Origin of the sequence: Bradyrhizobium sp. in8p8 (assembly GCF_000426845.1) — a bacterium.
GTDB lineage: Bacteria > Pseudomonadota > Alphaproteobacteria > Rhizobiales > Xanthobacteraceae > Bradyrhizobium > Bradyrhizobium japonicum_C.
Map to the genome: position 1 here is coordinate 173,015 of NZ_AUGD01000013.1, position 45,601 is coordinate 218,615.

General features: G+C 65.1%; 49 protein-coding genes (1 of these 49 only partly in view). 25 read left to right on the plus strand and 24 right to left on the minus strand.

Features of this window, described 5'->3' with window-relative positions:
• The 4 genes from K408_RS0128795 to K408_RS0128810 form a co-directional block, all read left to right on the plus strand.
• Positions 1–868: the 3' end of a non-ribosomal peptide synthetase gene (locus K408_RS0128795; protein ID WP_024341708.1), read on the plus strand. It extends 5,570 nt beyond the left edge of the window; only the last 868 of its 6,438 coding nucleotides appear in the window; its start codon lies off the left edge, out of view; its stop codon occupies positions 866–868.
• A 136-nt stretch (positions 869–1,004) separates the two neighbouring features.
• Positions 1,005–1,175 carry a hypothetical protein gene (locus tag K408_RS42900; RefSeq protein ID WP_196232413.1) on the plus strand — a complete coding sequence of 57 codons (171 nt, stop codon included), beginning with the start codon at positions 1,005–1,007 and terminating at the stop codon, positions 1,173–1,175.
• 213 nt (positions 1,176–1,388) lie between these two features.
• On the plus strand, positions 1,389–2,120 hold the full coding sequence (locus tag K408_RS0128805) for a 4'-phosphopantetheinyl transferase family protein (RefSeq protein ID WP_024341709.1): 732 nt from the start codon (positions 1,389–1,391) through the stop codon (positions 2,118–2,120).
• Entirely contained in the window at positions 2,117–3,097 is a 981-nt protein-coding gene (locus K408_RS0128810; RefSeq protein WP_024341710.1) for an LLM class flavin-dependent oxidoreductase, read from the plus strand. The genes K408_RS0128805 and K408_RS0128810 overlap by 4 nt, the downstream gene beginning before the upstream one ends.
• A gap of 54 nt (positions 3,098–3,151) precedes the next feature.
• Here K408_RS0128810 and K408_RS0128815 read toward each other — a convergent pair whose 3' ends face one another.
• The 3 genes from K408_RS0128815 to K408_RS0128825 all read right to left on the minus strand — a co-directional run bounded on the left by K408_RS0128815 (position 3,152) and on the right by K408_RS0128825 (position 7,271).
• Positions 3,152–4,177, minus strand: coding sequence for a histone deacetylase family protein (locus K408_RS0128815; protein WP_024341711.1), 1,026 nt, complete (start codon positions 4,175–4,177; stop codon positions 3,152–3,154).
• 123 nt (positions 4,178–4,300) lie between these two features.
• Entirely contained in the window at positions 4,301–5,239 is a 939-nt protein-coding gene (locus K408_RS0128820) for an SMP-30/gluconolactonase/LRE family protein (RefSeq protein WP_024341712.1), read from the minus strand.
• Entirely contained in the window at positions 5,196–7,271 is a 2,076-nt protein-coding gene (locus K408_RS0128825; RefSeq protein ID WP_028146026.1) for a PQQ-dependent sugar dehydrogenase, read from the minus strand. Before K408_RS0128825 ends, K408_RS0128820 begins: the two co-directional genes overlap by 44 nt.
• 204 nt (positions 7,272–7,475) lie before the next feature.
• On the opposite strand from K408_RS0128825, the gene K408_RS0128830 reads away from it, so the two are divergent.
• Together K408_RS0128830 and K408_RS42905 are read left to right on the plus strand one after the other, a co-directional pair.
• Positions 7,476–7,709 carry a DUF6894 family protein gene (locus tag K408_RS0128830; protein ID WP_024341714.1) on the plus strand — a complete coding sequence of 78 codons (234 nt, stop codon included), beginning with the start codon at positions 7,476–7,478 and terminating at the stop codon, positions 7,707–7,709.
• 9 nt (positions 7,710–7,718) lie between these two features.
• On the plus strand, positions 7,719–7,895 hold the full coding sequence (locus K408_RS42905) for a hypothetical protein (protein ID WP_196232414.1): 177 nt from the start codon (positions 7,719–7,721) through the stop codon (positions 7,893–7,895).
• Positions 7,896–8,033: 138 nt separating this feature from the next.
• On the opposite strand, the gene K408_RS0128840 is transcribed toward K408_RS42905, so the two are convergent.
• Positions 8,034–8,807, minus strand: a complete 774-nt coding sequence (locus K408_RS0128840; protein ID WP_024341715.1) for an enoyl-CoA hydratase-related protein — start codon at positions 8,805–8,807, stop codon at positions 8,034–8,036.
• 118 nt (positions 8,808–8,925) lie between these two features.
• Here K408_RS0128840 and K408_RS0128845 point away from each other — a divergent pair, with 118 nt between their 5' ends.
• A complete protein-coding gene (locus K408_RS0128845; RefSeq protein WP_024341716.1) occupies positions 8,926–10,515 on the plus strand; it encodes a gamma-glutamyltransferase family protein in 1,590 nt (529 codons plus the stop codon).
• Positions 10,516–10,544: 29 nt separating this feature from the next.
• Positions 10,545–10,892 carry a hypothetical protein gene (locus K408_RS42340; RefSeq protein WP_162250043.1) on the plus strand — a complete coding sequence of 116 codons (348 nt, stop codon included), beginning with the start codon at positions 10,545–10,547 and terminating at the stop codon, positions 10,890–10,892.
• A gap of 51 nt (positions 10,893–10,943) precedes the next feature.
• On the opposite strand, the gene K408_RS0128855 is transcribed toward K408_RS42340, so the two are convergent.
• Genes K408_RS0128855 through K408_RS0128870 form a run of 4 tightly spaced genes read right to left on the minus strand, consistent with a single transcriptional unit; the run spans position 10,944 to position 14,401 of the window.
• Positions 10,944–12,227 (minus strand): NAD(P)/FAD-dependent oxidoreductase, encoded by a 1,284-nt coding sequence (locus tag K408_RS0128855; protein ID WP_024341718.1) that lies wholly within the window; start codon positions 12,225–12,227, stop codon positions 10,944–10,946.
• A 12-nt stretch (positions 12,228–12,239) separates the two neighbouring features.
• A complete protein-coding gene (locus tag K408_RS0128860) occupies positions 12,240–12,971 on the minus strand; it encodes an amino acid ABC transporter ATP-binding protein (protein ID WP_024341719.1) in 732 nt (243 codons plus the stop codon).
• Positions 12,968–13,621 carry an amino acid ABC transporter permease gene (locus tag K408_RS0128865; RefSeq protein WP_024341720.1) on the minus strand — a complete coding sequence of 218 codons (654 nt, stop codon included), beginning with the start codon at positions 13,619–13,621 and terminating at the stop codon, positions 12,968–12,970. The genes K408_RS0128860 and K408_RS0128865 overlap by 4 nt, the downstream gene beginning before the upstream one ends.
• Before the next feature lie 21 nt (positions 13,622–13,642).
• Positions 13,643–14,401, minus strand: coding sequence for an ABC transporter substrate-binding protein (locus K408_RS0128870; protein ID WP_024341721.1), 759 nt, complete (start codon positions 14,399–14,401; stop codon positions 13,643–13,645).
• Positions 14,402–14,577: 176 nt separating this feature from the next.
• Between K408_RS0128870 and K408_RS0128875 the strand changes: the two genes are divergently transcribed.
• A complete protein-coding gene (locus K408_RS0128875) occupies positions 14,578–15,222 on the plus strand; it encodes a helix-turn-helix domain-containing protein (protein WP_029674366.1) in 645 nt (214 codons plus the stop codon).
• A gap of 149 nt (positions 15,223–15,371) precedes the next feature.
• On the opposite strand, the gene K408_RS0128880 is transcribed toward K408_RS0128875, so the two are convergent.
• Positions 15,372–16,637: a D-amino acid dehydrogenase gene (locus tag K408_RS0128880; RefSeq protein ID WP_024341723.1), complete on the minus strand. Its 1,266-nt coding sequence runs from the start codon at positions 16,635–16,637 to the stop codon at positions 15,372–15,374.
• A gap of 49 nt (positions 16,638–16,686) precedes the next feature.
• Positions 16,687–18,015, minus strand: coding sequence for an omega-aminotransferase AptA (aptA, locus tag K408_RS0128885; RefSeq protein WP_024341724.1), 1,329 nt, complete (start codon positions 18,013–18,015; stop codon positions 16,687–16,689).
• Between the two features lie 149 nt (positions 18,016–18,164).
• Here aptA and K408_RS0128890 point away from each other — a divergent pair, with 149 nt between their 5' ends.
• Both K408_RS0128890 and K408_RS42910 read left to right on the plus strand, forming a co-directional pair.
• On the plus strand, positions 18,165–18,713 hold the full coding sequence (locus K408_RS0128890) for a cupin domain-containing protein (RefSeq protein ID WP_024341725.1): 549 nt from the start codon (positions 18,165–18,167) through the stop codon (positions 18,711–18,713).
• Between the two features lie 230 nt (positions 18,714–18,943).
• Positions 18,944–19,096, plus strand: a complete 153-nt coding sequence (locus tag K408_RS42910) for a hypothetical protein (protein WP_196232415.1) — start codon at positions 18,944–18,946, stop codon at positions 19,094–19,096.
• Between the two features lie 28 nt (positions 19,097–19,124).
• On the opposite strand, the gene K408_RS0128900 is transcribed toward K408_RS42910, so the two are convergent.
• Genes K408_RS0128900 through K408_RS0128910 form a run of 3 tightly spaced genes read right to left on the minus strand, consistent with a single transcriptional unit; the run spans position 19,125 to position 22,928 of the window.
• Entirely contained in the window at positions 19,125–21,386 is a 2,262-nt protein-coding gene (locus tag K408_RS0128900) for a xanthine dehydrogenase family protein molybdopterin-binding subunit (RefSeq protein WP_024341726.1), read from the minus strand.
• A complete protein-coding gene (locus tag K408_RS0128905) occupies positions 21,379–22,434 on the minus strand; it encodes an FAD binding domain-containing protein (RefSeq protein WP_024341727.1) in 1,056 nt (351 codons plus the stop codon). The genes K408_RS0128900 and K408_RS0128905 overlap by 8 nt, the downstream gene beginning before the upstream one ends.
• On the minus strand, positions 22,431–22,928 hold the full coding sequence (locus K408_RS0128910) for a (2Fe-2S)-binding protein (protein ID WP_024341728.1): 498 nt from the start codon (positions 22,926–22,928) through the stop codon (positions 22,431–22,433). The genes K408_RS0128905 and K408_RS0128910 overlap by 4 nt, the downstream gene beginning before the upstream one ends.
• 249 nt (positions 22,929–23,177) lie before the next feature.
• On the opposite strand from K408_RS0128910, the gene K408_RS0128915 reads away from it, so the two are divergent.
• Positions 23,178–23,816 carry a TetR/AcrR family transcriptional regulator gene (locus tag K408_RS0128915; protein ID WP_024341729.1) on the plus strand — a complete coding sequence of 213 codons (639 nt, stop codon included), beginning with the start codon at positions 23,178–23,180 and terminating at the stop codon, positions 23,814–23,816.
• 3 nt (positions 23,817–23,819) lie between these two features.
• Here K408_RS0128915 and K408_RS38975 read toward each other — a convergent pair whose 3' ends face one another.
• On the minus strand, positions 23,820–24,740 hold the full coding sequence (locus K408_RS38975) for a LysR family transcriptional regulator (RefSeq protein WP_196232416.1): 921 nt from the start codon (positions 24,738–24,740) through the stop codon (positions 23,820–23,822).
• A 76-nt stretch (positions 24,741–24,816) separates the two neighbouring features.
• Between K408_RS38975 and K408_RS38980 the strand changes: the two genes are divergently transcribed.
• Positions 24,817–25,233 (plus strand): cupin domain-containing protein, encoded by a 417-nt coding sequence (locus tag K408_RS38980; RefSeq protein WP_024341731.1) that lies wholly within the window; start codon positions 24,817–24,819, stop codon positions 25,231–25,233.
• Between the two features lie 6 nt (positions 25,234–25,239).
• Here K408_RS38980 and K408_RS0128930 read toward each other — a convergent pair whose 3' ends face one another.
• On the minus strand, positions 25,240–26,505 hold the full coding sequence (locus K408_RS0128930) for an MFS transporter (protein ID WP_024341732.1): 1,266 nt from the start codon (positions 26,503–26,505) through the stop codon (positions 25,240–25,242).
• A 151-nt stretch (positions 26,506–26,656) separates the two neighbouring features.
• Here K408_RS0128930 and K408_RS0128935 point away from each other — a divergent pair, with 151 nt between their 5' ends.
• The 8 genes from K408_RS0128935 to K408_RS0128970 all read left to right on the plus strand — a co-directional run bounded on the left by K408_RS0128935 (position 26,657) and on the right by K408_RS0128970 (position 34,029).
• Positions 26,657–27,100 (plus strand): hypothetical protein, encoded by a 444-nt coding sequence (locus tag K408_RS0128935; RefSeq protein WP_024341733.1) that lies wholly within the window; start codon positions 26,657–26,659, stop codon positions 27,098–27,100.
• Between the two features lie 72 nt (positions 27,101–27,172).
• Positions 27,173–27,457, plus strand: coding sequence for a hypothetical protein (locus K408_RS0128940; RefSeq protein WP_024341734.1), 285 nt, complete (start codon positions 27,173–27,175; stop codon positions 27,455–27,457).
• A 9-nt stretch (positions 27,458–27,466) separates the two neighbouring features.
• Positions 27,467–28,891 (plus strand): TolC family protein, encoded by a 1,425-nt coding sequence (locus tag K408_RS0128945; RefSeq protein WP_024341735.1) that lies wholly within the window; start codon positions 27,467–27,469, stop codon positions 28,889–28,891.
• A gap of 13 nt (positions 28,892–28,904) precedes the next feature.
• Complete coding sequence (locus K408_RS0128950; RefSeq protein ID WP_024341736.1) at positions 28,905–30,239, plus strand: copper oxidase; 1,335 nt, start codon at positions 28,905–28,907, stop codon at positions 30,237–30,239.
• A gap of 32 nt (positions 30,240–30,271) precedes the next feature.
• Positions 30,272–30,727 (plus strand): cupredoxin domain-containing protein, encoded by a 456-nt coding sequence (locus K408_RS0128955; protein ID WP_024341737.1) that lies wholly within the window; start codon positions 30,272–30,274, stop codon positions 30,725–30,727.
• A 15-nt stretch (positions 30,728–30,742) separates the two neighbouring features.
• The gene (locus K408_RS0128960) at positions 30,743–31,045 is read left to right on the plus strand and encodes a copper-binding protein (RefSeq protein WP_024341738.1); all 303 of its coding nucleotides are present in this window, start codon (positions 30,743–30,745) and stop codon (positions 31,043–31,045) included.
• 343 nt (positions 31,046–31,388) lie between these two features.
• The gene (gene flhA / locus K408_RS0128965; protein ID WP_024341739.1) at positions 31,389–33,530 is read left to right on the plus strand and encodes a flagellar biosynthesis protein FlhA; all 2,142 of its coding nucleotides are present in this window, start codon (positions 31,389–31,391) and stop codon (positions 33,528–33,530) included.
• A gap of 295 nt (positions 33,531–33,825) precedes the next feature.
• The gene (locus tag K408_RS0128970; RefSeq protein WP_024341740.1) at positions 33,826–34,029 is read left to right on the plus strand and encodes a hypothetical protein; all 204 of its coding nucleotides are present in this window, start codon (positions 33,826–33,828) and stop codon (positions 34,027–34,029) included.
• 207 nt (positions 34,030–34,236) lie between these two features.
• On the opposite strand, the gene K408_RS0128975 is transcribed toward K408_RS0128970, so the two are convergent.
• The 5 genes from K408_RS0128975 to fliI form a co-directional block, all read right to left on the minus strand.
• Positions 34,237–35,196 (minus strand): helix-turn-helix transcriptional regulator, encoded by a 960-nt coding sequence (locus tag K408_RS0128975; protein WP_024341741.1) that lies wholly within the window; start codon positions 35,194–35,196, stop codon positions 34,237–34,239.
• Positions 35,197–35,374: 178 nt separating this feature from the next.
• A complete protein-coding gene (locus tag K408_RS0128980) occupies positions 35,375–36,430 on the minus strand; it encodes an anti-sigma factor (protein ID WP_024341742.1) in 1,056 nt (351 codons plus the stop codon).
• 75 nt (positions 36,431–36,505) lie between these two features.
• The gene (locus K408_RS0128985; RefSeq protein WP_024341743.1) at positions 36,506–37,051 is read right to left on the minus strand and encodes a sigma-70 family RNA polymerase sigma factor; all 546 of its coding nucleotides are present in this window, start codon (positions 37,049–37,051) and stop codon (positions 36,506–36,508) included.
• Between the two features lie 318 nt (positions 37,052–37,369).
• The gene (fliJ, locus tag K408_RS0128990; protein ID WP_011084990.1) at positions 37,370–37,789 is read right to left on the minus strand and encodes a flagellar export protein FliJ; all 420 of its coding nucleotides are present in this window, start codon (positions 37,787–37,789) and stop codon (positions 37,370–37,372) included.
• Positions 37,790–37,910: 121 nt separating this feature from the next.
• The gene (fliI, locus tag K408_RS0128995; RefSeq protein ID WP_024341744.1) at positions 37,911–39,236 is read right to left on the minus strand and encodes a flagellar protein export ATPase FliI; all 1,326 of its coding nucleotides are present in this window, start codon (positions 39,234–39,236) and stop codon (positions 37,911–37,913) included.
• Positions 39,237–39,652: 416 nt separating this feature from the next.
• On the opposite strand from fliI, the gene ctrA reads away from it, so the two are divergent.
• From ctrA to K408_RS0129015, 4 genes are all read left to right on the plus strand, one after another.
• Positions 39,653–40,354: a response regulator transcription factor CtrA gene (gene ctrA / locus K408_RS0129000; RefSeq protein WP_016848562.1), complete on the plus strand. Its 702-nt coding sequence runs from the start codon at positions 39,653–39,655 to the stop codon at positions 40,352–40,354.
• Positions 40,355–40,565: 211 nt separating this feature from the next.
• A complete protein-coding gene (locus K408_RS0129005) occupies positions 40,566–40,970 on the plus strand; it encodes a DUF350 domain-containing protein (RefSeq protein WP_024341745.1) in 405 nt (134 codons plus the stop codon).
• Positions 40,971–40,972: 2 nt separating this feature from the next.
• On the plus strand, positions 40,973–41,356 hold the full coding sequence (locus K408_RS0129010) for a hypothetical protein (protein ID WP_024341746.1): 384 nt from the start codon (positions 40,973–40,975) through the stop codon (positions 41,354–41,356).
• 3 nt (positions 41,357–41,359) lie between these two features.
• The gene (locus K408_RS0129015) at positions 41,360–42,520 is read left to right on the plus strand and encodes a glutathionylspermidine synthase family protein (RefSeq protein WP_024341747.1); all 1,161 of its coding nucleotides are present in this window, start codon (positions 41,360–41,362) and stop codon (positions 42,518–42,520) included.
• A gap of 52 nt (positions 42,521–42,572) precedes the next feature.
• Here K408_RS0129015 and K408_RS0129020 read toward each other — a convergent pair whose 3' ends face one another.
• The 4 genes from K408_RS0129020 to K408_RS0129035 form a co-directional block, all read right to left on the minus strand.
• Positions 42,573–43,445: a CheR family methyltransferase gene (locus K408_RS0129020; RefSeq protein WP_024341748.1), complete on the minus strand. Its 873-nt coding sequence runs from the start codon at positions 43,443–43,445 to the stop codon at positions 42,573–42,575.
• On the minus strand, positions 43,442–44,635 hold the full coding sequence (locus K408_RS0129025; protein ID WP_024341749.1) for a protein-glutamate methylesterase/protein-glutamine glutaminase: 1,194 nt from the start codon (positions 44,633–44,635) through the stop codon (positions 43,442–43,444). The genes K408_RS0129020 and K408_RS0129025 overlap by 4 nt, the downstream gene beginning before the upstream one ends.
• A gap of 75 nt (positions 44,636–44,710) precedes the next feature.
• Complete coding sequence (locus tag K408_RS0129030; protein ID WP_007600538.1) at positions 44,711–45,076, minus strand: response regulator; 366 nt, start codon at positions 45,074–45,076, stop codon at positions 44,711–44,713.
• Positions 45,077–45,145: 69 nt separating this feature from the next.
• Positions 45,146–45,601: chemotaxis protein CheW (locus K408_RS0129035; protein WP_433994148.1), on the minus strand; the 456-nt coding region annotated here is incomplete at its 5' end.

Below are 45,601 nucleotides of genomic sequence, written 5' to 3' on the forward strand. Positions count from 1 at the left end.
CCGCTATGCGGCGCTGGCCGGATATTCCTCAGTGCCGCTGCCGAAGCCGCCCCCGGCCTTTTCGGAGGTCGCGCGCTGGCAGCGCTGGTGGTGCGGCACCGATGCTGCGCGCCGTCAGGCTGCCGATTGGACGGAAAATCTGCGAGGAGCGGGCCCCGTCTTCGAGGGCGAATCCACCCCGGGCGCGTCCACCGGTCACCATCCAGTCAGCCTCGACCGCGAACTGATCGGCCGGATCTCGGCGCTGGGAGCCCAGCATAATGGCACGCTGTTCATGTGCCTGCTCACCGGTCTGAAGGCCCTGCTGCTGGCCCGGACCGGCCGCACCGATATCGTGGTCGCGACCGCCATGGCCAATCGTGCCCAGCCGGACACCGACCGAATCGTCGGGCCGTTCGAGAACACCGTGCTCATCCGCACGACGGTCACACCGGAGCTGTCGTTCACGCAGGCCTTGGCGCGGGTGCGCCAAGGCGTGCTCGACGCGCATGCGCGGCAGGAGCTGCCGTTCAACGTCCTGGCCGACCATCTGGAGCAGGAGGGGTTAGATCCCGCCTCGCTGCTCCAGGTGTATTTCACGCTGCAGAATCCGTTGCGTCAGCCGCTCGATCTCCCGGATCTCGCGACAGCGTCGATCGGCGACATCGCGCGTGAAGGCCAGCCGGTGCTGCCGATCGACCAGAGCTGGCTGTCGCTGATGCTCAAGGAGCGTCCGACCGGAGTCACCGGCACATGCAACTACAAGCGCGAATTGCTCGAGGGCCGAATGGTCGGCGAGTGGATGGAGAATCTCGTCGCGCTGCTGACTGCAGCCGCCGCCCAGCCCGACGCACCGCTCAGCCGGTTACTCGCGAGCAAGGCAGCCTGATCGACAACATCGCCAACGAGCACGGATTCATGCATCAATGCTGCGAATGATCAAGTTGCTGCTTGATTATTTGCCATCGCCGCGCGAGATTATTCTCGCGTTTTGATTTGGACTTATTTTCGATCGGGGGAGTGTTATGGGTTTCATCAAATTTACGAAGAAGACCTCGCTCAACGAGGAAGACCGCAAGGCGCTGCAAGACCTGCTCAATTTCGAGAAGCAGAAGCTCCAGAAGGAGCTGAAGGAAATCGAACAGAGCCTCAAGGCTCTGAGCGGGTCCAAGAAGAAATCCAAGAAGAAGAAGTAGGCTTCGTCGGTCGGATACTCCGTGCGACTCTTCGCAGATCCCTCTCGCTTGTCGAGTTGGGGTCTCGCACAAGCTTGCGCCTGTAAACCGGCCTGCAAATCGACAAGAATTCGCCCGGGTGAACCGCTAGAGAGGGTCCTCTTGGTTGATTCCTCAGCTGATGCTTCCCTCGGAACCGGGGATTTGGCCTCGCCTGACACTATGGGCCCATTGATGGCGGACGACAGAATCGAACTCTTCGTCGGGCTGATCGAGACCTTTGACGCGCCGGGCGCGATCGATGCGTGCCGACGCCTGCTCTCGGCCGACGAGCGGGCCCGGGCCGATCGCTTCAAGTTCGAGCGGCATCGACGGCAGTATATTTTCGCACATGCCATGTTGCGTCTGGCGCTGTCGCAGGTCGCCACCAACGTCGCGCCCTCCGACTGGGCGTTTGGCGCCGGCCGCTATGGGCGGCCGTTTGTCGCAGCGCCCGTGACCTCGACCGCGCTGCATTTCAGCCTGTCGCATGCCGACGGCTGCGTCGCCTGCGTGGTGTCGCGGCATGAGGCCATCGGCGTCGACGTGGAAACCGTGTCGCGGCGCGTCGCGCCGCTGTCCACCGCGCTGCGCTTCTTTGCGCCGGAAGAGGTCGAAGCGCTGCGCGGACTGCCGGAGCCCGCCGCCATCGAGCGCTTCTTCGACTTTTGGACGCTCAAGGAGGCCTATCTCAAGGCGCGGGGTTTCGGACTCAACCTGCCGCTCGATGGCTTCGCGATGCAGGTCTCGCGCGAGGCCATCGAGATCAGCTTCAAGCCCGACATCGCCGACGATCCGGACGGCTGGCACTTCTCGCTGTGTTCGCCATCGCCGTCGCATCGCCTCGCGATCGCCGACGGCTCCCGTGCGAACGGCGGCCTTCCGATCAGCCGCAATGCCTGGCCGCTCCGGGAAGCGGCTGAATGACGCCGCGGCGGCTGCGTATCTTTCCCGCGATTTCACGCAACCGCAATCCCAACACCTATGTCGGCGAGCTGATGCGGGTCGCGCAGTTCGCCGACCGCAACGGGTTCGAAGGCATCCTGCTGTTCGAAGGCAACGATGTGTTCGTCGAGCCATGGGCGATGGCCCAGCACATCCTGGCAGAGACGACGCGATCTTCGCCGCTGATCGCCGTCAATCCCGTCTACATGCATCCCTTCACGGCGGCCAAATTCGTCTCGTCCTTCGCTCAGCTGCACGGCCGTAAGGTCTACCTCAACATGATCACGGGGACGGCGATCAGCGATTTGCACGGACTGGGCGACGACCAGTCGCATGCCGATCGTTACGTTCGACTCGGTGAATTCGTCGTGCTGATGCGTCAGTTGCTGGAAAGCCCGCGGCCGCTGAATTTCGACGGACGGTTCTACCGCGCCAGCAATCTGCAACTTCGCCCGCGCCTGCCTGCGGAGCTGATGCCGGAATTCTTGATCGCCGGCCAATCCGAGGCGGCCCAGCGCGTCGCGAAGGAGACCGGCTGCATCAAGATGCAGATGCTGCCGCCCGATCTCGATCACGGGCTGGACGTATCGGGCCTGAACTTTGGAATTCTTGCACGCGAGAGACGCGACGAGGCTCGGCAGGCTGCAAAAGCACGCTTCCGCGACAATCCCGACGATCGCGAGCTGCTCGCGCTCACCGTGGAGAACAGCGACTCCGTGTGGAAGCGGCGGCTCTATGAGGGACAGAGCGGCGAGCTTGCCGACAATGGCTATTGGCTGCTGCCGTTCCTGAACTTCCAGGCGGACTGCCCGTATCTGGTCGGCAGCTACGAGGAGATCGGCGCCAAGCTGAAGACTTTTGCGGCGGGGGGCCTGACAACGATCATGCTCGACATGGTCGCCGACGAGACCGAGATGCAGCACGTCTGCAGGGCGCTCGCCGCGAGCGGGATGTTCTAGATACTTGCGGGCGCTGCTCTCTCGTCGCTTTGGCTGGGAGAAACGACCGAGAGCTCACCTTGCCTCTTCGAATCCCGACAGCACCGAGGTCAGGTTGGCGCCAAGGATATCAGAGAGATAACCGCCCTCCTGCACGAGCACGGTCGGCAGGCCCATCTTCGCGATGGCCTGGCCGATGCGGCGGAAGCCGGGCGTGGTGACGGCCAGTCCCTTCAGCGGGTCGTGCTCGGAGGCGTCGAGACCGAGCGCGACGACGAGTGCGCCCGGCGCAAACGACTCGATCGCCTTGCGCGCGAGGTCCAGCGCCTGCATGTAGCCGTCATCGCCGGTACCGATGGCCAGGGGAATGTTGAGATTGGTGCCGAGGCCGGGTCCTTCCCCGCGCTCATGCGCATAGCCCCACACGTAGGGATAGTACGCGACGGGGTCGGCATGGATCGAGATCGTATAAACGTCGGGCCGGGCGTAAAAAATGCCTTGCGTGCCGTTGCCGTGATGAACATCGACGTCCAGAATGACGACGCGCTCGTGCTTCTGGCGCAGATGCGCCGCCGCGATCGCGCTGTTGTTGAGGAAGCAGAAGCCGCCGGCCATGTCGCGATAGGCGTGATGGCCCGGCGGACGGCAGAGCGCGTAGGTCGCATCCTCGCCGTCCATCACCATCTGCGCGGCGGTGACTGCAACGTCGGCCGCGGCGCAGGCGGCCGCCCAGGTGCCCGGACCGATCGGCGCTGCGGTGTCGGCCGTATGCCAACCGAGCTTGCCGACGATGTGGGTGGGATAGGTCGCGGCATGACGCACGGGATGGATGTTGCCGATCATCTCCGGGCCGGAATCGCCGAGCGCAGTCCAGGCCTCCCAGGCCTCGCTCAGGAACGACAGATATTCCGGACTGTGGATGCGCGCGCGCGGGCCCTGCCCGAACGTCGTCGGCTCGATCAGTTGATGCTTGCCGTCCTTCAATCCCTTGAGCAGGCGATCGGCGCGCTCGGGCTGCTCGGTGGTGCGCTTGACCACGCCGCGAACCAGGAAGAATTGCGGATCGTGGCTGCGATGCAGTTCGGTATAGACGGCTTTCACTCAAACACTCCGTGGTCGCAGGTTCTGACCTGCCACGAAAGTCTTGATCTCCGCGGCCGCGAGATGCAAGCAAGAAGAATGCCGCACCCGTCGCGCGGCTCTGCGCCGGATGCAGATCGTACCCTAGCAACGCCCACGCTGGAGACAGTGCTCGCGGCCGGGCTGGTCGGTGCGGAAAGACTCGATGAAGCCGCCTTGGCGCTGGGTGACGAAGACGGTCTTGCCGTCGCTCCCCCCGAAGGCCAGGTTGGTCGGCTCCTTGGCCTTGAGCGCGATCTCGCGCTCGACCATGCCGTTCGGCTTCATCAGCGCGATCACGCCCTTGAGAATGCGCGCCACATAGAGGCGTCCGGTGGCGTCGGTGCGCAGGCCGTCGATGGTGTCCGGCTGGAACGATTTGACGAGCTTGGCGTCGACGAGCTCGTTGCCCCGGATTCCATAGGACCAGATCTGGCCGCTGCTGGATTCGCCGACATAGAGCGTCTTGCCGTCCGGGCTGAGATCGATCCCGTTGGTGGTGCCCATCGCGCGCGGCGCCGACATCACCTGCCCCTGCACGGTACCGTCGGCGGCCTTCGCGATGCGCCAGATGTGGCCCTCCCTGCCCTTCCAGTTCGGATCGCTCGCATAGATCGTCCCGTCCCGCGCGATGGTGATGTCGTTGGGCTGGTTCATCTGGTCGGAGTGAAACCAGGCGACAGGCTCGGTCGCGCCCTTCGGGATCGTGAAGACGTTGTGCTTCTTGTAGTCGGCGATGAACATGTTGCCGTTCCGGTCGAAGCGGATGGCGTTGCCGACGCTGCCTTCGGGAAGCACCGTGAACAGCTGCGATGCCGTGCCGCCGGGCGGCAATCGCCCGATGGTGCCGGGCTTGCCGAAATTGACCACGAAGAGATTGCCGTCGAGGTCGGCAGCAGGCCCTTCGATGCCGAACGTATATTCGCCCGCTTGCGTCACCTGTACGCTCTCGAACAGCTTGGTCTCGGCAGCGGCCGGCAGGGTCGCGGCGAGCAAAATGCTACTGCACAGGCACCAGAAAGTCCTGCCGGATGTAATAGCCATCGTCGTCGGTGCACTCGCCGTTCAGATAGGGATCGGCCGGCCGGAAGAATCGGCTGAAGCCGGGTTTGTCTACAGCGCTCCTTTGTGTCACGACCACGACCTTGGCGGCCGGTATTTCGCCGCATTCCCGGTTGGTCCGGCCGAAGAACTTGCGCTGCGGCGGCCCGGGCTTGATCCGCATGCGCGTGCCCGGGACCATCTTCGCAACAAGCAGGTCCGCAGTGTCCAGCAGCTGTGTGTAGCCCGGCTCGGTCTTCGGCAAGCTTTCGCCGCCCGGCGGCATCAGCTTCTCGGCCCCGCGCCCGCGCAGCCGCGTGCGCAGCTTGCCGGCATCGGGATCGCCCGGGTAGATCCAACCGTCTTGCGACAGCATGAAACGGAGCACGGCTACGTCCTTGTCTGCCTCCGATTGACCCGGCTTGAGGCCGAAACCCGAGTGGCAGCCCACGCAATGCCTCTCGACCAGGCCCTTGCGCAGCGTCGTCAGCCGGACGCCATTCTGCGCATCTCTCGCCACGAAGGCCGCGAGCTGATCGATCATCGCCTGGCTGCGGATCTCGCAGGGCAGCGGCACCGGCACGTCGCCCGCGGCGCGATCGATGCGGATCACGGTCCGGTTCTTGTCCTCGACCAGCCAGATCGCACCGTCCTCCGCAACGGTCATGCCCACGGGCGCACCTTGCGGCCGCGCACCGTTGACGCGGTGCCAACCGGAAATCAGCTCCTCGAACGGCGCGGCCGCGACTTCGCCGCCGTCGGTCTGGAAGCTGCGGGTCGGATCCGCCGCGCAGCTCACGTGATAGCGCACCGGTGCTGGCTTCGGCTTGGGGAAGCCGCGATCGTCGACTTCATAGATGAGGATGCGGCTGCCGGTCGGACGATAGCCGTGCAGACCGACCAGCAACTTGCCTTCCAACTCCGGGAACTTCGTGCCACGATAATACAGCATCGCGAGCGGCGCGCCGTGCGGCGGCATCAGCGAGTGCGGCGCCTTGTAGAGCGCATTCGCCGTGCAGAGCGATTTGTACGGCCCCGATTGCAACACGCGCCTGAACTCCGGACTCGGAGTCGACAGATCGTAGCAGTAGGGCCAGCCATAGTGCCTCCCCTGCTCGATCGCGTTGATCTCCTCGTTCGGTTTGAAGATGTCGGGCAGATCTTGGCCGTTCTCGCCTTGCAGGAAGGCATAGCCCGCATCAGGGAAGTTCGGATGCAACGCCAGCGCCATCGAATTGCGCAGCCCGCGCGCGTAGACCATGTGCTGCGGGTCGGGATCGTCGGGCCTCAGCGCCGGAAAGACACCGCCTGCGGGCGGAGTGAACAGCCAGATTGCGGCCAGCGCCGAGGCGCCTTCGGCCGCGGCGCAGGGCTTTGCGGCCCGCGCACGCGTCATGCAATCGTCGCTGTGCGAGCCGACATTGACGAACAGCCGCCCGTGCTTGTCGAACACAAACTGCTTGAGCGGGTGGGCGCTCTCGTCGATCCTGGTGCCATCGGGCAGCGTGATGCGGCGGCCGGGCATGTGACGGATGATGGTCTCGACCGTGCTGCGCGGGCTGTCGGCGAGCGGATCGAATCGGAAGATCGTCTCGGCGGTCGAGGCATACAGCTTCCTGTCCGGACCGATGACGAGACCGAACGGATATTCCAATTCGGTCAGCAGCTCCTTGAAGCGTTGCCCCTGGGGCGCATGCGGATCGAGCAGCAGCAGCCGTCCGTCGCTGCGGCCCCAGCCGCCCATGTCGGCCACAACGAACAGGTCACGGCCGGGCACCTGGACGATCGAGCGCGGAAACTTCAGGCGATCCTCGTCGCTGGCGACGAGGCCGGCGCAGTATCCGGCCTTCATGTCGATCTGCAGTCGCGGGAAAGCGAGATCCCCGCTGCCGCAGGTCTCCGAGCCGACGGCGTAGCCGCTTTTCCTCACCGGCTCGGAGGAGGCTGCCGTATCAGGGCCGAACAACGCGCCAATCACAACAGCTGCAAACAGGTACAGACGTCGGCAATCACGCCAGAACGTGAGGTGGTTCACGGCAGCCCCCGAATTCCGGCGAGATTTGTTCCATGCCGCCTGGGCGCCGTCCAGTTCATCATCACCCGCCTGTGATGAAACCCGTCGCGACCTTGGTGCCGACCAATATCCGTAAATTCCCTTACCGGGTTTGACCCGAATGTTTCGCAAAGGCCTCGGGTGGTATCGCTTTGCCATCCCGGTAGCTCCCTACAGGAGGCGCATATGGTCCAGGTCTATTTTCACTGCTCCAACACCGAGGGCACGCTGATCGACCATAACGGCGCCGCTGTCGCCAATCTGACCGAAGCACGGGACCGTGCCGCCCAGATCATGACCTCGATGATCCAGACGCCGGGTGCCGAAGACTGGCGCGACTGGGTGATTCACGTCAGCGACCACGACGGCGAGGAGATCTTCGATCTTCCGTTCACCGCCATGCTCGGCAAGCCGCATTGAGGTGATGCCATGTTGATCGCTTCAGTCAGCCTGCTGCGCCAGCCCCTGAGCTTCGTCGCCACCAAATGGCAGACGCTGATCCGCGTTGCAGGCAATCCCTACCGCCCCGAGCTGCACTACATGCGCGGACCTGGCCCGAAATGGCGCGCCAAGTATCAGGCCAGCCGGCTGAACCGCTCGCTCTGAGCGCGCGCTATTGGAAGCCTCACCAATCTTCATCGTCATGGCCGGGCTTGTCCCGGCCATCCACGTTTTTAGGTGCGGATAGACGTGGATGCCCGGGTCAAGCCCGGGCGAAACGAGACTGGGAGCAAGTGCTCCACCTCACTTGCCCGTAAACCTTGCCTTGCGCTTCTCGATGAAGGCATTGCGGCCTTCGATGGCATCCGCGCTCTTGCGGATCGTGGCCTGAAGCTCGATCTCGCGGCGAAACTGCGCCTCGTAGGTCGCATGCTCGCTGTCCTCGATCAGCGCGCGCGTCGCAACCAAGGCGCGTGTCGGACCCTCGGCCAGGCGGCGCGCCAAACCAAGCGCCTCCTCCATCAGCTTCGCGTCGTCAACGACCTGCCGCACCAGGCCGATCTCCTGGGCGCGCTCTGCCGTCAGGGGCTCGTTCAACAGCATCAGCTCGAGCGCGCGCTGCCGGCCGACCAGCCGCGGCAGCAGCCAGGTCGAGCCGAGATCGGGCACCAAGGCGATGCGGCTGAACACCTGGATGAAGCTCGCCGACCGCGCCGCGACGATGATGTCACCGGCCATCGCCAGACTGAAGCCACCGCCGGCCGCGACGCCGTTCACGGCAACAACCACGGGGACGCGGCACTCGCGCAAGGCCTTGAACGCCGGCCAGTAGAAGCGCATCACGCCGGCCGCGATGTCCTCCCCGAGCGCCTCCGATGCCTTCAGGTTCTGGCCCGAGCAGAAGCCGCGTCCCTCTCCGGTCAGGATGAGGGCGCGAACGTCCGGATCTTTCGTCATGTCGGCGACGGCGACGGCGAGCGCGCCGAGCAGGTCCGGGGTCATCGCGTTCAGGCTTGCCGGCTCGTCGAGGGTCAAGATTCCAACCGCGCCATCCCGCGCTTGCATCACACCAGCCATGTCGCTTCTCCCTTTTGATGTTCTCATTGGCTGCAATGTGCCATTGTCCGCCCGCTCCGCCAATCGCGGAGCCTCGATTTCAACACAGCGAAGCCGCGACAGACATCAAGACGACATCATGCCTCATCAGTTCAGCCTCAACCAAACCATCCGCAAGCCCGCCGTCTCATCGAAAGGCGGCATCGTCGCCTCACAATCGCGGCGAGCGGCCGAAGTGGGGGCAGAGGTGCTGGCAGCGGGCGGCGACTGCGTGGACGCGATCGTGGCGACCACGATGGCGCTGAATGTGCTGGAGCCCTGGAACAGCGGCATCGGCGGTGGCGGTGCAATGGTGCTCTACCGCGCCAAGGAAAATCGCTATGAGGTGATCGACTACGGCATGTCCGCGCCGCAGAGCCTGCGCGCTGCCGACTATCCGCTCAGTGGCGAAGGCGCGGCCTCCGATCTCTTCCCGTGGCCGCGGGTGAAGGACGATCGCAACATCCACGGGCCCGGTTCGATCGCGGTGCCCGGCGTTGTCGCCGGTATGGAAGAGGCGCATCGCCGCTACGCCAAAATGCCGTGGAAGGATCTGGTCGCGCCGGCAGCTCGGCTCGCCGGCGAAGGTCTGCTGGTCGATTGGTGGACGACGGTGACGATCTCGGGCTCGGCCGCCGATCTCAGGCGCTATCCCGCGAGCGCCGCGGCGTTCCTGAAGGACGGGCTGCCACCGACTGCACCATGGGGGATCAAGGCCGAGACGCGCTTGCCGCAGGACACGCTGAAAGCAACGCTGTCTCATCTTGCCGAGGCCGGACCGCGCGACTTCTACCAGGGTGACCTCGCCAGGAGCATCGCCTCCGACATCAAGGCTGATGGCGGTTCACTGTCGGTGGAGGACCTCGCCGCCTTCCGCGCGCATTTGCGCGAGCCGCTGGCGATCCCGTATCGCGGCGGCAAGGTGTATGCGACGCCGGAGCTCACGGCTGGCCCCACCATGGCGCACGCACTGCGCCTCTTGCAGCAGAATCTGCAGCCGGGAAGCGCACCGGACGCGGCCGCCTATGTCGAATATGCACTCGCCCTGCAAACGGCCTTCGGCGAGCGGCTCAAGGACATGGGCGATGCCGACGGCAAGCGCTCGCTCGGCGCCGAATATCTGGCGCCCGCCTGCACCACGCATTTCTCCGTGGTCGACCGCCAGGGCAACCTCGCTGCGGTGACGCAGACACTGCTCTCGTCGTTCGGCTCGCGATATGTGACGCCGCACACCGGCATCGCCATGAACAACGGCATCATGTGGTTCGACCCGACGCCGGGCACCACCAATTCGCTCGCGCCGGGCAAGCGCTGTCTCTGCAACTACACGCCTGTCATCGCCGAGACGAAGGATAGCAAGCGCCTTGCCGTCGGCGCCTCCGGCGGCCGCCGCATCCTGCCGTCGGTGATGCAACTCGTGTCCTTTGCGATGGATTTCGGCATGGACCTCGATGCCGCCATCCATCAGCCGCGCATCGACGCCAGCGAGGGCGCGGTCGTGATCGGCGATGCCCGCCTGCCAGCAGAAGTACGCGACGCTCTGGCCACTCGCTTCGACTATGAAGAGAGCCGGGTGCAGATCTTGCCGCAGAAATTCGCCTGCCCAAGCGTGGTTATGCGCGACGGCGACGTCAATTCCGGCGCAGTCGAGATCTTCCAGCCCTGGGCCGAAGCGGTGGAGGAAGGCTGAATACACGTGCCGGACAATGCGAGTGTGCGTTGAGCAAACGCGCCATTACGCATCTGCGCGAGCGTCACGACACCTCCACATTTGCCGGGAACTTACCTGAGGGCTCTCCGTTCGCTGCACGGACAAGTGCGCTCGCCCCAGTGGAGGACATCATGAAGAAACTTGCGCTCGCCGCGTCGCTCATCATTGCGGCCGGATTCACATTGACAAGCCCTGCGCTGGCCAAGGGCGGCCATGGCGGCGGTCATGGTCATGGACATGGTCACAAGATGGGCCATCATCACCATGGCAAGTCGTTCGGATGGCACCATGGGCGCAAGGTCGGCTGGCGCGGCGTGGGTTGCCCGCCCGGTCTGTGGAAGCAGGGCCGCTGCTGACGCTCTGTCTGCAATTTTCTGAAGGCGTTGCCCCTGAGGGTGACACCTTCTTCATATGCCCAGCCTGTCTCGCACCCGACCCGCGATCACGGCGGTCGTCACCCCGACCGGCCAGAACGCATGCATCGGGATCGGCTTGATGCCTGTGATCGGCATGTCGATCTCGGCCTTGGCGCCTCCGATCAGGCGGCGGGCGAGTTGCGCGCCCATCGCGGTCGAAAGCGCGACGCCGCGGCCGTTGCAGCCCAGCGAGATCAGGATGCTTTCCGCGGGCTCATGCACATGCGGATAATGATCTGCGGTGATGGCAAGCCGGCTATTCCAGCCGTGCGTCCAGGCAAAGCCCTTGAGCTGCGGCCATAGCCGCTCGGCATAGCGGATGAGGTACGCGACGTCGTAGGGCGACTTGATCCAGCGCATCGGGCCGCGCCCGCCCATCAGCAGACGGTTCTGCTGATCGATGCGGTAATAGACAGTGATGTGGCCGCTCTCATAGAGAACCGGCCGCGTCGGCATGATCGAACGGGCGACTGCGTCGGAGAGCGGCGCGGTGGCGGCAATCGAAGAGAACACCGGCACGATGGTGCGGCGGAGCGCGGGCCAGAGATCGTCGGTGAAGCCGTTGGTGGCGAGCAGCACCTTGTCGGCGTGCACCACTGCGCGCGGCGTCTCGATGCGCCAGCGCGTGCCGTCGCGGCGCAGTGACAATGCCGGCGTTTCGCCATGCACCTTCGCGCCGGCGGAGATCGCCGCGCGCGCAAGGCCGCGGGCGTAGCTGAGGGGATGCAGATCGCCGCCGCGGGTATCGAGCATGGCGCCGATATAGCGGTCGGTGCCCGTCATGTCGCGGAGCTGATCGCGGTTCAGGTAACTCACCGGCATGCCGCGGCGGATGCACTGCTGCGCGGTCTTTTCGATCGCGGCGGCGCTGGCTTCATTGTAGGCCGCGCGCAGCGTGCCGTTCTGGCGTGCCTCGCACGGGATCTGATAGCGGCGGATCAGATCGTGCGTGAAGTTGGTGGTGCCGTAGGAGAAGTCGATCATCCGGCGGCCGAGGTCGGCGCCGAAGTCGGCTTCGATCTGATCAGGATCGTGCTTCAATCCGGGATTGGTATGGCCGCCATTGTTGCCCGACGCGCCCCAGCCGGGCTCCTGCGCCTCCAGCACCAGCGCGTCGACGCCCTGCTCGGCCAGATGCAACGCGGTGGAGAGGCCGCTATAGCCGCCGCCGACGATCGCGACGGAGACATTCTTGTCGACATCGAGCGGCGGCGTGGCAACCGGAGCGACGGCTGTATCGGCATAGAGCGAGGGCGGCAGAGGCAGGCGCGTCATGGAGAAACCCGGTCAGAGCGGATGTAGCACACGGCGTAGAAAGTCCTGCGTGCGGGGATGCTGCGGCTGATTGAGCAGCGCCCTGGCCGGCCCCTGCTCGACGATGACGCCGCCATCGATGAACAGCACGCGGTCGGCGACGTCGCGGGCAAAGCCCATCTCGTGAGTGACGACGACCATGGTCATGCCGTCGTCGGCGAGCTTGCGCATGACGCCGAGCACGTCGCCGACCAGCTCAGGGTCGAGCGCTGAGGTCGGCTCGTCGAACAGGATCGCCTTGGGCTGCATGGCGAGCGCCCGCGCGATCGCGACGCGCTGCTGCTGGCCGCCGGAGAGTTGCGGCGGATGCGCATCGGCCTTTTCCGCAAGACCGACCTGGGCGAGCAGCGCACGGCCGCGATCAAACGCTTGCGCGCGCGACTCTTTCTTCACATAGAGAGGCCCTTCAACCACGTTCTCCAGCGCCGTGCGATGCGGGAACAGGTTGAAGCGCTGGAACACCATGGAGACCTGGGTGCGGATGTTCACGATCGACGGTGCATCCCGGTCGACCTTCAGTCCCTCGACGCTGATCTCACCGCGGTCGTAGCTCTCGAGCCCATTGATGCAGCGCAGGATTGTGGACTTGCCCGAGCCCGAGGGGCCGATGATGCAGACCACCTCGCCCTTCTCGACGGAAGCCGTAATGCCCTTGAGCACCTCGACCCTGCCGAAGCTCTTGTGGACGTCGTTCAGCTCGATCATCGCTTGCCGGCCCGCTTCTCGAAATGACGAACCAGCAAAATCAGGGGAATGCTCATGGTGAGATACATCAGCGCAACAAGCGTGAACACGCTGGTGTTCTTGAAGGTCGAGGATGCGATCAGCTTGCCCTGCAGCGCGAGCTCGGCGACCGTGATGGTCGAGGCCTGCGAGGAATCCTTCAGCATCATGATCATGACGTTGCCGTAAGGCGGCAGCACGATGCGTACGGCCTGCGGCAGCACCACGCGGCGCATGGTGAGCCACCAGCCCATGCCGATGGATTGCGCCGCCTCGATCTGGCCCTTGTCGATGGCCTCGATACCGGCACGGAAATTCTCGGCCTGATAAGCCGAATAGGCGATGCCGAGGCCGAGGATCGCGGCCTGCAGGGCCGAGAGCGTGACACCGAGGTCGGGCATCACGAAGTAGAGATAGAACAGCAGCACGATAATGGGGATGCCGCGGATCACGTTGATCAGGCTGGCGCTGAGCATCGACAGCGCCTTGATACCGGAAACCCGCATCATTGCCCAGACGAGGCCGAGCACTGTCGAAAGCAGCAGCGAGCCAATCGTGACGATAATCGTCAGCGCGACGCCGTTCAGCAGAATCGGGAAGAACTCGACGGCGTCGCGCCAAAAGCCTTTCATCGGGCAGCCTTCAGCAATCCGCTAGCCCTGGGCCTTCAGGCCCCATTTACCCAGGATCTTGTCAATGGTGCCATTGGCCTTCAGCTTGGTGAGCGAAGCGTTGATCTTGCCGAGCAGCGCGGCCTCACCCTTGCGCACGCCGATGCCGACCGATCCGACCGTGACGGGCTTGTAGCCGTCCACGAGGCGTACCTCCGGGAAGCCGCCCTGCTTCAGATTGTAGGCGAGGATCGGATAGTCGGCGTAGCCGGCCTTGAGGCGGCCGGTGTTCACGTCGCGCAGGATGTCGGGAATGGTGTCGTAGGCCTTCACGTCGGCGAACAGGCCGGTCTTCTTGAGCGCGTCGACGAAGGCGGTGCCGACCTGCGCGCCGACCGTCTCGCCCTTCAAATCCTCCTGCGTGGCGTAGGCCTTAGTATCGCTCTTGGGAACCACGAGGCCCTCGCCGTAGGTGTAGATCGGATCCGAGAAGTCGACGACCTCCTTGCGCGGCGGCGTGATGAACATCGCGGCCGCGATGATGTCGATCTTGCTCGAGGTCAGCGACGGGATCAGCGCGGAAAACTGCATCGGCTCGATCTGCACGTTGAAGCCGGCATCCTTGCCGACTTCGGTGATGAGATCGACCATGATGCCCTGGATGGTGTTGGTCTTGGTGTCGAGGAAGGTGAAGGGAATGCCCGTCGGCGTCGAGCCGACCTTGAGCACCTGTTGCGCCGACGCCGGCACCGTTGCGGCAATCGCGAGTGCCGCGACCGCGGCCTGGACATAACGCTTCATCGCATCCCCCTTTGGGTCTGGCCGGCGCCGCCCGCGCATCTCGTGATCAGACGTTGCGGGCCGAGCCGTTTCGGCCTATTTTCACCAATATGAAATTTTGGTCACACTTTCGGGGATGATGCAAGCGGTTTTCATGCACATGAAGGAAGCGCTTTGACGTGAGCGGTGGCAAAAGAATGCGCAAACTGGCCGCCGCAAAGCCGGCTAGGAAGGTGAAAGCCAAGGCCATCGCCAGGCCGGCCGAGCCGGCGATGGACGTTACGGTCGGCCGCCGCATCCGGGATCTCAGGCGGGTCAGGCGATTTTCGCTGGAGACGGTCGCCGCACGCACGGACCTGTCGATCGGGTTTCTCAGCCAGATCGAGCGCGGGCTGTCGTCGCCGTCGCTGCGCGTGCTGGCGACCCTCGCCGACGTGCTCGGCGTCGGCATCGCCGCGCTGTTCGGCGCCAGCCCGAGCGCTGACGCGGCCTCCGATCAGGTGGTGACGCGCGGACTGCAGCGGCCCGAGCTGAAACTCTGGCGCACCGGCGTATCAAAGCAGTTGCTGAGCCCGGCCGGTGCGGACAACAAGCTCAACCTGTTCCTGGTGCATCTTGAACCTGGCGGCTCCACCGGCGATGAGCTCTACACGCATGATGGCGAGGAAGCCGGCCTCGTGCTCGAAGGCGAGATGATGCTGACGGTGGACAGCGAGACCTGGTCGCTGAAGACCGGCGACAGTTTTCGCTTTGCCAGCCGAAGGCCGCACCGGTTTTCGAACCCGGCTGAAGATGCGAAGGCGGTGGTGCTGTGGGTGAATTGCGTGACGGCGGCGGGGTAGCTGCCTTCAACGCCCGCGGCGGGTGGAAGAAATCCGCGCCGTGTCTACGCCGCCATTGCGAGCGCAGCGATGCAATCCAGAGTCTTGCCGCGGAGGCATTCTGGATTGCTTCGTTGCTTCGCTCCTCGCAATGACGCGGGGACAGAGCCTTACCCGAACCGGTGCTTGTACCGCTCGACCGACAGCGCACTCACGTCGATGTCCGGCTTCCTGCCGGACAGCATGTCGGCGAGCACGCGGCCCGAGCCGCAGGACATGGTCCAGCCGAGCGTGCCGTGGCCGGTGTTGAGGTGCAGATTGGCGTAGTGCGTCCGGCCGATCACGGGCGGGCCGTCCGGCGTCATCGGACGCAGGCCGCTCCAGAACGTCGCCTTGGCGAGATCGCCGCCGCGCGGGAACAGGTCGGTCAGCGAATGATCGAGCGTGGCGCGGCGGGCATCGTAGAGCTTGTCCGAGTAGCCGGAGATTTCCGCGGTGCCGCCGACACGGATGCGATCGCCAAGGCGCGTGATCGCGACCTTGTAGCTCTCGTCCATCACGGTCGATTCCGGCGCGCCGGAGGCGTCCTTGATCGGCACCGTGATCGAATAGCCCTTCACCGGATAGACCGGCAGCGAGATGCCGAGCGGCGCGACCAGCCGTGACGACCAGCTGCCGAGCGCGAGCACGTAAGCGTCCGCCTGCAACAGGCCGGCACTGGTCGCGACGCCGCTGACACGCGCACCCTCGGTGACGATGCGATCGATGCCGGTGTTGAACAGAAAGCGCACGCCGAGCGCCTGCGCATGCCTTGCGAGCGACTGCGTGAACATGTGGCAGTCGCCGGTCTCGTCCTGCGGCAGGCGAAGCCCGCCGACGAACTTTTCCTTTACGCCAGCGAGCGCCGGCTCGACCGCGATGCAGCCCTCGCGGCTCAGCACCTCGAAGGGAACGCCATATTGCTTGAGCACGGCGATATCCTCGGCCGTGCCGTCGAGCTGGGCCTGGTAGCGGAACAGCTGCAGCGTGCCCTGCGAGCGCTCGTCATACTGGATGCCGATGTCGCGGCGCAGGTCGCGCAAGGCATCGCGGCTGTATTCCGCGATCGGAATCATCCGGCTCTTGTTGACCGCGTAGCGCGCGCTGGTGCAGTTGCGCAGCATCTTGAGCAGCCAGACCCACATGACAGGATCGAGCTTCGGCCGGATCACCAGCGGACCGTGCTTCATCAACAGCCACTTGACCGCCTTCACCGGCACGCCGGGCCCGGCCCAGGGCGAGGAATAGCCGGGCGACACCTCGCCGGCATTGGCGAAAGAGGTCTCCAGTGCCGGCTCGGGCTGACGGTCGACGACCGTCACCTCGTGGCCGGCACGCGCAAGGTAGTAGGCAGAGGTGACACCGATGACACCGCTGCCGAGGATCAGAATTTTCACGCTTCGTCAAACTCCCGCGGCATCACGCTTGCCGCTGCAAGAGCAATTATCAGGCCACCTTCTTGATGGCGTCGCCGAGGATCGAGACCATCTTGTCGATGTGGCTCTTCTCGACGATGAGCGGCGGCGACATCGCAACGGAGTCGCCACCGGTGCGAAGATAGAGGCCGCTGTTGAAGCATTCGACGAGCATGTCGTAGCCGCGTGCGCCGACCACGCCGTCGCGTGGCGCCAGCTCGACCGCGCCCATCAGGCCGCAATTTCGGATGTCGACGACGTTCGGCAGACCCTTCAGCGAATGCAGCGCATCGCGCCAATATTCCGCGAGCGAAGCACCGCGGGTGAGCAGGCCTTCGTCCTTGTAGATGTCGAGGGTCGCGATGCCCGCGGCACACGCCACCGGATGCGCCGAATAGGTGTAGCCGTGGAACAGCTCGATCTGGTTCTCCGGGCCGGTCATCATGCCGTCGTACACCTTGCGGCTCGCGAATACCGCACCGCAGGGCACGGTGCCATTGGTGATGCCCTTGGCCGTCGTCATCAGGTCCGGCGTGACGCCGAAGAAGTTGGCGGCGAACGGCGTGCCGAGACGGCCGAAGCCGGTGATGACCTCGTCGAAGATCAAGAGGATGCCGTGCTTGTCGCAGATCTCGCGCAGGCGCTTCAGATAGCCTTTCGGCGGCGGCAGCACCGCGGTCGAACCCGGCACCGGCTCGACGATGACGGCGGCGATGGTCTCGGCGCCGTGCAGGGCGACCAAACGCTCGAGATCGTCCGCGAGCTCGGCGCCGTGCTCGGGCAGGTCCTTGGCGAAGGCGTTGCGGGTGAGATCATGGGTGTGACGGATATGATCGACGCCCGGCAGCAGGGTCGTGAAGGCACGTCGGTTGGCGACCATGCCGCCGACCGACGTGCCGCCGAAGCCGACGCCGTGATAGCCGCGCTCGCGGCCGATCAGGCGCGTGCGGCTGGCCTGGCCGTTGGCGCGATGATAGGCGAGCGCGATCTTCAGCGCGGTATCGACCGACTCGGAGCCGGAGTTGGTGAAGAAAACGCGGTCGAGGCCCTTCGGCGCGATCTCGGCGAGACGCTCGGCGAAATCGAACGCTAGCGGATGGCCCATCTGGAACGACGGCGCGAAGTCCAGCGTCATCAGCTGCCGCTCGACGGCGGCGGCGATCTGCTTGCGGCCATGGCCGGCATTGACACACCAGAGCCCGGCGGAGCCGTCGATCACCTGACGGCCGTCGACGCTGGTGTAGTACATGCCCTCGGCCGAGGAGAACAGGCGCGGCGATTTCTTGAATTGCCGGTTGGCCGTGAACGGCATCCAGTACGAATCGGTCTTGATGGTGTTCGGAATCTGATGAAGGGTCACGGCCGCGCTCCTTTGCTGGTGTGCTAGCAGAGCCACGACTGTAATACCGCAACAAGTCCTTTTCTGGTAACCTGCAAGCCATTGATCTGGCTGGGGCTGCCGGTCCATATTTGCGCGATCCGCAACACCTGCAACACAGGACCAAGGGCATGAGCGTCGACATCGGTGGACGGCTGCGATTCCTCCGGGCGCGCCACAAGCTGTCGCAGCGCGAGCTCGCCAAGCGCGCCGGCGTCACCAATTCGACCATCTCGCTGATCGAATCCAACCAGATGAACCCCTCGGTCGGCGCGCTCAAGCGCATCCTCGACGGCATCCCGATGGGGCTCGCCGAGTTCTTCGCGCTGGAGCCGGAGTCCAGGCGCAAGATCTTCTACCGGGCCGAGGAGCTGACCGAAGTCGGCAAGAAGCCGATCTCCTATCGCCAGGTCGGCGACAATCTGTTCGGCCGCAGCCTCCAGATCCTGAAGGAGCGGTACGAGCCCGGCAGCGACACCGGACGCGTTCACCTCGTCCATGACGGCGAGGAGGGCGGCATCGTGATCTCCGGGAAGCTCGAGGTCACCGTCGAGGACGAGCGCCGCATCCTGAACCCCGGCGATGCCTATTATTTCGAGAGCCGCCGCCCGCACCGCTTCCGATGCGTGGGCGGCAAGCCCTGCGAGGTGATCTCGGCCTGCACGCCGCCGACGTTTTGATGACCCCTGCTTGATGACCCTGCGCGGCGACTCCAGCGTCAAAGCCGTTCAATCAGCATGAACGCGGGAGAACGACGTCGGCAATTCGGCCGCGGTTGAGCCAGCTCAATTCCTGCCGACGGCGTTCCTCCTATTATCCAAGTCGTAGCCGAGCAGCCTCGCGCAAAGGTGTCGAGGTCATGGTCCCGAACTCCCAGGCACTCCGGGGCCGCTTGGTAACGGGGCACGCCATGAAGACCACACTCGCAAATGCCGAAGCCGCACGCGAAGAGGTTCCGCGCGGCAGCGACGAATTCCACTCGCAGGAGCTGCGCAAGGCCATCGCCGAATACATCGAGCTGCAGCGAGAAGCGCTCAAGGCTCTCCGCAGGAAGTTGAACTGACGTTCGGCGGGGAGGTCGCCTCCCCGTCTCAGCGCCGCGTCAGCAATTCCTCGATCCGGATCGGAAACCGACGGACGCGCACGCCGGTGGCGTGCCAGACGGCGTTGGCAACCGCCCCGGCACTTCCGGTGATGCCGATTTCTCCGACGCCCTTGATGCCGAGCGCGTTCACGTGCGGATCGTGTTCCTCGACCGTGATGACGTCGAGCGGCGGCACGTCGGCATTCACCGGGATGTGGTACTCGCCGAGATTGGCATTCATGATCCGGCCGGTGCGCCGGTCGGTGATGGCCTCCTCGTGCAGCGCAAACGAGAGGCCCCAGATCATGCCCCCGAACAGCTGGCTCTGCACCATGCGCGGATTGACGATCCGCCCGGCCGCGAAAGCGCCGGCCATGCGGGTGACGCGGACCTGGCCGAGCACGGGATCGACCTTCACCTCCGCAAACACCGCGCCGTGGGCATGCATCGCATATTCCTCCATCGCCGCGGGGTTCGGCGCCCCGGTGCCACGGGCCTCGACCTCCGCGACGCCTGCTCGCGCGAGGATATCGGAATAGCTCTCACCTCGGCTTTCGTCGTCACGGCGAAGCAGCCTGCCGTCGCGCGCGATCACGCCGGCATTGCCGGCGCCGAACAGGGGCGAGCGCTCGTCGCTGGTTGCGAGATCGGCGAGCTTTGCGATCACGGCCGCACCGGCGCTGCGGATCGCAGCACCCGCCGTTGCCGTGTGCGCCGAGCCGCCCGCGATGCCGGCGTCGGGCAGATCGGACGAACCCGCCTTGAACTCGACGCGATCGATATCGAGCCCGAGTTCGTCGGCGGCGATCTGGGCGAGCGCCGTCCAGGCGCCCTGCCCCATGTCATGCGCGCCGATCTCCATGGCGCCCGAGCCGTCGCGGCGGAGCACCGCGCGCGCTTCGGCCTGGAACATCAGCGCCGGGAAGGTCGCAGTGCCCATGCCCCAGCCGACCAGGAGGCCGGCATCGTCGCGCATCTGCCGCGGCCGGAGCGGACGTTTGGTCCAGCCGAAGCGCGCGGCGCCCTGCTCGTAGCAGGCGCGCAGCGCTTTTGAAGAGAACGGCTTGCCGGTGATCGGCTCGACCTCGGCATAGTTCTTCAGGCGGAAGGCGAGCGGATCCATGCCACAGGCCCAGGCCATCTCGTCGATCGCGCTTTCGAGCGCGATCGATCCGGTCGCTTCGCCTGGAGCACGCATGAACAGCGGCGTGCCGGAGTTGACGCGCACGGCGTCATGCGAGGTGCGGATCGCAGGCGCCGCGTAGAGCGTGTGCGAGGCATCGGCGGCGGGCTCGTAGAAATCGTCGAACGTGCTCGATACGGTCCGCGCATGATGATCGAGCGCGGTGAGGCGCCCCTCGCCATCCGCACCGATGCGCAGCCGCTGGCGGGTCGGCGCGCGATGGCCGACCGGACCGTACATCTGCTCACGGCGCAGCACCAGCTTGACCGGCTTGCCGACCAGCTTCGCGGCCATGACTCCGAGGACTTGCGGGCCGGCCATCAGGCCCTTGGAGCCAAATCCGCCGCCAAGGAACGGGCTGCGGATGTGAATCTTGTCATGCGCAATGCCGAACAATTCGGCGATGCGCGCGAGCGACAGCATCAGGCCCTGGGTCGGCATGTCGACGGAAAGATTGTCTCCGTCCCACGACGCAACGATCGCATGCGGCTCCATGGCGTTGTGATATTGCGGGGGCGTCTCGTAGATGGCATCGATCTGCTTCTCGGCCGAGGCGAGGCCGGCCTCGATATCGCCGTGGCGATGCTCCGCGGGGTTGCCGACACCGACGACGGGCGGCACGAAGCTTTCGCCGGCATCCAGCCCGACGCGCGCAGACTGCACCTCGTAACGCGGCGCCAGCAGCACCGCGCCTTCCGTTGCCGCTTCCAGCGTCTCGGCGATCACGACCGCGATCGGCTGGTTGGCGTAGCGGACCTCATTGCTTTGCAGCACCTCCATCCGGAACACGAACGGATTGGTCTTGACCTCCGGATCGATCGCAAGCCGAGGCTTGTGATCATGCGTCATGACATCGACGACGCCAGGATGGCGCTTGGCCGCGGCAACATCGAGCGAGACCACGCGGCCGCGCGAGATGCTGGACACGGCCATCACAGCAAACAGCATGCCGGGCGGATGATTGTCGGCGGCGTAAGTTGCCCGTCCCGTGACCTTGAGGATGCCGTCCCGGCGGGTCAGCGGCTGGCCGATGTTCGAGCCGTGCCGCAGATGGGCGGGGGTACTGGTGAGGTTGAGCTCAGGCATGGTCGGCTCCGGATGTCGCGGCAAAGGGAGAGGCCGGCAGCGCGGGGATGCGCGCGGGCGTGCCGGCGGCGGCGAGGGTCAGCGCGCGCACGACGATGCGGCGCGCGAGCTCGATCTTGAAGGCGTTGTCGCCTGACGGCTTTGCGTCCGTGAGCGCACGCCAGGCAGCTTCCTGGAAAGCGTCGGCAGTGGGCGAGACGTTCTTGAGCACGTCCTCGGCGGCGCGGGCACGCCAGGGCTTTGCGGCGACACCACCAAGCGCAAGTCGCGCTTCGACAATCATGCCGCTCTCGATCCGCAGGGCAGCCGCGGCCGATACCACGGCGAAGGCGTAAGACGTACGCTCGCGGACCTTGAGATAGCGCGCATGCGCGGCAAAGCCGCGCGCGGCGGGCGGCAGACGCACGGCGACGATGAGGTCTCCGGGTTCGAGTACGGAATCACGCTCGGGGGTATCGCCGGGCAGGCGATGCAATTGGTCGAGCGCGACCTCGCGCCGGCCGCCCCTGCCCTCGATCTCGACCATGGCATCGAGCGCGACCAGCGGCACGCAGAAGTCCGACGGATGCGTGGCGATGCAGCTCTCGGTCCAGCCGAGCACGGCATGGCCGCGGTTCTCGCCGTCGCGGGCGTCGCAGCCGCTGCCGGGCTCGCGCTTGTTGCAACGGCTGGCGGTGTCATAGAAATACGCACAGCGCGTCCGCTGCAGGAGATTGCCGCCGACGGTCGCGGCATTGCGCAACTGGGCCGACGCGCCGGACAGCAGGGCCTCGGCCACGGCCGGATAAGATCTCGCGAACTCAGCATCGTGCGCGAGATCGGCATTGCTCACCAGCGCTCCGATGCGCAACGAACCGTCGCCGAGAGTCTCGATCTGATCGAGCCCATCGAGATGCGTGACGTCGACGAGGCGGTCCGGACGGCTGACGCCCCCCTTCATCAAATCGAGCAGATTGGTGCCGGCGGCAAGAAAGACAGCGCCGGGCTGAGCGGCAGCGGCAACCGCCGCTGCGACCGAGGCAGGCCTGACATAATCGAACGGCTTCATGCGGAGCGCCTCTGGCTGGATTCGTCCATCTGTCCTTGCGCGTCGAGCACGGCATCCACGATGCCGGCATACGCGCCGCAGCGGCAGAGATTGCCGCTCATGCATTCGCGGATGCGCTCGGGATCGTTGCCGGCCTGCGCCTCCTGCATCATGCCGATCGCGCTCATGATCTGGCCGGGGGTGCAGAACCCACACTGGAAGCCGTCATGAGCGATGAAGGCGGCCTGCACGGGATGAAGCTGGTCCCCGCGCGCAACGCCTTCGATCGTGAGGATATCGGCGCCGTCATGGCTGATGGCGAGCGCGAGACAGGAATTGATACGCTTGCCGTCGACAAGGATGGTGCAGGCGCCGCACTGCCCGCGGTCACATCCCTTCTTGGTGCCGGTGAGATGGAGGCGCTCACGCAGGAGATCGAGCAGCGTGACGCGCGGATCGTCCAGGACGAAATCGCGCCGCGCACCGTTCACGGTGAGGCTGATGGAGTGGTTCATAAATGGCTCCGATCAGATTTGGACATGGGTGATCGTGCAGCGCGCCACCGCCGTGGCCACCGTCGATCCGCGTCGACCCGCATGATGCGGGCCGGTACGCGGTGGAAAATACGGAGGCACCCTCCGTTTAACAAGAGGCACCGGAAAGAATCTGGAATTCGTCAAAAGCCCCAGCGTACCAACGCGATGCAGCACTGCCCGGGTCCGGCGAGGGTTCTATCTAACCAATTCGTGATCTACATTGCCGGCATGGACGACCACACCAACCGAACCCGCAAACCGCGCGCCGACGCCATGCGCAATCGCGAGCGCGTGCTCGAGGCGGCAAAGGCGGTGTTCAGCGCCGGCGGTCCCGAGGCGAGCCTGGAGGCGGTGGCCAAACGCGCCGGCGTCGGCATCGGCACGCTGTACCGGCATTTTCCGGCCCGCGAGGATCTGTTCGAGGCGGTGTACCGGCGCGAAGTCGAGCAGCTCAGCGAGCTTGCCGAGGAGTTGAAGAATGCCAAGGACCCGGTGGACGCGTTGCGTCGCTGGCTGCGCTCCAACGTCGAGTTCGTTGCCACCAAGAAGGGCATGTCGGCCGCGCTGGCGCTGACCTTCCAGAGCTCGTCGGAGCTCGCGGCATTCTCGATGGACCGGCTGACGAAGGCGATCGGCTCGTTGCTCGACCGCGCGGTTGCGGCCGGCCAGATACGTGGCGATCTCGGCCCGGAGGACCTGCTCAGGGCACTCGTCGGCATGTGCTACATGCACGACCAGCCCGGATGGCAGTCCTCGGTGCTGCGGATGCTCGACGTGTTCGTCGATGGCTTGCGGGTGCGGCCCGGTGCCAAAAGCAAGACGCGCGTCGCCAAGCCGGCGAGAGCGGCCGCGAAGCGGAAGCGGTGAAGGTCATCCCGTCAGGATGGGCTTCAACGCCTCGCGCTGGAGCACGATGAAGTCGAAGAACGCAGCGATCCGCGGCACGCGCCTGAGATCGGGATGCGTCAGGATACGCCAGCTCCGCGTCAATTCCGCGATCGGGCCGAGCACGCGGACGAGGCCGGGCTCAGCGTCGCCAAGTGCGATCGGAAGCGGTCCGATGCCCACTCCCGACTTGATCGCAGAGACGAGGCCAAGCACGCTGTTGATGCGAGCCGACATCCTGCCATCCGGCGCGACCTCTTTCAGCCATTTGACGGCGCGGTGATTGGCCAGCGAATCGTCCAGGCCGACCAGCAGATGCCGCTCGAGGTCCTCGATGCGCTCAGGCTTGCCGTGTCGTTCGACATAGTCGCGGCTGGCGTAGACCGCCCAGATCGCCTCGGCGATCTTTCGCCCCACGAGTTGGTCGTCGGTGTCACCGGAGCGAAACGCGACATCGACCTCGCCCTTGGAGAGGTCGAGATAGCGGTCGCTCATCACGAACTCGACCCGCAGCGAGGGATGCTGCGCGCGAAAGACGTCGAGCAGGCCGGATTGGGTCAGCCGGGCAACGATCGGCTCCGGGCAGGTGACGCGGATCACACCTTTCATGTCCTGCTCGACGTCGCTGGTGCGCCGCGTGAAGTCGATAATGGCGGCCTCGACGCGCTCCGCATACGGCAACATCGCCTGGCCGAATTCAGTCAGGCGGTAGCCGCTCTGCTGGCGGGTCACCAGTGTGCGGCCCAGTCGCCGCTCCAGTTCGTCGAGCCGACGATGCACGGTCGACTGGCTGAGACCGAGCGCCTTGCCGGCGGCAATGGTGCTGCCGTGGCGCGCGACCGCCAGGAAATATTTGAGGTCGTTCCAGTCGAACATGTGGGGATTATGCACTTCTGCGGCCGCCACCCGCAATGTTGCGGCTCCCGCGGCTGAACGACCGCTCCTAGGCTGCGCGTCCGCGACCTTGCAATGGAGATTGAAGATGCGCCCTCACCTCGCCCTCGGCGCCGCAATCGTGCTGGGCACTCCTGCCGCAGCCATCGCTCAAAGCCACGAGGCGCATGGCATCGCCAAACCTCATGTGGCGCTGCAGCAAGTCGTCGAGGGGCTGCCGAGGGATGACAAACAATCGGTGCGGGTGATGACCGCATCATTCAGGCCCGGCGACAAGACCGTCTATCACACCCACCGTTACCCAGTGACTGTGTATGTGCAGGAAGGCGCCTTCACTCTGGAACTGGCCGGCAAGCCGCCCCTCACGATCAAGGCGGGCGAGGCGCTGGTCGAACCACCCGGCGTGCCGATGACCGGCTACAATCGGACGGAGAGAGAGACCAAGGTCGTCATCTTCTATGTCAGCGCGGTCGATACGCCTTTTCTCGACCTGCTCGCGCATTGAACAGGACTAAGTGGCGAATCCCGGGCCGGTCTTCATTGCGCTCATCCGCGAGCGAATCAGCAGCAACACGACGATGCCGATGTTCAGCGCATTCCACGCTACGCCGTTCGCGAACGCCGCGCCGTAGGAGCCGGTGGCATCGAAGATCACGCCGGACACCCAGCCACCGAAGGACATGCCGAACACCGAGGCGAAGATCACGATGCCGACGCGCGTCGCCGCCTCGCTCGCGGGCATCGCCTCGCGCACGATGATCGCGTAGCTCGGCACGATGCCACCCTGGAAAAGGCCGAACATCGCCGAAATCAGATACAGCGAGGTGAGGCTGTCGAAGAACAGATAGAACACCAGCGCAAAGCCCTGCGCCAGCGATCCCACCAGCAGGGTGCGGATACCCCCGATCTTATCGGCCAGGTAGCCCGAGCCGATCCGGCTGATGATGCCGCAGGCCATCATCAAGGACAGCATCTCGGCGCCACGCGCCACGCCATAGCCGAGATCGCCGCAATAGGCGACGATATGCACCTGGGGCATCGCCATCGCGACGCAGCACGCGATGGCGGCGATCGACAGCAGCACCGTCAGCGTGTTGGTGGAGAGCTTGAGATCGACCCGCGGCGGCGGTGCGTTGGCATGATCGTGGACCGTGTCCCTGCCCATCTGCGCGCGCAGGACCAGCACCAGCACCGTCATCAGGCTGACGCAGACGATGCCGATGCCGATATGGGTATAGCGCCAGCCGATCTCCTGCGTGCCCCAGCTCACGAGCGGCGGCCACATCGTGCCCGCGACATAATTGCCGCTGGCAACGATGGTCACGGCGAGGCCGCGGTAACGCTCGAACCAGTGCGAGGCTTCCGCCATCAGCGGCGCGAAGGTCGCCGCGGTGCCGAGGCCGATGAGGAAGTAGGCGGCGACGAACTGCCAGAGCTGGCTCGACAGGCCAGCGAGCACGTTGGCGACGCCGAGGAAGGCGATGCTGATCGCCATCGCCGGAACGATGCCGAAGCGGTCGGTGATTTTCCCGGCGATCACGCCGCCGAGCCCGAAGCCGAACATCATGAGGGTAAAAGCCAGCGACACCGCGCCGCGCGTGGCGCCGAATTCGGCCTGCACGATCGGAATCACGACCACGACCGCCCACATGCCGACGGCGCCGATCGAGCCGATCAGAAGCGCAATAACCAGCCGCATCCAGGCCTGACGAGAATCAGGGCTGAATGAGTGAGGCGTCTGTCCTGGATGATTTGGCGCGTGCACGGCCCGGAACATGGCCCGCGGATCCTCACAGGGTCAAGCATTGTGGCGCGATATTGGGCATGCGCGGTGCACTGCGGTAACAAGGAGCTTGGCGACGGTGCGATTTGCTACTAGTTTGCAATCTGCGTGTGCACTCCTGCCGCGCGGAGAGCATATCGGCGGAATGTTGCTGCGATTGACGCGACCGTTGCGGATCAGGGTGGGGCGGATCATCGCCCTCGCCTATCTGTTCTGCGTGCTCGCGCCAGCAGCAAGTCTTGCCTGGGGCAATGGCGCTGCCCCCTGTCTTGACGACGTACGCCTCGCCGATCCTGTGCCGGTGCACCACCAGATGCAAGCTGGCCACAATCATGACGGCTCGTCGGACGACCACGCGGAACCGCACGCCCATCATCAGACGGCCGAGAAGGATGCACCCGCTCAGCATCGCCATGGCGGCGACGGAACAGTGGGTCCATGCTGCGCGATGATGTGCGTCAGCGCTCTGCCGGCCGATCTGCCCATCGTCACGACGCCAGTGCAGCCCATGTCTGCCTGCGCGCCCGAGATCGTGGCCAGCCTGCACAGCGCGGCGCCGCCCCTGCACTACCGTCCCCCCATCGCCTGATCTGACGCGACGATTTCGGGCCGAGCGCGCCTTTGCGCGCACGAACCTGTGGTCTCCAGATCAGGGATGAACATGTTTACATCTTCGGGGGCGAGGTCCGCCGCCGCATCCGCGGCACGTGGACGACACTTTCGATTCAATTGGCCGTTGCTGGCCCTCGCCACACTGGTGCTGTCCGGCTGCATGCCGGCAACGCCCCAGGTCGCCAGCGCCGATCCGGCTGATCCGGCGGTAAAGGTCGCGCCCGTCGGCTATCGCTCGACCATCGCGCCCTACACGAGCCTGCGGCCTGCGACGCCGGCGTCGTGGCGCGAGCGCAACGAGAATGTGACGCCGCAGCCGAAACGAGAGCGGTAGGAGCGCGCCATGGCACACCATTTGGCGCGGGGCCTGCTGGTCCTGACTGCGTTCAGCGTTTCCGGCTGCGTCGCATTCTCACCCGATAGCGGGATGACGGCAGTTGCCGAGCTGACGGGCCAGACCATTAACAAGGACGTCGCCTTCGTGCGAACGGCCGAGAGTGCTGCCGCGGTCGACGCACGCGTTCGCCAGCTGTTGTCGCGGACGCTGACCGCAGACACAGCCGTGCAGATCGCGCTACTCAACAACAAGGGGCTGCAAGCCGCCTATAACGAGCTGGCGCTGGCCGAGACCGATCTGGTCGAACAGAGCCTGCCGCCCAATCCCGTGTTCGCGGTCTCGCGCATCACCGGCAATGGCGCCAGCGAGATCGAGCGTCAGGTCGTCGGCGACATCCTCGCGCTCGCCACCCTGCCGTTCCGCTCCGACATTGCTCGCGAGCGCTTCCGTGAAGCCCAGCTGCGCGCTGCCCTGGCGACGCTGCGGCTCGCCGCCGACGTCCGCCGCGCCTATGCCCGCGCCGTCGCGGGCAACGAAATGGTAGGGCTGCTGACGGACGCGAAGGCGACGGCGGAATCGACCGCTCAGCTCGCGGTCAAGCTGGGGGAGACCGGCTCTCTCAACAAGCTCGACCAGGCCCGCGAGCAGGTATTCTACGCCGAGACCACCGCCGACCTCGCAACGGCGCGCCAGGTTGCAGCGAGCGCCCGCGAAAGGCTGGCCCGCCTGATGGGGCTGTGGGACGCCGGTCTGGACTTCCGCCTCCCCGATCAACTGCCGCCGCTGCCGCGCAGGCCACAAGCGCTGCCCACGATCGAGGCCGATGCGGTGGCCCATCGCATCGACTTGCAGATCGCGCGGCTGGAGCTGAACGCACTGGCCAAGGCCCTCAACCTCACCGAGGCGACGCGTTTTGTGACGCTGTTCGATCTCGCCGGCATGACCCGCCGCACGCAGGAGCCGGAAGGAGCCCCGTTCCGCGAGCGCGGCTTCGACGTGCAGTTCCAGATTCCGATCTTCGACGGCGGCGAGGTGCGGGTGCGGCAGGCCGTCGAATCCTACAACTTCGCCTTCAACCGCCTGACCGAGCGTGCCGTGAATGTGCGCTCCGAGGCGCGCGATGCCTATCGCGTCTATCGCTCCACCTACGACATCGCGAGCCATTACCAGCGCGAGATCATCCCCCTGCGCAAGATCATCACCGAGGAGATGCAGCTGCGTTTCTCCAGCATGCAAGTCGACATCTTCGCGCTGCTCACCGAGGCGCGGCAGCGTCTGGCGTCGTTGCGCGGCGCGATCGATGCCCGGCAGAGATTCTTTCTCGCCCAGGCCGATTTGCAGAGCGTCGTCAATGGCGGCTACGCCCCGGTGGCCGGCGCCGACAGTCCAACCACCGTCGCCGCGGCAGCGCCTGCCGCCGGCGGCCACTGAGAGAGAGGCCAGCATGTTTTCCCGGCGAGGATTCTTGGGCAGCGCCGCGCTTGCCGGCGCGTCGGCCATCAGCGGCCGTGTGCAGGCCGCTTCGATTCCGGAAGCACCCACCATGGACAAGGCCGTGATGCAGCCGCCGCTGCATCCAATCAGCGGGCCCGACTATCGGCCCGTGGTCACGCTGAACGGCTGGTCGCTGCCGTACCGGATGAACGGCGACTGGAAGGAATTCCATCTCGTCGCCGAACCCGTGGTGCGGGAATTCGCCGAAGGCATGAAGGTGAATCTGTGGGGCTACAACGGCCAGTCGCCCGGCCCGACCATCGAAGCCGTCGAGGGCGACAAGCTCCGCATCTTCGTCACCAACAGACTGCCCGAATACACCACCGTGCACTGGCACGGCATGATCATTCCGAGCGGCATGGATGGTGTCGGCGGATTGACCCAGCCGCACATCCAGCCGGGCAAGACCTTCGTCTACGAATTCGAGATGAAGAAAAGCGGAACCTTCATGTACCACCCGCATTCCGACGAGATGGTGCAGATGGCAATGGGCATGATGGGCATGGTCGTCGTGCATCCGCGCGACCAGAGCTTTCGGCCCGTCGACCGGGACTTCGTCTTCGTGATGAGCACCTATCGCGTCGACCCCGGCACCTACCTGCCCCATGTCAACGAGATGACCGACTTCAACATGTGGACCTGGAATGCGCGGGTGTTTCCCGGCATCGATCCGCTGCCGGTCAGGCTCGGCGACAAGGTGCGCGTGCGGATCGGCAATCTCACCATGACCAACCACCCGATCCATCTGCATGGCCACAGCTTTGCGGTGACCTCCACGGACGGCGGCTGGATTCCGGAGAGCGCACAATATCCGGAGACGACCACCGACGTGCCGGTCGGCGCGGTGCGTGTGTTCGACGTGCTCGCGGACAATCCCGGCGACTGGGCATTTCATTGTCACAAGTCGCACCACACCATGAATGCGATGGGGCACGATGTGCGCAACCTCATCGGGGTGTCGCGCAAGGATCTCGCCAAGGCCGTCGGCAAGCTCGCGCCCGACGGAATGGCCATGGGCTCGACCGGCATGGCGATGGGCAACATGGAGATGCCCGCGCCCGACAACACGCTGCCAATGATGACCGGCACCGGCCAGTTCGGGCCGATCGAGATGGGCGGCATGTTCACGGTGATGAAGATCCGCGAGGACCTCGCGCGCGACGATTACCGCGATCCTGGGCCATACAAGTTCCCGCAAGGCACCGTCGCCTACGAGGTCACGGCGCCCGCCGCAGAGCCGGCCCGGCAAAAGCCGGGCGCGCCGATGAAGAACATGAAGATGTGAGCGTTCCGATGAACCAGCTACTGGAGACCACGATGAAGACCGCCATCAAGCTCGGCCTCGCGCTGGCCGCGCTTTCGACCGCGCCGGCGCTTGCCCATGAGAAGCACGGGCACGCAACCTTTTCGGCCGGCGAGCCCGGCAATCCCAAGAAGCCCGCGCGCACCATCGAGATTCTGATGAACGAGATGGACTACACGCCCGCCCGGATCGAGGTGAAGCGCGGCGAGCAGATCCGCTTCGTGCTGCGCAATGTCGGCAAGGAGGACCATGAATTCCTGCTCGCCACGACCAAAGAGAATCTCGCGCATGCTCAGGAGATGAAGAAGCATCCGCACATGGAGCACGACGAGCCGAACGCAGTGCGCCTCGCCCCGAGCAAGACGGCCGAGATCCTCTGGAAATTCAGCAAGGCCGGCACGTTCGAATTTTCCTGTCTGATCCCCGATCACCGCGACTACGGCATGATCGGCCACGTCACCGTGAAGTAAGCAATGGAGACTATCATGAACCGCATCATTGGTATCACTGCTGCACTGGCACTGAGCATGGGCCTTGCGACCGCAACTCTCGCAGCCGAGGGCGCCGCGATCAGCGGCGAGGTGAAGAAGATCGACGAGGGCGCCGGCAAGATCACGCTCAGGCACGGACCGGCGAAGAGCCTCGGCATGGAGGAACCCATGACCATGGTCTACCGGGTCAAGGATCCTGCGATGCTGAAGCAAGTGAAGGTCGGCGATAAGGTGACCTTCGAGGCTGAGGAAGGAACGTCGGGATATACGGTGACCAGGATGCAGAAGGCCAAGTAGGCTCTGCCATTCCGGGGCGTGCCCCCTGGGCACGAGCCCGGACTCCATTTCCCACACCACCTGCGGCCCGATAATTCCGGGGTTCGCCCTTCGGGCGCCCCGGATGGCAGCCCGAGCGCCCCGAAAACCCCGGGCCCACCCTCTCTCTACCCCTCCGTTAACCCTTTGCTAACCATACACCGGGCAAAAATTGCCGGGTGAAGTCGAGTGTCGTCGGCCGCGTTAGAACGGGGGACTCCCTGTGGACGCCAGTGCGGTGCCTCACTTTCGGAACGGCGGCCCATCGGCCGCCGCGCAGACGTTTGGGGCGCGCGGACGGCAGTCGCGCGGGGAGGCAGCTACCATGGTCGACGTCACGGCGGGACAGGGCGTAGGCAGCGCCAAGCCCGGCATCCCCTCCCTCAGCGAGATCGTCACCATCCTCAAGCGCGGCGATATCGCGCTGGCGCTCGGCGTCCTCACCATCCTGGTGGTGCTGATCCTGCCGCTGCCCGCGATCGTGCTGGATCTGTTCCTGGCGATCTCGATCACGCTCTCGATCCTGATCCTGATGACATCGTTGTTCATCCAGGCGCCATTGGAATTCTCGGCCTTCCCAACCGTCCTGCTGATCTCGACCATGCTGCGCCTGTCGCTCAACATGGCCTCGACCCGCCTGATCCTCTCGCACGGACACGAGGGCACGGCCGCCGCCGGCCACGTCATCGAGGCCTTTGGCAACTTCGTGATGGGCGGCAATTTCGTCATCGGCATCATCGTCTTCGCCATCCTGATCATCGTCAATTTCGTCGTCATCACCAAGGGTTCGGGCCGCATCGCCGAGGTCGCCGCGCGCTTCCACCTCGACGCCATGCCTGGCAAGCAGATGGCGATCGACGCCGACCTCTCCGCCGGCCTGATCGACGAGAAGGTCGCCAAGGAGCGGCGCAAGGAGCTGGAGGACGAGAGCGGCTTCTTCGGCGCGATGGACGGCGCCTCCAAGTTCGTCCGCGGCGACGCCATCGCCGGACTGCTCGTCGTCTTCATCAACGTCGTCGGCGGCATCATCATCGGCGTGGCGCAGCAGGGCATGTCCTTCGCCGACGCCGGCCGCACCTACACGCTCCTGACCGTCGGTGACGGCCTCGTCACCCAGGTGCCGGCGCTGATCGTCTCGACCGCGGCCGGCCTGCTCGTCTCCAAGGCCGGCGTCTCCGGTGCCGCCGACAAGGCGCTGATGAAGCAGTTCTCCGGCTATCCGCAGGCGCTCGCGATGTCCTCGGCGGTGATGCTGGTGCTGGCGGCGCTGCCGGGCATTCCCACGCTCCCGTTCCTCGCACTTGGCCTCGGCGCAGGCGCGCTGGCCTGGAACTCGCGCAACCGCAACCGGGTCACCGCCAAGGCCGAAGAAGCCGCCAAGGCCGCGCCCGCGGCAGGTCAGCCCGGTGTACCGGGGGCCGCTGCGACCGAAGAGCCGATCTCGGCCGCACTCAAGATCGACGACCTCAAGATCGAGCTTGGCTATGCGCTGCTGCCGCTGGTCAACGGCCCCGACGGCACCGACCGCCTCACCGAGCAGATCAAGGCGCTGCGCCGTTCGCTCGCGATCGAGATGGGCTTCGTGATGCCGGCGGTGCGAATCCTCGACAACGTCCAGCTCGAGGCCAACACCTACATCATCAAGATCAAGGAGGTCGACGCCGGCACCGGCAAGATCTGGCCGAACCAGTTCATGGTCATGGACCCCGGCGGCGGCCAGGTGCAGGTACCCGGCATCCACACCACCGAGCCGACCTTCGGCCTGCCCGCGACCTGGGTCGATGCCAGCCTGAAGGAAGAGGCCTCGCTCAAGGGCTACACCGTCGTCGACGCCGCGACCGTGCTCTCGACCCATCTCACCGAGCTGCTCAAGGCCAACATGTCGGACCTGCTCTCTTACGGCGAGGTGCAGAAGCTGCTCAAGGAGCTGCCGAAGGAGCAGAGCGAGCTGGTCAAGGATATCGTCCCGGGACAGGTGACGGTCTCCGGCATCCAGCGCGTGCTGCAGCTGCTGCTCGCCGAGCGCATCTCGATCCGCGACCTCTCGACCATCCTCGAAGGTATCGCCGATTCGCTCGCCTTCTCGCGCAATCCAGCCACCATGGTCGAGCACGTCCGCGCCCGCCTCGCGCGGCAGATCTGCGCGCAGAACACCTCCTATGCCGGCTATCTGCCGCTGATCGCGCTCTCGGCGAAGTGGGAGCAGGCCTTTGCCGAGTCGATCATCGGCCAGGGCGAGGAGCGCAGCCTCGCGATGCAGCCCTCGAAATTGTCGGAGTTCATGACCGCCGTGCGCGAGGCCTTCGAACGCGCCGCCCGAGAAGGCGAAGCGCCGGTGCTGGTCACCTCCGCGGCCATTCGTCCTTTCGTCCGGTCCCTGGTGGAGCGGTTCCGGGCCCAGACCACCGTGCTGTCGCAGGCCGAAATCCACCCAAGGGCGAGGCTCAAAACGGTCGGAAGCATCTGATTTGCCTTAAGAAGCCGTATGCTTTTCAGCCACAAGCAAATGGTTTTTGAGTTCCCGGCGCTTTGTCCACCAACCGCCGAAACAGCCCCTGGCACGCACATTACAGCTTTGAAATAATTGCCAAAATGCAGGGCCGATGAGCGTTTTCTGATCGCGGCCTTTCACGTCATTTCACGCTCTTGTGATCGCCCCTTGGGAACGAATCCACCCAATACTAGGTTGTTGGGCACCGGAAGCATGAACCTGCCTGAACAGGCTGGCGACTACTTCGGGTAGATGGCGGCAGGAGGCTTCCATGAACCACTCGATTTACAGCGCAGATCGCTCGACCCACCTCAAGATCGTGGTGGTGGCGCTCGTTGCCGGCATCGCGGTGGCGGGCCTCGGCATCACCGCGCGCGCAACGAGCTCGGATGAAGGCCTTACCCAGACCGCACGCGTCATGAAGGCCGGCAAGCCGGTCACCATCACCAGCGCGAACACCTCGCTCGTTCGCTGAGGAGACATGAGTTTCAGGAATTCACGCGGCTCTTTACCAGCCCCCCAAAGTCGCCACGTGGATATGTAGACGACCCCAACCCCAAGTCGACTACGGAAAGCGCCCGCCCCCCACGGGCGCTTTCTCATGTCTGGGTATGTTTTGCGCGGTGAGCAATTGCACGCAAGGCGAACGATGCCGCCCGATGATCGTCGTCACAGTCGCTGCTTACGCCTCGCGCAGCTCCGACGGCGTCGCGCCGAAGCGCTTGCGGAAGGCGCGGTTGAAATAGGACAGGTCGGAGAAGCCCGAGGAATGCGCGATGTCGCTGATCTTGCGCGCCCTGGCGCGGGGATCGCCGAGCAGCTTGCGCGCATGAAGCAGACGCTGCTCCAGCACGAATTCGGTGAAGGTGGTGCCGGCCTGCTCGAACAGGCGTTGCGCCTGGCGCGGGCTCAGACCCGAGCGCGTCGCGACCTCGGACAGGCAGAGATCGTTGCGGCCGAGCGCAGCCATCACGTCGGCGCGCATGAGGTCGAGTCGGGCCGCCGCCTGCCCCCGGCCGCGTGCGCGGCTCGCGTGCTCTGCATCGGTGCCGAGCAGGAGGCCGACGAGATCGACCATATGCTGCGCGGTCAGGCGCTGGCCCACCGCATCGAGATGCGGCGCGTGGTTGGCGGCGAGCGCATGGTAGCGGAAGATGGTCTCGGCGACCGCACCGTCGCTCAGCACCTGGGATAGCTTGTCTTCGGCGCGCGGACTGATATCGAGCAGCGCGCGGCGCGGCATGCGGATAGAGGTGAAGCGATTCTCATCGGTATGGCCGACAGTGCCGGTGACGCTCATGTCGACCAGCACCATCTGAGCGGGCGAGAGTTCGACGGTGTGGCCGTTCTGTCCGACGCTGACGAGGCCCGCATGTGCCGCGATCAGAACGAGGTCGTCGCTGCCGTCGGCAAGATGACTCTGCGTGCGGGAATATTGTGCGGAGGCGCCTTCGGGAATAGCGAGCGCGATGTTGTCGACCACGCTGATCTGGAGCCTGCAATCGATGCTCTCGCCATGGCTCGGCCCGATATCGAGGCCGCAGGAGCCGACGGCCCGCTCGCGCCAATGTTCGAAGGCCGCGCCGTGCGGCAGCCCCGCATATTGGTGACGGAAGATGCCCGGCGTTCTCGCTGCATCCATCTGATTTCTAGCCCCTCTCCGGCAGCGCGATCGGCGGCGCCAACTTCAAATTCCGGGGATTTGACGCCGGCAATTGCGGAGAGGTTCAAACCAGGCACGGATTCGGCCAGGCTTGTCGAAATACGACGGCGGAATGGACCGCAGCGACAGGAATGCGGCCCCTAGGGACGGTCGACACCTACTTCTTCGCCGGCGCCTGCGCTTGCGTGGGCGGGACAGTCTCGATCAGCTTTCCGGAAAACACTGGGGCCGAGGTCGGTTGGCCGTTCGGTGAACCGCCGGCCGGCTCGACCGTGACGGCGTAGGTCGCACCATTGACGACCTCGGCATCGTAGGACGCGAGCAGCGGACGCGCGGTGAAATCGCTCGCGCCGATGACGCCGAGCGAGCGCGGCCGCGGCAGCTTGTCCGAGATCAGCCAAAGCTCGAAGCTCTTGCCCGGCTCCGGCGTCGCGCCGACCTTCCGCACCGTGAAATTTCGCGTCGCGCCATCGATGGTGAGAATGAAGGCAGGGCCGCCGCCCTGGCCCTGCAGCAGCGCGACATATTGCGCGGAGGGGGCGAGCGGCGCGGCCGGGGTCTTGACCTCGACGGTCTGGATGCGCGGCGCCGGACGCAAGGCGCCCGGCAGCGCCTCGGGCAGGAAGATTTGGAGAGACAGCGTCACGAGCAGCACGGCTGCAAGCGCACCGACAGCCGATGCGATGGAGCGCCAGCGCTTCACCCGGTTCTCGAGGCGAATCACGTTGCCATCGTCCGCGACCGGCGTCTGCGGTGCGCGGACGACGTTGAGATCGGGAGCATGCACCTGCGGGATGAATTGCGGCGCGATGTCGGGTATCGCATCAGGCTCGTCAGATGGCCGCGCCGGAGGCTCGACTTGAGGACGCTGCACGTCGGCCGATGACGAGCTCTCCGTCGAGAGCTCTCCGGTGTCGGGCGAGGGCGGTTCCGGCAGAGGCGGCGGAGGCGTAGCCTCGGCGGGCGCGGACGGCTGTTGCGCAAGGGCCGTGCGCGCGATCTCGGATCTGATGTTCTCCCACACGATCGGGCGCGGCTCGACCGAGCCGACCATCTGGTTGAGGGCACTGAGCCGATAGGACCAGGACAGCACGATGCCGGCGAACGCCTCGTCCACCGCCATCATGGTCTCGACCTGGGCACGCTCATCGGCATCGAGCGTGCCGAGCGCGTATTCCGCGGCGAGCGCGATATGGTCCTCGGTGTAGTCCATCACACTCCTTCACCTCTCGCGCAGGTAGAGGTGAACTGTCGTTGCCGCGCTGGTCTCTGCCACTCTCATCATCCTCTAGAGCCCGAGGCACTCCCTGATATCCAGCATGCTGCGCCGGAGCCACGTCTTCACCGTGTTGACGGGAGCAGCGAATTTTTCCGCCAATTGCTCGCGGCTCCAGCCGTTGTAATAGGCGAGCAGCACGAGCCGCTGGCGGTCGGGCTCGAGCCGGCCGATACATTCCAGGAGGCGCTTCAGCTCCTCGGTCATCTCGCGGCGCGCCAGCGGATCGGGGCTCTCGGCCGCAACCTCCATCGCCTGAGGCTCGTCCTCGATGGAGGCTTCCGACTTCTTGCGCACGATGTCGATGGCGCGGTTGCGCGCAATCGAGGCCATCCAAGTGATCGGCGACGACAGGGCCGGATTGAACTGGCCGGCGCCGTTCCAGATCTTGACGTAGGTCTCCTGAATGACCTCCTCTGCGAGATCCTGTCGGCGCAAGATACGGAGCACGACGCCATAGAGTTTCGCGCGCGTAGCGGCGTAAAGGCGCTCGAACGCGGCCTGATCGCGCTTCGCCACCGCCTCGATCAACCCGACCAGCTCTGCTGGCGTCAGCATTCAGCCCCCTGAAAAGCGGCCCGTCGCTTCCCTTCACCACTCCCACACGGGGAGAGGTCGATTTGCGCAGCAAATCGGGTGAGGGGGCACGGGGTAGACGGCGGACCGTCACCCCTCATCCGGCGCTCCGCGCCGACCTCTCCCAGGGAAGAGGTGGGCACCGCTGTTGCTGGCACAGCATTCATTCCAGCCACCATAGCGCGCGGCAAAGCCGAGCACCAAGGGGTGCGGCGCCGCACTGTGGACAGCACATGCGAAAACCCGGACCTTGCGGGTCCGGGTTCGCGGATTTCTCGGTGCTCTGGCTTGCCGGCGCCGTTACGCGACGGCGCCGATGCGAGCACGCATCAGGCCGATGCTGTCGAGGTCGGCCTGCTCGCGGGCGTTCTCTTCGGCGCGCTCGCGGGCCTGGTCGCGCTCGTCGAGCAGCTCGACCTTCTTCAGCTCCTCGAAAGCTTCGGCCAGTGCGGCCTTGGCTTCGTCGAGCTGGCCCTTGAGCTCATCGGCCGAACGGGTCAGGTTCTCGCGGCGCTGGATCGCGGCCTTGGCGTAAGTCGGATAGGCGAAGTGCGAGGGATCGTTGATCCCGGCACGCTCCTGCTCGGTCTGGATCTCACGTTCGAGATCGACCGACATGCGTTGGAAGTCTGCGATCATGGTCTCGATCTGGGTGACCCTGCGGCGCTTCTCGTCGACCTGAAACTTCTTCAGGCGGATGAGGGTATCTCGTGACTTCATCGACTCGTACTCCCCAGAAGTCCCCGCGCTGCACGTGGGACGACACCGGTCACCCCACAGGCCCGATGGGGGCCAAGACCGGCTCTGCTACTCTCTTGGATCGGATGATGACCTGACAAAGTTAGCGTTCCGTTTCCAAATTGCCGAGGATTTGCGCCAATTGGCGGTAGCCGTCCGCCAGTGACGCCTTCTCGTCCTTGCGCTGGCGCAGGAACGCCTCCAGCGGCTCGTGCAGGCGGATCGCCTCGTCGACCTCCGGGCTGGAGCCGGCCCGGTAGGCGCCAAGCCGGATCAATTCCTCCATGTCGGCATAGGTCGCCATCACCTGGCGTGCCCGCTGGATGACCGGCCAGAACTGCGGGTCCGCCGATTTCGGCATGGTGCGCGAGACGGATTTGAGGATGTTGATCGCGGGATAGCGGCCGCGCTCCGCAATCGCGCGCTGCATCACGATGTGGCCGTCGAGGATGCCGCGGACCGCATCCGCGATCGGCTCGTTGTGGTCGTCGCCATCGACCAGCACCGTGAAGATCGCGGTGATGGCACCTATCCCGAGGCCCGGCCCGGCGCGCTCCAACAGCTTCGGCAATTCGGTGAAGACGGTGGGGGTGTAGCCTTTGGCGGTCGGCGGCTCGCCGGCGGACAGACCGATCTCGCGCTGAGCCATGGCAAAGCGCGTCACCGAGTCCATCAGGCAGAGCACGTCCTTGTCCTCGTCGCGAAAATACTCGGCGACCGCGAGCGTCAGATACGCGGCCTGGCGGCGCATCAGCGCCGGCTCATCCGAGGTCGCGACCACCACGACTGAGCGCGCAAGCCCCTCCTCTCCGAGATCGTCCTGGAGGAACTCCTGCACCTCGCGGCCGCGTTCGCCGATCAGTCCGATGACGCTGACATCGGCATCGACGTTGCGGGCCAGCATCGACAGCAGCACCGACTTGCCGACGCCGGAGCCTGCGAAGATGCCCATGCGCTGGCCGCGGCAGCACGTGAGAAAGGTGTTCATCGCGCGCACGCCGAGATCGAGCGGCGCGCCGACACGCTTGCGCGAGTGTGCCGGCGGCGGCGTATTGCGGAACGGCATCGGCGAGGAGCCCTGCGGCAACGGCCCCTTGCCGTCGATCGGCTCGCCCAGCGCGTTGACGACGCGGCCGAGCCACGCTGCAGACGGCCGCACCTGATTGGCCGCATTGGCGATGACCGCCTTGCAACCGCGGCGCACGCCGTCGAGGCCGGCGAACGGCATCACGACGGCATTGTTGCCGGAGAAGCCGATCACCTCGCAGGGAATGGTACGGTTGGCACCGGTCTCGATCACCAGCCGCGCGCCGACCGACATGGCATGAATGGGACCGGCGACCTCGACCATCAGGCCGCGCACGCCGACCACGCGGCCATATATGTTGATGCCGTCGATGTCGCCGATCTGTTCGGCCAAAGCCTTCATCGGTGGGCCTTCATGAAAGGGCGCGCGCTGCTCATCCGGGACATCACGGTCAAAACCTTAAGTTTCGCCATATTTCTGAACGGCGCTTAACTTCGTGTTTACCCGCATCATTAATCATTGCGTCACTGTCTTTGACACTGAGCGTGGCTTCCCTTCAGAAGAAGGCTGAGTCGCGGGAGTCGGTTAGGCCCGTCTCTTAAAGTGGAGCTTGAACGGAACTAGGTGACGAAAGCTGCTTCGCGCGCAAGACCTTAGGGCGATTCGACAAAAATTGCACGGTGGGGACTTGCGTTCCAGAATCAGAGTTTGTTAACCATCTGTCGTCAGGATCCGAATCAGTTGTTCAAAGGCGTTTTGTTGAGTGCCGCGAATGCGGCCGACCTGACGCCCAGGAGCGGCGACTATGGGGAACTGGCATGCGCGTTTTGCTGATTGAAGATGACAGCGCCGTCGCGCAGTCGATCGAGCTGATGTTGAAGTCGGAGAGCTTCAACGTCTACACGACCGATTTGGGGGAAGAAGGCGTCGATCTCGGTAAACTATACGATTACGACATTATTCTTCTCGACCTCAACCTGCCCGACATGTCCGGCTACGACGTGCTCAAGCAGCTCCGGGTCTCGAAAATCAAGACACCGATTCTGATCCTCTCCGGCCTCGCCGGCATCGAGGACAAGGTCAAGGGTCTCGGCGTCGGCGCCGACGACTACATGACCAAGCCCTTCCACAAGGACGAGCTGGTGGCCCGCATCCACGCGATCGTGCGCCGCTCCAAGGGCCATGCCCAGTCGGTCATCCAGACTGGCGACCTCGTCGTCAACCTCGACACCAAGACGGTGGAAGTCGGCGGCCAGCGCGTGCATCTGACCGGCAAGGAATATCAGATGCTGGAGCTGCTCTCGCTCCGCAAGGGCACGACCCTCACCAAGGAAATGTTCCTCAACCATCTCTATGGCGGCATGGACGAGCCCGAGCTGAAGATCATCGACGTCTTCATCTGCAAGCTCCGCAAGAAGCTGGCCAACGCGTCCGAGGGCCGCAACTTCATCGAGACCGTGTGGGGCCGCGGCTATGTGCTGCGCGAGCCGCACGAAGCCGACGAGCGCATCCCCGCCTGATCCTGGGTTCACGTGGCAAGCCCCGCAGGGCTTGCTCCTCCCAGCCTGGACCCCGCCGCAAATGGCGGGGTTTTGTTTTTTGGGGGCGTCCTCTCCCGGTCCTGCTTGAGGGAGATTGCACCGACCGTACCGTTCCAGCTTCACCACCCCCTAACATTTGAACCGCTAACCTCCTCCCGCCGACGAATGGTCGCTGCACGATGGGGGAACGATGATCCTGCAATCACTCGCCGGCCTGCCCGCCTTCCTGGTCTATTTCTGCACCGGGCTGATCGCGATCGTGGCCTATCTGTTCGTCTATACGCGCATCACCGCCCACAACGAATTCCAGCTCATCCGCGACAACCAGCCGGCCGCGGCGATCGCACTTGGGCTCAGCCTGCTCGGCTTCGTCGCGCCGCTGGTCAGCGCCATCGCGCATTCGGCCAACGTGCTGGACTGCCTGATCTGGGCGACGATCGCATTGGTCGTCCAGGTCATCGTGTTCTATCTCGTCAAGGTTCCGGTGCCGAACCTGTCGGCGCGAATCGATGCCGGCGAGCTTGCGCCGGCGATCTGGCTCGGCCTGTCCTCGCTCGCCGCGGGGCTGCTGAACGCTGCCAGCATGATCTACTGATCATGGCCGACAAACCCGCCAAAAAGCAGTTCGGCAAGCGCCGGCCGGTGGCCGAGCCACCGCCGTCACGGCCGCCGACCAAGCGCTCCGGCCATGTCGCGCTGCTGGTGATGGGCACGATTGCGGTCGGCACCACCGCCTACACCTTGATGCCGCGGCAGAACTGCGAGCCCACCCCCGGAGCCGTGCCGGAGCAGACGACCACGACATGCAGCAGCAGCAGTTCGTCGGGGGGCAGCAGCTCGCGCTGGTCGTCGCGGTCGAGCTTCTTCAACAGCGATTCCTCCAGTCATTCCTCGTCGGGAACGTCGTCCGTTTCCGGCCACGGCAGCGTGAGCCGCGGCGGCTTCGGCTCGTTCGGCCACGGCTTCTCCGGCGGCGGCTGATCCATGCAGCGCATCAGCTGCCTCGAGCGGGATGACTGGCGTGAGACCGCAGCGCAATGCGGCTTCACCTTCCACACTATCGGCGGCGAGCGCTATTGGGACGAGCGTGCCTATTACGGCTTCACGCTCGACGAGATCGAGCGCGGCATCGAGGCACCGACCAGTGACATTGACGCAATGTGCCTGGAGCTCGTCGGACGGGTGATCGGCGATGAGCGCCATCTCCGACGATTGAAGATTCCGGAAGCGTTCTGGAGCCTGATCGCCGAGAGCTGGAAGCGCGACGACCGCAGCCTCTATGGCCGGCTCGACCTCAAATTCGACGGCAAAGGTCCGGCAAAGCTGCTCGAATACAATGCGGATACGCCGACCTCGATCTTCGAGGCCGCGGTGTTTCAATGGACCTGGCTCGAACAGGCGATCGAACGGCGCATCGTCCCACCGCGCGCCGATCAGTTCAACTCCATCCATGAGCGGCTGATCGCGGCCTGGAGGGAGATCGCCGGCAGCCGCCACATCCATCTCACCGGCGTCACGGACAACGAGGAAGACGCCGGCACACTCGCCTATCTCGAAGACACCGCGCGCCAAGCCGGGCTCTCGACCAAATTGCTCGATATCGAGCAGATCGGCTGGCGCGACGAGCCCGGCGGCTTCGTCGATCTCGACGATCGCGACATCGCACTGGCCTTCAAGCTCTATCCTTGGGAGTGGATGTTCCATGACACGTTCGGCGCCAAGCTCGCGAGCGCGCCGACACGCTGGATCGAGCCGCCGTGGAAGGCGGTGCTTTCCAACAAGGGCATTCTACCGCTGCTCTGGGAGATGTTTCCGAACCATCCCAATCTGCTGCCGGCCTTCTTCGAGGACGATCCGCGCGCCGCCGAGCTCGGCAGCTCGTTTGTGCGCAAGCCGCTGCTGTCGCGCGAAGGCGCCAACGTCACGCTGGTGTCGGGCGGCATGCCGCTCGATGAACAGGCCGGGCCCTACGGCGCGGAAGGCTTCGTGCGGCAGGCGCTGTCACCGCTGCCGAATTTCTCAGGGTTCTATCCAGTGATCGGAAGCTGGCTGGTGAACCACGAGCCCTGCGGCCTATCGATCCGCGAAGACGAGAGCCCGATCACGGGAAACGGTTCGCGGTTTCTGCCGCATGCGATTTTGTGAAGGCTCGTCATTCCGGGCGCGACAAAGTCGCGAGCCCGGAATGACGGAGAGTTCACCGCGCCGCGGCGATCTTCAACGACGGCGGCATCAATCCGCCCATCGGACGGCCTGAACGCGCAGGATTGAGCTGGTAGAGACCTCGACGCTCCGTGACGGGGCGGAACGCGTCGGTGATGCCGACGACGGATTCGGCAGCGCCAAGCAGCAGCGTGCCGTCGGCTTCCATCGCCTTGGCCAGGCGCTCGAAGATCACCGCCTTGGTGTCCTGATCGAAATAGATCAGCACGTTGCGACAGAAGATCACGTCGAACGTGCCCAGATGAGAGAAGTCCTGCAGCAGATTGAGCTGGCGGAACTGCACCATGGCGCGAATGTCGGCATTGAGCTGCCAGAGTTCGCCGACCTGCGTAAAATACTTCATCAGGTGCTGGATCGGCAGGCCGCGCTGCACCTCGAACTGGCTATAGACACCGGCTCTGGATTTCTCCAGCACCTCCTGCGACAGATCGGTGGCCACGATCTCGATGCGCCAACCGGCCAAGGCTGCGCCTATCTCCTTCACACACATCGCGATCGAATAAGGCTCCTGCCCGGTCGAGGAGGCCGCCGACCAGATGCGAATCGACTTGCGCGCCGCGCGCGCCTGGATCAGGCTCGGCAGGATGGTGTCGCGCAGATGATCGAATGGGATCTTGTCGCGATAGAAGAAGGTCTCGTTGGTGGTCATCGCCTCGACCACGTCGGTCGCAAGCCGACCGTCGCCATTCCTGATCTTCAGCACGAGATCGGGAATGCCTTCCAGGCTCGCCCTGCGGGCGAGCGGCAGCAACCGGCTCTCGACCAGATATTGCTTGTCGGCGGAGAGATCGAGACCGGAGCGTTCTTTCAGGAACTTGCGCAGATAATCGTAGTCGACCGGCGTCACGAGCGGTCTCCCGCGAACAGGCGATTGACCTTGGCGCCGATCTGGTTGAGCGGCAGGATCGCCGCGCAGATGCCAGCATTGGCCGCAGCCCCCGGCATGCCCCAAACCACGCTGGAAGCCTCGTCCTGTGCGATGACGCTGCCGCCGGCAGCGACGATGTCCTTGCCGCCGCGCATGCCGTCCGAGCCCATGCCGGTCAGGATTACGGAGAGAATGTTGCCGTGCCAGACGTCGATGGCCGAGGTGAAGAGCGGATCGACCGCGGGCTTGCAGAAGTTGACCGCGGGACCGTCGTCGAGCGCGATCACGGTGTCCCCGCCGCTGCGTGCGACGCGCATGTGCTTGCCGCCCGGCGCGAGATAGATCCGTCCCGGCTTCACCAGCTCGCCGTCGACCGCCTCGGCTGCCGGCCGGCGGCTCGAGCGCGCCAGATGCTCGGCAAGGATGGTCGTGAAGGTCGGCGGCATGTGTTGGGTGACCAGCACCGGGACGCGGTCGATCACCGGCCCGAGATCGGCGACGAGCGCCATCAGCGCCTGCGGTCCGCCGGTCGAGGATCCGATCAGCAACACCTTCGGTACCTGGGTCGAGAACGCACGCGTCGTGAGCGCCCCCGATGACGGTGCGGCCGGAGCCGGTGCAGGCGCGGCAGACCTTGCGACGGACGGTGCACGCATCGCGGGCGCCGGACTCGCCGGCGCGAGCGGCGGGCTTGCGACCGCGGGCTTGCGACGCAGCCGTGCGCCGAGATGGCGGATCTTCTGGATCAGGTCGTGGTGAAAGATGTCCGCCGCCGACGCTTCGCGCGTCGACTCCGGCTTGGGGATGTAATCGGCCGCGCCGAGCGACAGCGCCTTGAAACTGATCTCGGCGTTGCGGCGCGTCAGCGTCGAGGCCATGATGATGACGAGATCGCGCTTCTTCGCCAGCAGTTTTGGCAGCGCCGAGATGCCGTCGAGCTCGGGCATTTCGATGTCGAGCACGGCAACGTCGGGGTTGATGCGCTCGAGCTGGTTGACCGCTTCGAGCCCGGTGCGCAAGGAGGCCGCGACCTCCATGTCGTGCTCGGCACCGACCCAGCGCGAGATCAGACCGCGGATGACGACGGAGTCGTCGACGATCATGACCCGCAGCGGCCCCGTTTCACGCGACGAGCCCGTGGTCGAATTACCTGCGAACGCAACACTCATTACTCACCAACTCAGACTGAAACGGTTCAGTTGAAAAATAGCTCCGAAGGATCCGTTCGGCCTCCGGGCGGTCGCTCAGATCAGGCCGACTTCCTGGAATTTCGCCGTCACGATGTCCTTGTCGAACGGCTTCATGATGTATTCGTTGGCGCCGGCGTGCAGCGCGCGCGCGATATGCGCGACGTCGTTCTCGGTGGTGCAGAACACCACCTTGGGCTGGTCGCCCCCGGGCATGCGCCTGAGATGGCCGAGGAACTCGTAGCCGTCCATCACCGGCATATTCCAGTCAAGCAGCACCGCATCGGGCAGCCCGCGCTTGCAAGCCTCCAGCGCCTTTTCGCCGTCTTCGGCTTCGAGGATCTGAAAGTCGAGGCCTTCCAGGATCCGGCGCGCAACCTTCCGGATGACGCTGGAATCGTCAACGACGAGACAAGTTCGCATGTGAACCTCTGCTTCCTCCCCTTACGGGGCACTTCCAGTTGCAAGTCCGCCGGCGGCGGCGCCGCCGTATCAGGCCGCCATCATTTCGGGCGCCAGCTCGAGGACGCGATCGACGTCGAGGACGACCATGAGCTGGCCATCGAGGCGGTGGACGCCGCCGGCGAGCTTGGCCATGCGTGGGTCGAGGTTGACGGGGTTCTCCTCCATGCCGGCCTCGGGCAGGCGCAGCACCTCGCCGATCTGGTCGATCAAGAGGCCATAGGATTCGCCGCGCAGGTCGACGCCGACGGCCATCGGGGTCTTGCCATCCTCGTCCCTGGGCAGGCCGAGACGAGAGCGCATGTCGACGACGGTGACGATGCGGCCGCGCAGGTTGAGGACGCCCGCGATCTCGCGCGAGGCCAGCGGCACGCGGGTGACGCGCTCGGGCATGAACACGTCCTGGACGCGGGAGATCGGCAGGCCGAACAGCTGGCCGCCGATCATCGCGGTGACGTATTCGACCATGGCGCCTTCGCCGATCTG

Coding starts and splice junctions, on each gene's coding strand:
- K408_RS0128845 (WP_024341716.1), top strand. CDS start 8,926: ATGCCTCATCAGTTCAGCCTCAACCAAACCATCCGCAAGCCCGCCGTC.
- K408_RS0129005 (WP_024341745.1), top strand. CDS start 40,566: ATGATCCTGCAATCACTCGCCGGCCTGCCCGCCTTCCTGGTCTATTTC.
- K408_RS0128890 (WP_024341725.1), top strand. CDS start 18,165: ATGAGCGTCGACATCGGTGGACGGCTGCGATTCCTCCGGGCGCGCCAC.
- K408_RS0128955 (WP_024341737.1), top strand. CDS start 30,272: ATGAAGACCGCCATCAAGCTCGGCCTCGCGCTGGCCGCGCTTTCGACC.
- K408_RS0128810 (WP_024341710.1), top strand. CDS start 2,117: ATGACGCCGCGGCGGCTGCGTATCTTTCCCGCGATTTCACGCAACCGC.
- ctrA (WP_016848562.1), top strand. CDS start 39,653: ATGCGCGTTTTGCTGATTGAAGATGACAGCGCCGTCGCGCAGTCGATC.
- K408_RS0128910 (WP_024341728.1), bottom strand. CDS start 22,928: ATGAACCACTCCATCAGCCTCACCGTGAACGGTGCGCGGCGCGATTTC.
- fliI (WP_024341744.1), bottom strand. CDS start 39,236: ATGAAGGCTTTGGCCGAACAGATCGGCGACATCGACGGCATCAACATA.
- K408_RS0128830 (WP_024341714.1), top strand. CDS start 7,476: ATGGTCCAGGTCTATTTTCACTGCTCCAACACCGAGGGCACGCTGATC.
- K408_RS0128975 (WP_024341741.1), bottom strand. CDS start 35,196: ATGGATGCAGCGAGAACGCCGGGCATCTTCCGTCACCAATATGCGGGG.
- K408_RS0128875 (WP_029674366.1), top strand. CDS start 14,578: ATGCGCAAACTGGCCGCCGCAAAGCCGGCTAGGAAGGTGAAAGCCAAG.
- K408_RS0128900 (WP_024341726.1), bottom strand. CDS start 21,386: ATGCCTGAGCTCAACCTCACCAGTACCCCCGCCCATCTGCGGCACGGC.
- K408_RS0128930 (WP_024341732.1), bottom strand. CDS start 26,505: ATGTTCCGGGCCGTGCACGCGCCAAATCATCCAGGACAGACGCCTCAC.
- K408_RS0129010 (WP_024341746.1), top strand. CDS start 40,973: ATGGCCGACAAACCCGCCAAAAAGCAGTTCGGCAAGCGCCGGCCGGTG.
- K408_RS0128985 (WP_024341743.1), bottom strand. CDS start 37,051: ATGCTGACGCCAGCAGAGCTGGTCGGGTTGATCGAGGCGGTGGCGAAG.
- K408_RS0129025 (WP_024341749.1), bottom strand. CDS start 44,635: ATGAGTGTTGCGTTCGCAGGTAATTCGACCACGGGCTCGTCGCGTGAA.
- K408_RS0128870 (WP_024341721.1), bottom strand. CDS start 14,401: ATGAAGCGTTATGTCCAGGCCGCGGTCGCGGCACTCGCGATTGCCGCA.
- K408_RS0128820 (WP_024341712.1), bottom strand. CDS start 5,239: ATGGCTATTACATCCGGCAGGACTTTCTGGTGCCTGTGCAGTAGCATT.
- K408_RS0128865 (WP_024341720.1), bottom strand. CDS start 13,621: ATGAAAGGCTTTTGGCGCGACGCCGTCGAGTTCTTCCCGATTCTGCTG.
- K408_RS0128960 (WP_024341738.1), top strand. CDS start 30,743: ATGAACCGCATCATTGGTATCACTGCTGCACTGGCACTGAGCATGGGC.
- K408_RS42905 (WP_196232414.1), top strand. CDS start 7,719: ATGTTGATCGCTTCAGTCAGCCTGCTGCGCCAGCCCCTGAGCTTCGTC.
- K408_RS42900 (WP_196232413.1), top strand. CDS start 1,005: ATGGGTTTCATCAAATTTACGAAGAAGACCTCGCTCAACGAGGAAGAC.
- K408_RS0128935 (WP_024341733.1), top strand. CDS start 26,657: ATGTTGCTGCGATTGACGCGACCGTTGCGGATCAGGGTGGGGCGGATC.
- fliJ (WP_011084990.1), bottom strand. CDS start 37,789: ATGAAGTCACGAGATACCCTCATCCGCCTGAAGAAGTTTCAGGTCGAC.
- K408_RS0129015 (WP_024341747.1), top strand. CDS start 41,360: ATGCAGCGCATCAGCTGCCTCGAGCGGGATGACTGGCGTGAGACCGCA.
- K408_RS0128840 (WP_024341715.1), bottom strand. CDS start 8,807: ATGGCTGGTGTGATGCAAGCGCGGGATGGCGCGGTTGGAATCTTGACC.
- flhA (WP_024341739.1), top strand. CDS start 31,389: ATGGTCGACGTCACGGCGGGACAGGGCGTAGGCAGCGCCAAGCCCGGC.
- K408_RS0128805 (WP_024341709.1), top strand. CDS start 1,389: ATGGCGGACGACAGAATCGAACTCTTCGTCGGGCTGATCGAGACCTTT.
- K408_RS0128855 (WP_024341718.1), bottom strand. CDS start 12,227: ATGACGCGCCTGCCTCTGCCGCCCTCGCTCTATGCCGATACAGCCGTC.
- K408_RS0128860 (WP_024341719.1), bottom strand. CDS start 12,971: ATGATCGAGCTGAACGACGTCCACAAGAGCTTCGGCAGGGTCGAGGTG.
- K408_RS0128970 (WP_024341740.1), top strand. CDS start 33,826: ATGAACCACTCGATTTACAGCGCAGATCGCTCGACCCACCTCAAGATC.
- K408_RS0128940 (WP_024341734.1), top strand. CDS start 27,173: ATGTTTACATCTTCGGGGGCGAGGTCCGCCGCCGCATCCGCGGCACGT.
- K408_RS0128950 (WP_024341736.1), top strand. CDS start 28,905: ATGTTTTCCCGGCGAGGATTCTTGGGCAGCGCCGCGCTTGCCGGCGCG.
- K408_RS0129030 (WP_007600538.1), bottom strand. CDS start 45,076: ATGCGAACTTGTCTCGTCGTTGACGATTCCAGCGTCATCCGGAAGGTT.
- K408_RS38980 (WP_024341731.1), top strand. CDS start 24,817: ATGCGCCCTCACCTCGCCCTCGGCGCCGCAATCGTGCTGGGCACTCCT.
- K408_RS0128945 (WP_024341735.1), top strand. CDS start 27,467: ATGGCACACCATTTGGCGCGGGGCCTGCTGGTCCTGACTGCGTTCAGC.
- K408_RS0128905 (WP_024341727.1), bottom strand. CDS start 22,434: ATGAAGCCGTTCGATTATGTCAGGCCTGCCTCGGTCGCAGCGGCGGTT.
- K408_RS42910 (WP_196232415.1), top strand. CDS start 18,944: ATGAAGACCACACTCGCAAATGCCGAAGCCGCACGCGAAGAGGTTCCG.
- K408_RS0128980 (WP_024341742.1), bottom strand. CDS start 36,430: ATGGACTACACCGAGGACCATATCGCGCTCGCCGCGGAATACGCGCTC.
- K408_RS0128915 (WP_024341729.1), top strand. CDS start 23,178: ATGGACGACCACACCAACCGAACCCGCAAACCGCGCGCCGACGCCATG.